Annotated in this window: 46 protein-coding genes; 19 read left to right on the forward strand and 27 right to left on the reverse strand. The window is 45.8% G+C overall.

From position 1 onward, the window contains the following. On the reverse strand, positions 1-352 hold a 352-nt coding region (locus tag FTT68_RS11530; RefSeq protein ID WP_180175376.1), incomplete at its 3' end, for a transposase domain-containing protein. Between the two features lie 126 nt (positions 353-478). Continuing rightward, the gene (locus tag FTT68_RS11535; protein WP_005176594.1) at positions 479-676 is read right to left on the reverse strand and encodes an NF038105 family protein; all 198 of its coding nucleotides are present in this window, start codon (positions 674-676) and stop codon (positions 479-481) included. Between the two features lie 188 nt (positions 677-864). Between FTT68_RS11535 and FTT68_RS11540 the strand changes: the two genes are divergently transcribed. The 5 genes from FTT68_RS11540 to FTT68_RS11560 all read left to right on the forward strand — a co-directional run bounded on the left by FTT68_RS11540 (position 865) and on the right by FTT68_RS11560 (position 4,147). Further along, positions 865-1,839: a class 1 fructose-bisphosphatase gene (locus FTT68_RS11540; RefSeq protein ID WP_075167770.1), complete on the forward strand. Its 975-nt coding sequence runs from the start codon at positions 865-867 to the stop codon at positions 1,837-1,839. 52 nt (positions 1,840-1,891) lie between these two features. Next, positions 1,892-2,668, forward strand: coding sequence for an RNA methyltransferase (locus FTT68_RS11545; RefSeq protein WP_127800507.1), 777 nt, complete (start codon positions 1,892-1,894; stop codon positions 2,666-2,668). Positions 2,669-2,827: 159 nt separating this feature from the next. Continuing rightward, positions 2,828-3,442 (forward strand): RNA polymerase sigma factor, encoded by a 615-nt coding sequence (locus FTT68_RS11550; RefSeq protein WP_005176588.1) that lies wholly within the window; start codon positions 2,828-2,830, stop codon positions 3,440-3,442. Further along, complete coding sequence (locus tag FTT68_RS11555) at positions 3,439-3,759, forward strand: hypothetical protein (protein ID WP_005176587.1); 321 nt, start codon at positions 3,439-3,441, stop codon at positions 3,757-3,759. The genes FTT68_RS11550 and FTT68_RS11555 overlap by 4 nt, the downstream gene beginning before the upstream one ends. Beyond that, positions 3,749-4,147 carry a DUF3106 domain-containing protein gene (locus tag FTT68_RS11560; RefSeq protein ID WP_180175364.1) on the forward strand — a complete coding sequence of 133 codons (399 nt, stop codon included), beginning with the start codon at positions 3,749-3,751 and terminating at the stop codon, positions 4,145-4,147. The genes FTT68_RS11555 and FTT68_RS11560 overlap by 11 nt, the downstream gene beginning before the upstream one ends. Before the next feature lie 84 nt (positions 4,148-4,231). Here the strand turns inward: FTT68_RS11560 and FTT68_RS11565 are convergent, their stop codons facing one another. The 4 genes from FTT68_RS11565 to cxpE all read right to left on the reverse strand — a co-directional run bounded on the left by FTT68_RS11565 (position 4,232) and on the right by cxpE (position 10,555). Then, positions 4,232-6,664 (reverse strand): CSLREA domain-containing protein, encoded by a 2,433-nt coding sequence (locus FTT68_RS11565; RefSeq protein WP_180175365.1) that lies wholly within the window; start codon positions 6,662-6,664, stop codon positions 4,232-4,234. Between the two features lie 15 nt (positions 6,665-6,679). Further along, the gene (gene rbtA, locus FTT68_RS11570) at positions 6,680-8,488 is read right to left on the reverse strand and encodes a rhombotarget A (protein ID WP_168406943.1); all 1,809 of its coding nucleotides are present in this window, start codon (positions 8,486-8,488) and stop codon (positions 6,680-6,682) included. A gap of 120 nt (positions 8,489-8,608) precedes the next feature. After that, entirely contained in the window at positions 8,609-9,313 is a 705-nt protein-coding gene (gene hda, locus FTT68_RS11575; protein ID WP_005176580.1) for a DnaA regulatory inactivator Hda, read from the reverse strand. Between the two features lie 18 nt (positions 9,314-9,331). Further along, positions 9,332-10,555, reverse strand: coding sequence for a chloramphenicol efflux transporter CxpE (cxpE, locus tag FTT68_RS11580; protein WP_005176578.1), 1,224 nt, complete (start codon positions 10,553-10,555; stop codon positions 9,332-9,334). Positions 10,556-10,691: 136 nt separating this feature from the next. Here cxpE and purM point away from each other — a divergent pair, with 136 nt between their 5' ends. Continuing rightward, positions 10,692-11,762 (forward strand): phosphoribosylformylglycinamidine cyclo-ligase, encoded by a 1,071-nt coding sequence (gene purM, locus FTT68_RS11585; RefSeq protein ID WP_005176576.1) that lies wholly within the window; start codon positions 10,692-10,694, stop codon positions 11,760-11,762. Between the two features lie 6 nt (positions 11,763-11,768). Further along, a complete protein-coding gene (gene purN, locus FTT68_RS11590; protein ID WP_180056853.1) occupies positions 11,769-12,398 on the forward strand; it encodes a phosphoribosylglycinamide formyltransferase in 630 nt (209 codons plus the stop codon). Positions 12,399-12,474: 76 nt separating this feature from the next. Here purN and FTT68_RS11595 read toward each other — a convergent pair whose 3' ends face one another. Continuing rightward, positions 12,475-13,278 carry an alpha/beta fold hydrolase gene (locus FTT68_RS11595; RefSeq protein ID WP_180175366.1) on the reverse strand — a complete coding sequence of 268 codons (804 nt, stop codon included), beginning with the start codon at positions 13,276-13,278 and terminating at the stop codon, positions 12,475-12,477. Continuing rightward, complete coding sequence (sppA, locus tag FTT68_RS11600; RefSeq protein WP_180175367.1) at positions 13,275-14,300, reverse strand: signal peptide peptidase SppA; 1,026 nt, start codon at positions 14,298-14,300, stop codon at positions 13,275-13,277. Before sppA ends, FTT68_RS11595 begins: the two co-directional genes overlap by 4 nt. Positions 14,301-14,430: 130 nt before the next feature. Between sppA and FTT68_RS11605 the strand changes: the two genes are divergently transcribed. After that, positions 14,431-15,375 carry a lysophospholipid acyltransferase family protein gene (locus FTT68_RS11605; protein ID WP_180056857.1) on the forward strand — a complete coding sequence of 315 codons (945 nt, stop codon included), beginning with the start codon at positions 14,431-14,433 and terminating at the stop codon, positions 15,373-15,375. Here the strand turns inward: FTT68_RS11605 and FTT68_RS11610 are convergent. The 3 genes from FTT68_RS11610 to FTT68_RS11620 all read right to left on the reverse strand — a co-directional run bounded on the left by FTT68_RS11610 (position 15,372) and on the right by FTT68_RS11620 (position 19,771). Continuing rightward, positions 15,372-17,774, reverse strand: coding sequence for a DNA internalization-related competence protein ComEC/Rec2 (locus FTT68_RS11610; RefSeq protein ID WP_180175368.1), 2,403 nt, complete (start codon positions 17,772-17,774; stop codon positions 15,372-15,374). The genes FTT68_RS11605 and FTT68_RS11610 overlap by 4 nt on opposite strands. A gap of 85 nt (positions 17,775-17,859) precedes the next feature. Continuing rightward, on the reverse strand, positions 17,860-18,543 hold the full coding sequence (gene lolD, locus FTT68_RS11615) for a lipoprotein-releasing ABC transporter ATP-binding protein LolD (protein WP_180175369.1): 684 nt from the start codon (positions 18,541-18,543) through the stop codon (positions 17,860-17,862). Further along, the gene (locus FTT68_RS11620) at positions 18,536-19,771 is read right to left on the reverse strand and encodes a lipoprotein-releasing ABC transporter permease subunit (protein WP_005176562.1); all 1,236 of its coding nucleotides are present in this window, start codon (positions 19,769-19,771) and stop codon (positions 18,536-18,538) included. The genes lolD and FTT68_RS11620 overlap by 8 nt, the downstream gene beginning before the upstream one ends. Before the next feature lie 25 nt (positions 19,772-19,796). On the opposite strand from FTT68_RS11620, the gene FTT68_RS11625 reads away from it, so the two are divergent. Next, positions 19,797-20,363, forward strand: a complete 567-nt coding sequence (locus tag FTT68_RS11625; RefSeq protein ID WP_180048518.1) for a PilZ domain-containing protein — start codon at positions 19,797-19,799, stop codon at positions 20,361-20,363. Here the strand turns inward: FTT68_RS11625 and FTT68_RS11630 are convergent. Both FTT68_RS11630 and FTT68_RS11635 read right to left on the reverse strand, forming a co-directional pair. Then, positions 20,351-21,274: a DMT family transporter gene (locus tag FTT68_RS11630; protein ID WP_177155448.1), complete on the reverse strand. Its 924-nt coding sequence runs from the start codon at positions 21,272-21,274 to the stop codon at positions 20,351-20,353. The two genes, FTT68_RS11625 and FTT68_RS11630, sit on opposite strands and share 13 nt — an antisense overlap. Positions 21,275-21,279: 5 nt before the next feature. Further along, the gene (locus FTT68_RS11635; protein ID WP_005176559.1) at positions 21,280-21,747 is read right to left on the reverse strand and encodes a YaiI/YqxD family protein; all 468 of its coding nucleotides are present in this window, start codon (positions 21,745-21,747) and stop codon (positions 21,280-21,282) included. Between the two features lie 264 nt (positions 21,748-22,011). On the opposite strand from FTT68_RS11635, the gene FTT68_RS11640 reads away from it, so the two are divergent. Both FTT68_RS11640 and FTT68_RS11645 read left to right on the forward strand, forming a co-directional pair. Further along, positions 22,012-22,944, forward strand: coding sequence for a hypothetical protein (locus tag FTT68_RS11640; protein WP_075168247.1), 933 nt, complete (start codon positions 22,012-22,014; stop codon positions 22,942-22,944). Positions 22,945-23,341: 397 nt separating this feature from the next. Beyond that, positions 23,342-23,482 (forward strand): hypothetical protein, encoded by a 141-nt coding sequence (locus tag FTT68_RS11645; protein WP_005176552.1) that lies wholly within the window; start codon positions 23,342-23,344, stop codon positions 23,480-23,482. Between the two features lie 62 nt (positions 23,483-23,544). Here FTT68_RS11645 and serC read toward each other — a convergent pair whose 3' ends face one another. After that, on the reverse strand, positions 23,545-24,624 hold the full coding sequence (serC, locus tag FTT68_RS11650) for a 3-phosphoserine/phosphohydroxythreonine transaminase (RefSeq protein ID WP_180175370.1): 1,080 nt from the start codon (positions 24,622-24,624) through the stop codon (positions 23,545-23,547). A 435-nt stretch (positions 24,625-25,059) separates the two neighbouring features. Between serC and FTT68_RS11655 the strand changes: the two genes are divergently transcribed. From FTT68_RS11655 to FTT68_RS11670, 4 genes are read left to right on the forward strand one after another with little or no spacing between them, the layout of a single operon-like run. Then, positions 25,060-26,541: a TolC family protein gene (locus tag FTT68_RS11655; RefSeq protein ID WP_180175371.1), complete on the forward strand. Its 1,482-nt coding sequence runs from the start codon at positions 25,060-25,062 to the stop codon at positions 26,539-26,541. Positions 26,542-26,552: 11 nt separating this feature from the next. Beyond that, entirely contained in the window at positions 26,553-27,635 is a 1,083-nt protein-coding gene (locus FTT68_RS11660) for an HlyD family secretion protein (RefSeq protein ID WP_180175372.1), read from the forward strand. Continuing rightward, complete coding sequence (locus FTT68_RS11665; RefSeq protein WP_180056867.1) at positions 27,636-28,778, forward strand: ABC transporter permease; 1,143 nt, start codon at positions 27,636-27,638, stop codon at positions 28,776-28,778. Further along, complete coding sequence (locus FTT68_RS11670) at positions 28,775-29,866, forward strand: ABC transporter permease (protein WP_180056869.1); 1,092 nt, start codon at positions 28,775-28,777, stop codon at positions 29,864-29,866. The genes FTT68_RS11665 and FTT68_RS11670 overlap by 4 nt, the downstream gene beginning before the upstream one ends. Positions 29,867-29,899: 33 nt before the next feature. Here FTT68_RS11670 and FTT68_RS11675 read toward each other — a convergent pair whose 3' ends face one another. The 6 genes from FTT68_RS11675 to FTT68_RS11700 form a co-directional block, all read right to left on the reverse strand. Next, on the reverse strand, positions 29,900-30,319 hold the full coding sequence (locus FTT68_RS11675) for a DUF3887 domain-containing protein (RefSeq protein ID WP_168382334.1): 420 nt from the start codon (positions 30,317-30,319) through the stop codon (positions 29,900-29,902). Positions 30,320-30,391: 72 nt separating this feature from the next. Next, positions 30,392-33,355 (reverse strand): DNA gyrase subunit A, encoded by a 2,964-nt coding sequence (gene gyrA, locus FTT68_RS11680; protein ID WP_180175373.1) that lies wholly within the window; start codon positions 33,353-33,355, stop codon positions 30,392-30,394. A 439-nt stretch (positions 33,356-33,794) separates the two neighbouring features. Then, positions 33,795-34,496 carry a hypothetical protein gene (locus FTT68_RS11685; RefSeq protein ID WP_168398158.1) on the reverse strand — a complete coding sequence of 234 codons (702 nt, stop codon included), beginning with the start codon at positions 34,494-34,496 and terminating at the stop codon, positions 33,795-33,797. 175 nt (positions 34,497-34,671) lie between these two features. Continuing rightward, positions 34,672-35,604 (reverse strand): FAD-binding protein, encoded by a 933-nt coding sequence (locus FTT68_RS11690; protein ID WP_180175374.1) that lies wholly within the window; start codon positions 35,602-35,604, stop codon positions 34,672-34,674. A gap of 18 nt (positions 35,605-35,622) precedes the next feature. Beyond that, the gene (locus FTT68_RS11695; RefSeq protein WP_005176529.1) at positions 35,623-36,372 is read right to left on the reverse strand and encodes an electron transfer flavoprotein subunit beta/FixA family protein; all 750 of its coding nucleotides are present in this window, start codon (positions 36,370-36,372) and stop codon (positions 35,623-35,625) included. Positions 36,373-36,872: 500 nt separating this feature from the next. Beyond that, entirely contained in the window at positions 36,873-37,478 is a 606-nt protein-coding gene (locus tag FTT68_RS11700) for a LysE family translocator (protein ID WP_168381689.1), read from the reverse strand. 113 nt (positions 37,479-37,591) lie between these two features. On the opposite strand from FTT68_RS11700, the gene FTT68_RS11705 reads away from it, so the two are divergent. Next, the gene (locus FTT68_RS11705) at positions 37,592-38,086 is read left to right on the forward strand and encodes an Lrp/AsnC family transcriptional regulator (protein WP_168389689.1); all 495 of its coding nucleotides are present in this window, start codon (positions 37,592-37,594) and stop codon (positions 38,084-38,086) included. A gap of 82 nt (positions 38,087-38,168) precedes the next feature. On the opposite strand, the gene FTT68_RS11710 is transcribed toward FTT68_RS11705, so the two are convergent. The 7 genes from FTT68_RS11710 to FTT68_RS11740 all read right to left on the reverse strand — a co-directional run bounded on the left by FTT68_RS11710 (position 38,169) and on the right by FTT68_RS11740 (position 44,322). After that, complete coding sequence (locus FTT68_RS11710) at positions 38,169-38,540, reverse strand: hypothetical protein (RefSeq protein WP_034597425.1); 372 nt, start codon at positions 38,538-38,540, stop codon at positions 38,169-38,171. Between the two features lie 214 nt (positions 38,541-38,754). Next, the gene (xerA, locus tag FTT68_RS11715; RefSeq protein WP_168384002.1) at positions 38,755-39,681 is read right to left on the reverse strand and encodes a site-specific tyrosine recombinase/integron integrase; all 927 of its coding nucleotides are present in this window, start codon (positions 39,679-39,681) and stop codon (positions 38,755-38,757) included. A 34-nt stretch (positions 39,682-39,715) separates the two neighbouring features. After that, on the reverse strand, positions 39,716-40,339 hold the full coding sequence (locus FTT68_RS11720; protein WP_168398972.1) for an alpha/beta fold hydrolase: 624 nt from the start codon (positions 40,337-40,339) through the stop codon (positions 39,716-39,718). 89 nt (positions 40,340-40,428) lie between these two features. Continuing rightward, positions 40,429-41,274 (reverse strand): diaminopimelate epimerase, encoded by an 846-nt coding sequence (dapF, locus tag FTT68_RS11725; RefSeq protein ID WP_180175375.1) that lies wholly within the window; start codon positions 41,272-41,274, stop codon positions 40,429-40,431. A gap of 13 nt (positions 41,275-41,287) precedes the next feature. After that, positions 41,288-42,532, reverse strand: a complete 1,245-nt coding sequence (lysA, locus tag FTT68_RS11730) for a diaminopimelate decarboxylase (RefSeq protein WP_016659989.1) — start codon at positions 42,530-42,532, stop codon at positions 41,288-41,290. A gap of 22 nt (positions 42,533-42,554) precedes the next feature. Then, positions 42,555-42,785 carry a lipoprotein gene (locus FTT68_RS11735; RefSeq protein ID WP_016659988.1) on the reverse strand — a complete coding sequence of 77 codons (231 nt, stop codon included), beginning with the start codon at positions 42,783-42,785 and terminating at the stop codon, positions 42,555-42,557. A gap of 133 nt (positions 42,786-42,918) precedes the next feature. Then, positions 42,919-44,322 (reverse strand): amino acid permease, encoded by a 1,404-nt coding sequence (locus FTT68_RS11740; protein ID WP_180083996.1) that lies wholly within the window; start codon positions 44,320-44,322, stop codon positions 42,919-42,921. Positions 44,323-44,636: 314 nt separating this feature from the next. Here FTT68_RS11740 and FTT68_RS11745 point away from each other — a divergent pair, with 314 nt between their 5' ends. The 3 genes from FTT68_RS11745 to FTT68_RS11755 all read left to right on the forward strand — a co-directional run bounded on the left by FTT68_RS11745 (position 44,637) and on the right by FTT68_RS11755 (position 48,633). Continuing rightward, on the forward strand, positions 44,637-45,986 hold the full coding sequence (locus FTT68_RS11745; protein ID WP_034597619.1) for a sodium:alanine symporter family protein: 1,350 nt from the start codon (positions 44,637-44,639) through the stop codon (positions 45,984-45,986). A 135-nt stretch (positions 45,987-46,121) separates the two neighbouring features. Continuing rightward, complete coding sequence (radA, locus tag FTT68_RS11750) at positions 46,122-47,513, forward strand: DNA repair protein RadA (protein ID WP_005176507.1); 1,392 nt, start codon at positions 46,122-46,124, stop codon at positions 47,511-47,513. Between the two features lie 121 nt (positions 47,514-47,634). After that, positions 47,635-48,633 carry a Tim44 domain-containing protein gene (locus FTT68_RS11755; protein WP_005176505.1) on the forward strand — a complete coding sequence of 333 codons (999 nt, stop codon included), beginning with the start codon at positions 47,635-47,637 and terminating at the stop codon, positions 48,631-48,633. Positions 48,634-49,038 lie beyond the last annotated feature (405 nt).

Raw genomic sequence — 49,038 nt, forward strand, 5'->3', positions numbered from 1 at the left:
GTTGTGATTCATCAAACCATGCTTGGCTGATTAAGGAGAATAAGGCAGCTAAGGGTTCTCGACCTAAACGTTGTCGAGCTTGGACAGCTGCACTAGGAACACAATAATCTGTTGTACCAAACACGAGGTTTAATTGCTCTACCACATAGCTGATGGGTTGATTGCGAAACAAGGCAAGCCCAAGAACAAGCCAAACCACATGCTCAGCAGGTAATTTTCTCCTTCTGATCGATGCCTTACCTGTTTGATGCAGAGATGTTTCAATCCAATTTAAGTCAATAAGTTCACAAAAATGGCTAAGTGATGGGAGAGCATGTTCCAGAGTGGATTCTAAATGTTCAGATAAAGACATAAAAAAATGAGCGTATTTACATACACTCATTTTTACTACATTTTTCTAATATTTGCTTAACTGACTGGCATTACTCCATCGGGCGCTTTTTTAATACTCAAACACAAGAGCTGAGCCAAATTCTATTTAAGGTGCATCTGCCTGTGCATCTTCTTCATCTTTGGCGGGTTGCATCGACTCAATCATGTCGTGCTTGTTAAATTTCTTGTACTCTGGTTTTGCTTCATACCCCTTCCAGGCCTCTTTGACCTTGTCGGCGCTAATTTCATCTAAACTAATGCCTTCGCTTGGGGTTGGAGTCGCATCAAACTTTAACGTTGTCATATGTGTGCTCCTATATACTGGTTGATTCTGTTCCTTCACATCAACATAGCACTTTCTAGCAGACTTGCAAGGGCAAAATCACGTCAAATAGTTGAGTTTAATTTTTCTTTTAAGCTGTTCTCATCTAAAATATCGGACAAAGCTTTTTTGATCATGCCCGATCGATTCTTATTCGGAGTTTTCCTATTATGTCTTATCGCACCCTGTCCCAATTTCTACAACAACAAAGCGGAAATTTAACCCCTGAACTTGCACAGGTGATTGAGACCATTGCCAATACCTGCAAAACTATTGATCAGGCTTTACAAAAAGGCGCCTTGGCTGGGGTTCTGGGCAGTGCACAAAATGAGAACGTGCAAGGCGAAGAGCAAAAGAAACTCGATGTCATTTCCAATGATTACCTGATTGATGCCTTACAGAAACATCCTAATGTCGGCGGTTTAGCCTCAGAAGAACTGGATGAATTCACTCCGGCACAGGAAAATGGCCAATATTTAGTGCTGTTCGATCCGCTAGATGGTTCAAGCAACATCGACATCAATATGTGTGTCGGCACCATTTTCTCGATTCTTCCGGCAAAAAATGCCGTCACGCAAGCAGCTGATTTCATGCAGGCCGGTGTTCACCAGGTTGCTGCCGGTTATGTACTGTATGGCCCATCAACCATGATGGCCTTAACCGTCGGTGCAGGTGTAGTGTTCTTTACCTTTGACCCGGAAACTCAGGAATTCCTGCTGACTTCGGAAAATATCCAGGTGGCAGCCGACACCAAAGAATATGCAATTAATGCCTCTAACCAGCGTCATTGGGAAGCACCCGTTCAACGTTATATTGATGAACTGCTAGCAGGTAAAACCGGTCCACGTGAAAAAGACTTCAATATGCGCTGGGTAGCTTGTATGGTAGGTGATATCCACCGTATTCTATGCCGTAGCGGGATTTTCATGTATCCATATGACCTGAAAGACCCGAAAAAAGCTGGCCGTTTACGTTTAATGTATGAAGCCAACCCGATGAGTATGCTCATGGAACAAGCCGGTGGTGCGTCGACAACAGGTCGTGTACGTATTCTGGAAATTGAACCGACCGATCTGCATCAACGTGTACCAGTGATCATTGGTTCTAAAAACGAAGTTGATCTTGTTACTGGCTACCACGCTTAATTTTTTCTGATTAACACCTGTGGGTCTGTGCTCACAGGTGTGGATGTTCTCCATGCCTATCTTATTTCTCGAATCGAAAGATAATCCTAAAATTAAGCACCTACGTGGCTTGATTGAACAAAACAGCTACCGTAAAAAACAAGGTCAGACTGTGCTTGAAGGTTCGCACCTTTGTCTGGCATGGTTAGAACAAAACCGGAAAATTAACGCGATTTTCACCACCGAAAATGCCCTGAAACATCCTGATCTGAACGATATTCTGGACCAGTATCAGGGTACGGTGTTTGTAATTGGCGAGTCTTTATATAAAGATTTAAGTACCTTGGGCACCACCCTTGCCTGTCTGGCTATTGTCGATTTGCCAAGTTCCAGTCAGGCGCTTGACTATCAGGCCGATACCTTAATCTTGGAAAATGTCCAAGACCCGGGCAATGTCGGCACCCTGCTACGCTCGGCTGCTGCAGCCGGCATCCAGCAAATTGTCTGCACCAAAGGCTCCGCCTCGTTATGGTCACCACGGGTATTACGTGCCGGGATGGGGGCGCATTTTTCTTTGCAGACCTTTGAAAATATCCAGCTCGAGGAGATTCTGGAACAGTTTAAAATTCCGGTCTATGTCACCAGCTCACACCGTTCCACCAGCCTGTATGTCAAAGACTTAAGCCAGCCATGCGTATGGATTCTCGGTAATGAAGGTCAAGGTGTATCGGATTACGCACTAGCACATGCCGAAGCCGTTACCATTCCCCAACCAGGCGGACAGGAATCCTTAAATGTCGCGATTGCCGGTTCAGTCTGTTTTTTTGAAATGGTACGTCAACGACTCTAATACGTTAATTTATATTAAATAGGCTGGCCCTATTAAAAAAATAGATTACACTAGAAAAATAATAACTTGTAATGTCAACCGAACCATTATTTTTAACGTTAATAGTGCCATGAAGTTAAAAATAATGGTGGGTATCCAATGACAGGATTTTCCATCTCTATGGATTTAGCACCCAAAAAGTCTCAACCTGAAAGTTTGAGTACTCTGAAGAGTACGGCTGAACAACGCCTGAAAACTTTTATGCACGAGGTCACCGGGCGCGCCTTAGTGATGATGGAAAGTGCCACTCAGGGACAGCATGGCATCGCGATGGATCTGGTTCAGGAAGCCTTTATTTCCCTGCACAAATCCTATGCCGATAAAAGCACAGATGAGTGGTATCCGCTGTTCTACACCATTTTAAATAACAAATTACAGGACTGGCGACGTAAAGAAGCCCGTCGTGCACAACCCTTTTCATTTTTCCGCAAAGTCAGCCTGGATGACGATGATGTCGAACAAAATGATCTGGTCGATGAACGTGCACTCAATCCTGCTGAGTTTTTGGACCAAGCCATGACTGCTGAAGAAATTCAGGAAGCAATCGCCAAACTTCCAGTGCGTCAGCAACAAGCGTTTATGCTGCGGGCCTGGGAAGGGTTCGATACTCAGACTACTGCCCAGATTATGAATTGTTCTGAAGGCAGTGTAAAAACCCATTATCATCGTGCTATTCAGGCTTTACGCCAGACTCTGGCACATATGAATCCATATCTGGGAGGATCATCCGAATGAAACAAGATGATTTCTTAAAACAAGTGACTTCCAAACTTGATGGACTCGCCCACCACCACAAAGACAAAGCTGTGGTGATGAATCATGTTCTGGATCAGATTCAGGATAAGCAGACATCACGCTATGGCCTGTGGAAAATGTCCGGTTTTGCACTTGCGGCTGCCATTGCAGGATTCGTCATTTTACCAAATTCGGTAGAAATGACCGCGCAACCGCAAAATCAGGTGGTGGCTACGCCAAAACTTTCACCACAAATGATGGAAGATCTAGAAATGTTATTGGTGCTGGGTGAGGATAAAGTTCAACATGGCAGCTAAACGTTTAACATTCGCCTTCTGTGCGCTGGGCTTTTTGCAAACCAGCTTTGCAGGCTTTGAGCGTTTCTGGATTTTCTCCAAAGATGCAGACACAAAAATTGTTGAAAGCTGGGAAACCCTCTCAGATGAAGAACAATTGGCCTTAATCAAACGTTATCAGAATTTAAAAGAACTGCCGTCCGATAAAAGTGCTTCTTTGCAACAGCGTATGGACTGGTTTATTCAGCTACCCGATGCAGAAAAGCAGAAAATGCGTGAAACCTGGCAAAAAATGAGTACCCAGGAACGCAAGGAACTGGGCCAAAGAATGCAGAAGGCCACGCCTGAAGAACGCGTGCTGATTCGTGAAGAATATATCAATAAATATATCACGCCGACGGAATACTAAGCGGTTAAGCCAAGCATCAACCCAATGCTGGTCCATAAAAAAGCCTCTTGAAAGAGGCTTTTTTACACTCACTGAATTCATGATTTAGGACTTAAACTGACGGCGTACACGATATGCTGCCATACCCAATAAACCAAATAATCCAGCAAGCCCTAAACTTCCACCACCGCTTCCTTCAGTATTGCTGTTTTTCGCGGTATTGATCAGGCTGATGGTCGCCTCATTGGACAGCTCCTGTTCAGCATCAAATACCTTGTATTTCAGCTCATAATCAAACGGGCTATAGCTGTTACGCACCTGAATCTGCAGGTTTCCACCATAACAGGTTTCACTCACATAATCCCCTGGACATTGACCACTCCGGTCTGCCGTGACCAGTACACTTTCAGGTACATTGGTTAAAAGGATTGGCAATTCAAGTCCATTGCTATCGGTATAAAAGGCCGGTTTATTTTGTCCAGACAGCAGTGTATTGACAGGTCCATCGCCATCATCACTGTCATTTTCCAGCGGATTGACATTAATTTTCAAATCCGAACCATATTCAATGGTGTAGCGGTCGGCTTTGGCAATCGGTTTGATGTTCATGAATTTTGCCTCAAGCAAACCACTCGACTGAACAGTTGGATCCGTCACCGACGTAATGGTATAGGCACAATAGGCAGAATCAATATTCTGGGTCACCTGATCATCGACCCGATAGAACAGAATCCGTTTTACATCGGCATCCCATTCGCATTTCAGGTTTGGATCATGCAGCAGTTTACTGCGGTCAAAGGCCACATCTTCTAAACCACCGCCAATACCATAGACTTCTGTACTGATATTAAAGTGTTCCGGTTTTAGTTCCAGCAATTGTGCCACGCTACCATCGGCATTTGGTTCATCATGCTTGAGGGCTAGTGCAAATGGATCGATATAAATAGTCCGATACTTCTGTTTTTGCTTGGAAAATTTAAGTAAATTTTCATAGTTTTGCAGATCTGCCTGATGTTGGGCCAACAGCTCTTTATTTTTCTCTGGTGCCTGAACCAGCGCTTTTAAACGGTCAATCTCCTGCTGATAGCTGTCAAACAAGGTCACATGCGACACGTTTTTCAGATTGACAATATCTGCTGCGGTCATACGCATGAGTTCAACCGAACCAATTTCACAGCTGTTTTTCTGTTCTGGATCTAAAATCAGGGTGCCATCAGTCACACGCTGTAAACCACGCTGATCTGACACTTCACAGCCAAATCCTTCGACATTGACCAGGTCCGCATCATTGTCCAGATTTTTTGGATAATATAACGGCAGGAATAAGTTATAGGCTGAAGCCGGCTGCATTGGATAGAGCACATCACTTAACTGCTTGCCACTCAGATTCACCGAGCTCATTGAGTTTTCTTCTGTGCTCGCGAGCGTTTCCGGCAGGTCACATACCCCCTGCTCTACACTTTGTGCATTCGGGAAAATTAGCGCATTGCGTGATGAGCTGATATTCGGTTGCCGCTCGGTTAAATTGCCATTATTCAACGCATAACGGCATGATTTTCCGGTATTAAATGCCAGCACATTAAATCTTAATACTTTGATGCCTGAATCATCATAATAGAAGGTGCTGGCAGCCTCATTTTCGACAATGGTATTGTTATTTAAACTGAAGACCGATTGCGTACTGAGGCGGTGTTCCGGGCCATTGGCCAGGTTAAAAATATGCCCCTGCGTTAAGTTCGCTTTATTTTTAGCCACTGTGGTATTGGTTAAAGTCAGACGCGGCTTGCCACAAAAATCAAAGCTACTCAGGCTGTTGCTGTTGCCATTCTGAATGACACTGCTTTGCTGAATGGTAATATTGGCTTGGGTATCTGCCAGATTTGCCGTACAGTCCATCGCCAGCACACTGCCGACACTGGCGCTGTTCCCCTGAATCAGGCTATTCACCACCGTAATTGGCTGTTCCTGATTATGGGCAGCAATATACAGTGCACCACCCCGCGCTGCCTGCGAGTCCAGAATTGCGGTATTGGTTAAGGTCAACGGTCCGGCAACCAGTAAAGCCCCACCCAGCCCATCGCTATAGCCATTTTTAAGGGTCAGATCGTCAAACATAACATTGGCCTGACTGTCGAGCGTATTAACAATACGATGCAACCCCTGGCCGTTAATAATGGTCTGATGTGGTATCAGCGCCGGATAACGGTGGGTAATAGGATCTTTCTTGCTGTAATCAAGCGGTGTCGCCCCCATAATCCGCACATTGGATTGCGGGCGTAATTCAGCATTTAACTTGTATTCACCCGCTTGCAGACGGATATAGTCCACTGCAATATAGTTGGTATTGCCGACACTACAGCCCCCAAAGGCTTTGTTCTGTTTGGCCGCCACCAAGGCTTCACGTAGCGAACATTTATCCGGGTTTTCACCATTTTCATCGGCAAATGTAGTGACATAAATAGTACGGTCTTCTGCGGCCATTAATGACATGGCACTGACAATCATGACTCCCAAGAGTGCTTTTTTATAATTTTTCATTCCCTTTCCCTGTTTTTATTTTTTACGGCGCCAAGCTGCCAGTAACATCAACATGAGCACGCCATAGCCAGCCACTGCTCCGCCAGATGTTTTAATTTTGTCACTGTCCATGTGGTTTTCAGGTGCCTGAATCACTTGTACACGAATTTCCACATACGGTTTGGTGGTGTTAAAACGTGTACTGCTGGTCACCAGTTTAATTTTAAAAACATCTGCGCCATGCCAAGCAGAATCCGGGGTATAAATAATCTTGCCCTGCTCATCAATTGTCAGTTGGCCTTTGGAACTGGTCTGGGTCTGCTCAATCTGCACACAGCCGGCTTGCCAGGCTTTCCCGGTCGGATTGCTGCTAAACAGGCTATCACAGAACTCGGCTGGTACCAGATCACTATCACCAATTAAATCGCTGACCGACATTTCCGCAATTTCACCGGCCAGAATATCCCGACCAATGAGACCTGAGGCATCAGGTACGGTAATTTCAATTGCACCACGGTCACACAAGGTATTATCCGAAGCTCGGTTCACCCCGCGCTGATCTGCCGAGGCACAAGTAACCTGCTCAGTGGTGCCCACTTGTGCATAGCCTTTGTTGACGATTGGAGAGTCAGCCAGGGTCTGGTAATTCAGTAAAATACGTGGGCGAATATAGCCCAGGAACTGTTCTTCTTTAACCTGATACGGGCAGAATAATGCGTCCTCATCTTCACTCAGCACCTTACAGGCGCCTTCCAGGATATTCCCGCTAAAAATATGGCTACCCTGCCAGATCTGGTTCGGGTAATTGGCATCGCCCGTTCCACATTCTTCAGAGACCAGATTGTTTTGCAGCACGCTTTGATCGGCTGCCTCTTTGCTACAGTTAGCAGACTGCGCCGTCACAGGATGTGGATTGGCCAGCAGAATACTGTTGGCAATATAGCCTTTTCCTGCCGGGGCTTCTAAACGTACCCCAGCGCTATTGCCCATTAAGGTGACATTATTGACCCCGATATTGTCTCTCAGGTTCAGCACATAGCCTTCATTGCGGTTAAAGGTCGTACTGCTGATGGTATTGGCAGCGGCCAGCAGCTTGAGATTTTCGACATCTTCTGTAGGTAACTGGGTGTAGAGGTTGGCAGATGCCAGATCGCTGGTTTTGTTGTCGCTAAACACCGCTGCATAAATCCGGAAGCTTGGCAGTCGGCTATAGATGGCGCCACCTTCGGTGGCATGGTTGTGCTGGATTAAACTGTTTTTAATTTCAATAAAGGCTGGCGCGATATTCTCTCCCACTTCAGCCAGATTATAGATGGCGCCGCCCTGGTTGGCTCGACCCTGACTCAGCTTGACATAATCCAGCACCAGGTATTCATGGTTCAGAATCAGACCGCCCTGATTGGGACGGCAACTGTCGCTGCCACAGCCTTGCAGGCTGACTTCGCTCAGGTTGACCTGAATACGTTTATCATCGCTGCTTTCAATATGAAAAATACGTTCATTACCAGCCATTTCGATAATGGCATTGTTCAGGCCTTTGATATTGTTTTCTTTCAAGCCGGTGTCATAGGTGGTTTTAATGCTTAAGGGTTGGGTAATTTTTAACTGCTGATTGAGTTTATAAACGGCGTGTTTTTCTAACAGAATGACATTGGAGGAATTTTCGCCACCGCAGCCATTATGGCCTTCTTCCGGCAACCCCAAATTAATATACTCGACTGCTTCGCGCAGTGAACATTCTTTATCATTGGCTTGAATATCTTCAGTGATGGTGACAACAATATTGCTACTATAAGCATGTCCCGCAATAAACAGCATACCAATGCCGATGCTCCGCTTGAGCATAAGCTTACTCCTTAACCTATTTATTCATTTTTATTTTTAAGTTGCAGCTTCCTTGCAACTAAGACTTATTTTGAGTGTAATTTGTCATAGCTAGAGTAATTACTCAAGTTTTTTTGTATTTTACCGATATTCGTCAATTAATGCGTAGATCTGGCGCAAATTCGCGCCGCTCAGTTTGGTTTTTTCGCCTTTTAGCAGCTGAATCAGTTGTTGCAGGCTTTGTAACAGCATTGAAGTCTGCTGCGGACCATGTAACAGCAAGTAGTCAATAATCTGCTGATCAATCTGAATACCTTTACGTTGCAGCACCGAAGTTACCAAAGCCTGACGGTCGGCAAACAGGCTGCCAGTCGGCACTTTCACACTCACAGCCTGAGTTAAACGGGACTGTAAATCGGGCAATTCCAGTTTCAGTTCAATCGGGGCAAAACGTGATGAAAATACCAGTTGTCCACCCATTTCATTGCTGTAATTGATTAAATGAAATACCGCGCGCTGCCAGTGCGGCACGCCGCTAATCGCTTCAATATCATCCAGACAGACCAGATCAAAATGATCTAAAGAAGTAATGGCTTCGGTCGGGGCATCCAGAAGTTCCAGCAAAGAGACTTTAATCGCGGATTTGCCAATTTCCAGATAAGAATCGCAAATTGCTGAAAGCAGATGGCTCTTGCCGGTACCGGCACCGCCATAAACATAAAAACGGTTGACCAGCCCCGCATGCAACTGTCGCACTGCGTCAATTACATGGCCCCAGCCCGGACCAGAAAAATCACTGATTCGGGCATCGAGTTGAGGTTCTATATCAAGCTGCAGTTGACGCATATACAGAATAGGCCTTCGTTAAACATCTTTAGGATCAAGAGGATTCATCTTACTCGATTTTTCAGTCTGTTGCAGTGGCTTTGTCTGATCTTTCTCAAGATCAATATCCACATCCACCTGATCAGTTTCTATGCTGATACTGCCCGTTTGCTGGTCATGATGAATGATAGCCGTCGACTGTCCATACCACTGACTGCGTTCATAGCAATCCCGGGCATGACGTAGCAAGACCACAATTACCGCGGCAACCGGCAAGGCAATTAACATCCCGAGGAAACCGGCCAGTTGCGCACCAGCCAGTACGGCAAATACCACTGCTACCGGTGACAGTCCAATTTTATCGCCCAGTAAAAACGGTTGCAGCACGTAGCCTTCTACCGCCTGACCAATCATAAACACCACCAGCACCAAGAACAGTTGCATCCAGTCGATACCGAACTGCAATAAGGTGGCAATGACCGCAGCAATAATCCCGACCGCAAAACCTAAATATGGGATGATACTGGCCAGACCTGCCACCATCCCGATAATCAGGCCAACGTCCAGACCAATCAGTTGCAGACCGGTGGCATAGACCACACCTAGGAGGATCATCACCAGGAACTGACCTTTGACAAACGCGCCTAATACGTTATGGCATTCATTCACAATATGCAGGGTGCTGCGCTCATACGGACGTGGAATTAAACGGCGCAGACTGTCCAGCATACGGTCCCAGTCGAGCAGAAAATAGAAGGCAATAATTGGAATTAAAACAATGGTCCCGCCAATCTGGATAAAGTTCAGACCGGACTGCGCCACCCGTAAAATCATGGCCTGAATGCTGTCGGCGCTGTAATTGGTCTGCACATAGTCCATGATAATGGTTGACATATGCGTGGTATCAATTTCCATCTCATCGACATTAAAAGTTTCAGAAATCCAGGGCAAAAAGGTGGTATTGATCCAGTTAATTCCGACCGGAATACTGTCGCGAGCAATCATCAGCTGTTTCCAGACCAGCGGAATGATGTACCAGACTGCCACGGTCAGTAGAATCCCGATTCCGACAAAAACGATGCTGATGGATAACCAGCGCGGCACCCCAACCCGATATAAAGTATCAACCAGTGGACTGAACAGATAAGCCACAAGAAAGGCGACAATAAATGGAATAACGACCGGCTTGAGTAAATATAAAATCCAAAAAATTAAAGCTATCCCGGCAAGGATAAAAATGCGACGTAAAGTACGATCTGCCATAGAATCTCGCCTTTTTGCAGTGTAATCGTTATATAAAGTAAAATATTTTAATAAAGATAGCATTTTAGCGCATAAATAACATAAGAGTTTCGTATATTCGGGTTATAATCCCCCGCGCGAATGCGGAGACTTCATTATGAGCAACTCAACTTCTAACCCTACCCCTGGTTTAAGCTATAAAGATGCTGGTGTCGACATCGAAGCCGGTGACGCGTTAGTCGATCGAATTAAATCTGTTGCGAAACGCACCACTCGTCCTGAAGTGATGGGCGGATTAGGCGGCTTTGGCGCACTTTGTAAAATTCCTAAAGGTTATGAAGAACCTGTTCTCGTATCAGGCACAGACGGTGTTGGTACAAAATTACGTTTAGCCCTTAATTTAAACCGTCATGACACTATTGGTCAGGATCTGGTGGCCATGTGTGTGAACGACCTGCTGGTTTGTGGCGCAGAACCACTGTTCTTCCTCGACTACTATGCAACGGGTCACTTAAACGTTGATGTTGCAGCCAATGTAGTTACCGGGATCGGTCAAGGTTGTGAGCTTGCGGGCTGTGCACTGGTTGGCGGTGAAACTGCTGAAATGCCTGGCATGTATGAAGGCGAAGATTATGACCTTGCAGGTTTCTGTGTAGGCGTGGTTGAGCAAAGCAAAATTATTGATGGCTCTAAAGTCAAAGCGGGTGACGTTCTGATTGGTGTTGCGTCTTCAGGTGCACACTCAAACGGCTATTCTCTGCTTCGTAAAATTCTGGACGTGAAAAACGTTGACCTGACCCAAATCGTAGATGGCCGTCCGCTGGCAGATGCAGCGATGGAGCCAACCCGTATTTATGTCAAACCTATTCTTGAATTACTTAAATCTGTTGATGTTCACGCAATGGCGCACATCACCGGTGGCGGTTTACCTGGTAACTTACCACGCGTTCTGCCAAATGGTGCGCAAGCGGTGATTAACGAATCCTCTTGGGAATGGCCAGAACTGTTCAAACTGCTGCAAAAAGAAGGCGGTGTTGAACAATTCGAAATGTACCGTACCTTTAACTGTGGCGTTGGCATGGTATTGGCAGTGGATGCAGCGGATGCTGACAAAACTGTTGAATTGCTGAACCAGTTGGGCGAAAAAGCTTGGGCAATGGGTCACATTGTTGACAATGCAGAATCTGTTGAAGGTGCTGACGAAAAAATCCGTGTGATTTTTGCGTAATTGTCTATGTTGAAAATTGCTGTACTTGTTTCAGGCAGTGGATCGAACTTACAGGCCCTGATTGATGCCCGTCTTTCGGGACAAATTGTCGGGGTCATTTCCAACAAACCTGGAGCCTATGCGCTGGAACGTGCCCAAAAAGCCGGTATTGCCACTGCGGTAATTGAACACAAGCAATACCCAGACCGTGAAAGTTTTGATGATGTGATGCATCAACAGCTTTTAGACTGGGGGGTTGATCTGGTGGTGCTGGCAGGCTTTATGCGCATTTTAAGCGCCAAGTTTGTTAAAGCCTGGGAAGGGAAAATGCTGAACATTCACCCTTCTCTGCTGCCGCATTACAAAGGCATGCATACTCATCAACGGGTGTTAAACACGGGTGATGTCTATCATGGCTGTACGGTACATTATGTGACTGCCGAGCTGGATGCCGGTCAGGCGCTGGCCCAAGGGGTACTTACTGTATCGCATCAGGACAGCGTGGAAAGCTTGGCCAATCGTGTGCATGTGCTGGAACATCTGATTTATCCGCAAGTGGTGGAATGGATTTGTAGTGGTACGCTGCAGCACACACCAAACGCGGTGCTGTATCGTGGTCAGGTGTTAGCGCAACCGCTACAGTTCTGTCAGCGCTAAAATAAAAAGTAATATCTATAAAAAAACGCATCCTCGGATGCGTTTTTTTATGACCTGATTTTTCCCAAAAGTAATCTTAAGGTGCCTGATCCTGTAATAAGGATTTAATCATCTGTGCCACTTGCTCAGGCTGTTCCAGTGGGAACATATGACCGCCCGGCGCAACATGAAAAGGAATCCCGAATTTCTTCTCAATTTGCTGTGGAAACTTGCGGGCCAGAAACGGACCTTTCTCGGCCACTACCAGTTGTGCCGGTACTTTCAATTTGGCCTGTGGCAACCACCATAAAGATGGATTGGTACGGAAAATCTGTACTTCATCCATTTTAGGAATGGTAAGCGTCACCCCACCACGTACAGGATCTTCTGTCAGTGCATGGTCGATATAAGCCTGAAAACAGTCCGGATCAAAATCTTGATAAAAGCCTTTGGGTCTGAGCAGCTCGGCCGCCTGCTGACGTGACTCCCAATGATCACGGCGGCGTTTAGACAATCCCGCCGGTGACATTTTATCGAGGGCTTTCAGCTTCAACAGTTTCGCTACATGCATCACTAAGGCTTCTTTACCCATGATCATTGGCGGATCCAGCATGATCAGCTGGGAAAACAGTTCCGGGCGTTGCTGCGCGGCCTGAAAGCTCAGCACCGAACCAAGCGAATGACCCAGTGCAATCACCTTGCGGCCTTGTGCCTGCCGCACAATACTGTCAATCACCTGCTGGGTCAGACTGTTCCAATGATTGTCGATTGGATAACGTTTATCTGGCCCGAGCAAAGGCACATCAATCATGTCATAATCATCTTGCAGATGCTGAAATAGTTTTTGATAGACCCGTGACGGTACGCCATTGGCGTGAGCAAAATGGATTAATGGTTTCATTGGAATTTGGTACTTTGTTCAGATTGAATCTGCTGCGATACAGCGCTGGCCATCCCCTGACCCACCGCAGTGCCCATACGACCCAGCATCGAATCCAGCGGATTATATTCAATGGTATAGTTGACGGTTTTGTCGACTTTTAATTCACGTTTTAAAGTATTCATACTGCCCAGACGGTCAATAATACCCAGTTTCAACGCCTGATCACCGGTCCAGAATAAACCGGAAAACAAGGTTGGATCATTAGCTTTTAACTTGTTGCCACGGCCCTGTTTGACTGCAGTAATGAAATGCGCATGCACATTATCCAGCACACCCTGAACATGGGCTTTTTGTGCCGGATCCACCGGTTGTGTCATCGACAGCAGCGCCTTATTTTCACCGGAGGTCATGGTGCGATCTTCAACACCCAGCTTTTGCATTAAGCCACTAACGCCATAATTCGGCATAATCACCCCAATCGAGCCAACCAGACTGGATGGATTGGCAATAATTTCATCGGCAGCTGAAGCAATATAATAAGCGCCTGAAGCGCCGGTATCGCCAATCACCGCATACAGTTTTTTATCCTGATGCTGCTGTTTTAAATACTGGATTTCCTGCCAGATTTCATCGGACTGAACCGGTGATCCGCCCGGTGAATTAATATTTAACACCACCGCCTTACTGCCGGTTGCTTCATAGGCTTTACGCAGTGATTTAATGGTATTTTCACTATTGACGCTCTGTTTATCCGCTGCGATGGTACCCACAATATCGACCACGGCAATATGCGAACTGCTGGTCACAGCCGTAGCAGAATTATTGCTACAGCTTTTACCCATAATCACCAGCAGAATAAAAATATAGGCAAAGGTCAGGAACTTAAAGAAAATTCCCCAGCGTCTGGCGCGGCGCTGTTCTTCAACAGAGGCTAAAACCGCTTTTTCCAGTAACTTCCATTCGTTTCCTGTCGGTTGTTGTGCTGTGGGTGGATGGCTATTCTTGATTTCATTTTCTGGTTTAGGCGGCCAATCGGACATAAAAACAATCCAAAACTCGAGTTAATTTTCCTCCATTATATACGCCGAAAAACTGATTGCTGTCTAAATTGAATGTTTTCCCCTATAATATTTTCATTTTTAACCTTTTCTTTAGATTTCATTATACTGAATGACTGATAAACTCGCCCCAATGACTATCTCTCGTTTACTTCATTTTGTCAGTCGACAGCCCCTCAGCCTTTCACGCTGGGCGGCCCGCCTGTTGGCGGCATTTTTGAATGTCTTTCAGCTCAGCAAGACCTCTCAGGTCATTCGCCTCAATTTAAATATTGCCCTGCCGCATTTAGATGCGACCCAGCGTGAACAGCTGGCGCGTCAGGCCATTCGCAATGAACTCACCTCTTATTTTGAGTTTTTTAATATCTGGGGTGCAGAAAACCACAAGAATATTTCCCGTATTCATCAGGTGCATGGCGAGCAGCTGTTACATGAGGCACTGGTTGCGCAAAAAGGCGTGGTACTGATTGTGCCGCATTTTGGCACCTGGGAAATCATGAATGCCTGGGTGGCGCAGCATACTGAAATGACCATCATGTATAAACCGGTGAAAAATCCATCGGCTGATGAGTTTGTCCGTAACGCACGCAGCCGCGAACAGGCCAATCTGGTGCCGACCAATGACAGTGGTATTCGTCAGATTTTTAAGGCACTGAAACAAGGCGGAACCACGGTAATTCTGCCGGACCACACCCCGCATTTGGGGGGTGAAATGATTCACTATTTTGGTCTGCCACTTGAATCCAGCAACCTGAGCGCCAAGCTGATTCAAAAAACTAAAGCCGCTGCCCTGTTTCTGTATGCACTGCGCAATGAACAGCAAGGTTTTGATATTTTCATTGAAGCCATGGACGCACGGCTCTACGACTGTTCTGCCAATGAAGGCACCGCAATGATTCACCAGAAGATTGAACAGCTGATTGCCCAGCATCCGGAACATTATCACTGGAGTTATAAACGCTTTAAGGCACATCCAGCCTTAAGACGAATTTACGATATTCCGGTGGATGAAGCCTTGGCGTTAATTCAAAATACCAAACAGGCCAATTCCGCTTAATCGCGCAGCAGCCAAACCCGCGTATGCCGGTACGGCAGCACCTCATTCTCAGTGGGATAAAACTGGATGCTACCCTGCTGCGCGGTCTGCCATAAGGGAATTTTTAAGGCGTTCAGTCGGGCTTTTACCTGCGTGCTCGGATGGCCATAACGGTTATTCAGCCCCGCCGATGCAATTGCCAGTTTAGGCTCCAGCTGTTTTAAAAACTGGTAAGATGAACTGTGCCGGCTACCATGATGGCCGAGCACCAGCACATCCACTTTTAAATCCGGATAATCCTGTAATAACTGATATTCAGTCGGCCAGCCTGCATCACCCATCAATAAAAAGCGAGAATAAGGCTGAGCCTGTGCAAACTCGACCAGCAGCACACAGGAACTTTCATTTTTCTGCTGTTCTACAGGATTTAACTGCTCCGGTTTCGGAGAGAGTACCTGTATCTGGATGCCCGGCTGCCACTGCCATTGCTGTCCTTGCTGGCAATAGTCAAAATGGCTATGAGGATTTACTTCAAGCTGAGCATTGGCATAGACCTGTTGCACCTGTAACTGTGGCTTTAAGGTCTGATAAGCGCCGCTATGATCCTGATCCAGATGGGTCAACCATAAATAATCTAACTGCTGCACGCCTTTGACACTTAAAAAGGGCTGGATAATCTGCCGGCCGATACTCCATTTCTGTTCATCATAATGACCGCCCATATCAATCATCATGCTGTGTTCACGATAGCGTAAAAAGATCGCCTGCCCTTGCCCAACATCCAGCACACTAAGTTCCACCTGCCGAGAAAACTGATCCTGAAACAGCAAAGGCAACAAGCACAGCGCTGACCAGGCTTTAGGCACTAGACCTGCGGGAAGAAATAAAATCATCAGTCCCAGCACCAGACTCAGCAGCATCGGTGGGCTCAGCGCAACCGGAATCAGTTGCGGCACAAACAGCAAATCCAGCAACTGCAAACAACCCAATAACAGACTTAGCGCCAAGTCATTGAGCTGAAACAGCAACTGGCTCAGCGGTTCCGCCAGATAAAAACTTAAACCGGCCAGAATATCCAGCGGTACAGTCACCAGACCGATCCAGGGAATGGCCAATAGATTACTCAGCGGCGCAATCCAGGCAATCTGCTTGAAGAAGATGATCATCAGCGGAAACAGCGCAATAAAAATTTTCCATTGCGATTCAAATAACAGCCGGAAGCCCTGCCACAATTTCTGCATCAACGTCTGCTGCGGATGCACCGGTTGTTGCCGGAGGGTCTGGTAAATCCTTAACAGCACAAAGCAGGCGCCATAAGACAGCCAGAATGCCGCCGACAGCACACTCAACGGATCAAGCAGCAGCAATAACGAAGCACTACCAATCAGCAAAGACAGCGGCTGTATCGGCTGCTTTAGCAACAGGCAGGCGCCTGCCACCAGACAAATCAGTAAAGTTCTGAGCGCAGGAATTTCAAACCCAACATAGGCACAATATACAAATACACAGCCCATAAACGGCAGCAACAGCAGATAACTTCGGGGCAATCGCGCATATAATTCGGGCCAATAGCGAGTGACCAGGCGCTGCAGCACAAAACACAGCATGGCGGCAAAAATCAGCACATGCGGCCCGGAAATCGCCAGCAAATGACTCATCCCGAAACGCTGAAACTGCTGCTCGGTGGCTTCATCGAGTAAACTTTTATCGCCAGTCAGCAGTGCCAGTATTAAGCCGGGATGCTGCAATGCCTGCTGCTGGATAAAGTCACGAATCTGTAAACGCTGTGTTTCGATCCACAATTTAAATTGCGGCCAGAGTTGCTGATGCTGTCTTAAATGTGCCCCAAATCCCAGCCGATACAGTTCCGATTCAGTCAGTTCCACAATCGACTGGACCTGAAAGCCGCTCATGATATTTTGCTGGAGATACCACTGCTCTACATCAAACGCACCCGGAACGGCAAAACTGTGCGCCGGCAAGGTCTGCCCCTGTAAACGATAATAACGCCCCAGCTGTAGTTCCTGTTCAGCCGGCAGCAAGGCCAGCCATTGCACCGGCTGGCTATGCCGGTTCAGCACCTGAACCGGTTGCCGGAGCTGGCTGCTACCCAGCTGATTGATTTGCTGGACATAGACCACCACCTCTGCCGGCTGGCGGGTCAGTTCACGAAATATCAACCGCTCTTGCAACTGGTTTTGGGCAAAATTCAGCCCCAACAAAAATGTAATGACAAATGCCACACAGGTATTAATCAATTGGATGCCCAGATGGGACCAATGTAAAGCAGCTATTTGCTGTAAAAGCAGGATAATCAGTAACAGGCCTGACAACCAGAGCGGGAAATCCAGCATCGGCCATAGCGTTTTGCCCATACAGGCAATACCTACAATCCAGCCGGCACCCATGATTTTGAACATGTCGTTTTCTGTCTTATTTTTATTTTGAGCAAGCATAAAGCCCACCGGAGTGGGCTTCAAGGGTCATTGATCTGATAATCGGGTTTTAGTCGGGTACCCAGATGCCATCCTGCATATGCAAAATGGTATCGGCCGATTTGGCCAGCTCTTCATCATGGGTCACAATTAGCATGGCCATATTAAACTCACGGCGCAGCTCGCGTAACAGCTCAAAAATCTTGATGGCGGTTTTACGGTCCAGGTTCCCGGTCGGTTCATCAGCCAGCATGGCTGCCGGCTTGGTGACAATGGCACGCGCCAAGGCCACACGCTGACGTTCACCACCCGACAGTTCACCCGGTTTATGGGTCAATCGATGCGATAAGCCCACCCGATCCAGCAGATATTCGGCCTGCTGTTTGACTTCTTTAAAGTTGCTTTCCTTACGCAGCATCAAGGGCATTGCCACATTTTCCAGCGCACTAAATTCAGGTAGCAAATGGTGGAACTGATAAACAAAGCCCAGATATTGGTTACGCAAATAACCACGCTCAGCTTCGCCTAAATTGTCAAAGCGCTGGCCATTTAAATAAACCTCGCCCTGACTTGGACGATCAAGCCCGCCAAGGACGTGCAGCAAGGTACTTTTACCTGAACCACTGGCGCCGACAATCGACACAAATTGTCCCTGTTCGATTTTTAAATCGAGGCCGCGCAGTACATCTACTGTGGTTTTGCCGTCAGTAAAATGTTTAGTGACCTGTTTGGCTTCTAGTACAGTTTTATTCATAACGAAGCGCCTCTGCAGGTTGAATTTTCGCCGCGCGTAACGCCGGATAAATTGTGGCCAGGAAACTTAAAATTAAAGACAGGCTGACAATGACCACGACATCTTGCCATCTTAAATGCGATGGTAAGTAGTTAATGAAATAGGCATCAAACAGATTCAAGCCCAAAACATTGTTCAGCCAGGCAATAAAACCACTGATGCTGGAGGCAAAAATAATTCCAAGAATCGCGCCGGAGACTGTCCCGATCACGCCAATCACGGTCCCTTGCACCATAAAGATTCGGGTAATCGTGCCCGGAGATGCACCTAAGGTCCGTAAAATTGCGATATCGGCTTTTTTGTCAGTCACCACCATCACCAAAGAAGAGACAATATTAAAGGCTGCGACCAGAACGATTAAGAACAGTAACAGGCTGACCATGGCCTTTTCCATCTGAATCGCACTGAACAGGTTGCCATGGGTATAGGTCCAGTCTGAAGCATAGAAATTGGCTGGCAGTTCACTCACAATGTCGTTGGCAACGGTAGGTGCGGCAAAAATATCGTCCAGCTTCATGCGTACGCCTTGTGCACCATCTGGCAGACGTAACAGGGTCGAAGCATCATTCAGGGCGATATAGCCCATCATCGAATCAACTTCGGCACCAATGCTGAAAATCCCCACAATGGTAAAACGTTTAAAACGTGGCACCACACCAGCCGGTGATGGCGTTGCTTCAGGCAAGACCAAAGTAATACTGTCATTTAAACTGAGGCCCAAGGCATCGGTCATTTGCTTGCCCAGCACAATCCCAAACTCGCCTTTTTTCAGGTTATCAATGCTGCCTTCCACCATATGCTGATGAATAATCGAAACTTTCTTCTCATATTCCGGCTCGATACCGGTCACCATAATGCCGGAAACCTGACCGTGTGCGGTCAACATCCCCTGTAATTGGGTAAACGGTGCAGCACCTGTAACGTGCTCATGTTGCTCAACTTTTTTTGCAAGTTCAGGCCAATCTGTTAAAATCTGGGTAGATGAAACAGTCGCTTGCGGAATCATCCCCAAGACCCGGTTCTTCAATTCACGGTCAAATCCGTTCATCACAGATAACACTGTAATCAGAACAGCAACACCTAAAGTGAGACCGATCATTGAAACCAGAGCAATAAAAGAAATAAAGTGATTACTGCGCCGAGCGCGCGTATATCTCAACCCTATATATAGCGAGATTGGTTTAAACATACCATCTAGTCCGAGGTAATACATTATGGAAAATTTACAGCATCAAAACGCTCAAAATGAACGTCGCGTGATGTCACGTATCGATGCTGCGTTGAGAATCAACTATCAGCTTATTTCTGATCAAGTTGCTCTTAATGATCCTTACGATCCTAATTTTATGTTGCCGCGTTATTTTCTACTACTCGCTGAATTAGATCAATTTGATCATGCGCTTAACTACGAATTAGAACAATTATCTGAAAAAGATCAACAAATTGCTCGAATCTTATCCTTATTCAACCAAAAATTAAACCTGATTACCGGTTCTTTATACGATGCAATTGTACAAAGCATGTTACCTGTACCAGAACAGGTCAACTTTTCCGAAAGCGGTTTAAGCTTCTACAGCGAGCGTGAAATTGCCGATGGCAGCTATATTCACGTGACCTTAAGTCATCCGGAAAATTTCTTTCATATTGCTGCAACTGCCCAGGTGGTCTATAGCAATGCCGAAGATAATGGCCGCTATCGTACCGGGGCCTATTTTATTACTTTACACCCGCAAGACCGCAGCAAACTGACCGAAGTCATCCAGCAGTGTCAATCTAAATAAGTTTCAGGATGTGCCTGTTTACGTGCCAACGCCCGGCTTGCACGTAAATCATGGAAGAAATATAAGAACAAGCCAAACAATAAGACCAAAGCTCCGATCAGCACTGTCAAGCTCAGGGCTTCCTGATTCAGAAATGCACCAATTAGCAGGGCCAGCATTGGGGTCATGACAGTGGTCAGTGACAATGTGGTCGCCTGAATATTCTGTACCAGCTTAAAATAACAGAACATGGCAATCAGTGAAGCCATCACCACCGTATACAGTAAAGAGAATAAAGCCTTGGTTTCCGGAATTTCAGTCGGTGCATAAGGCCAGATTATTGGCAACATCAAAATTGCCATCAAGGTTGAAATCAGGATTGAACCAGTGGCCTGTGCCACAGGTTCCACCTTGGCATTCACTTTTTTGACCCAGAAAATGGACATGGCATAAATCAGCACGCTCAGCAGCATCAGACCAATCCCGACCGGCTGTACATGCTGGTTTTCTCCGCCCAGACAGATAATACCCAGTCCCAGCACTGCAATCAGCATCCCGAACCATTGCAGTTTTTTCAGACGCTGCTGAAAGGCAAAACGCCCGATCAGGCCGGCAATAATCGGTGCCAGACCAAACATCAGTGCAATCATGCCCGAACTTAAATAGCTGGTGGCCAGATAGGTAAAAATCTGGGAACCAAACAGGCTGCAGGAACCGGCCACATAACTATGCAATGCCGTCTGATCAACCGGAAAACGCACTTTGAGCAGCAACAAAAAGATAAAGGCCAGCGGCAAGGCAATAAAAAAACGTAAAGCCAGCGCCCACAGCATATGCAGATCCGACACACTCCAGACAATCGCCAGCGGTGTCGAGGCCCAGATAAACACCAGCAGCATATAAGTCAGGGCAATATTATTTTTTGAAGGCATGTAATTCAGCCGGTTTTACGTTTTTGTTTTTGAATGGTCTGATCCAGACTGCTGGAAAATTCACGTTTATCGCGCTCAGAAATTGGTGGTGGCCCACCGGTCTGCACGCCAGCGCCGCGTAGAGTATCCATAAAATCACGTAAATGCAGCCGCGCTTTAACATTGGCGGTGGTATAGATTTCACCACGCGGATGAATTGCAATACCACCCTTTTCAATCACCTGCGCTGCCAGTGGAATATCCTGAGTTACCACAATATCGTTGGCCTGCATCCGCTCAACAATTTCCTGATCGGCCGCATCTGCGCCGCTCATGACCTGCAGGGATTTAATTCGCACCGATGGGGTAATGCCCACATTCTGATTGGCTACAAAAATTACTTCGAGCTGATAGCGGTCAGAAGCCCGGATAATCACATCTTTTAAAATTCTTGGTAAGGCATCGGCATCCACCCACAGCTTAAATGGCAGCACTTTCAATTCCGGCAATTTTGATGTCCCTAGTGTAGCAAAATTCACTCAACGCCGCGGTGGGAAATACAGGCTTTTTCACCAAGATGATACTGGAGTAATAACACGCTGAATCAGCTGATTTTGCTTAAGCTGCTTAAGCTCATCCTTTGACTTTTCTCATCATTTCGGGCATTTTCAAAGGAGAAATCGGCGCCCCGACTTGAAAAATTTAAAACACCCTCGATTAAATAGATTAAGGCCACTCGACATTCTCTTAACGTGCTTATGAAAAATCAGAACAGACCAGACATTATTACCATTGAAGATCAAAGTTTTGGCAGCCATGTAGAGCATTGGACGCTGCTCACCGATCAGCCGAATGTTGATGTTCCCAAATGGTTAGGTCAGGCACTGGATGCACCCATCATGCCAATGGGGCTATGCGCACAAGAATGTGATATGGATGACAGCACCTGGCTGATTCAGGGTCCGGTCAAACAGCCGATTCAACTGGCGCAGGTCATTGCCGTAGAGGCCAATCAGCCGAAAGCGGTTAAAACGGCCTTTCCATGTTTTGAAAGCCCGTATAAAACCCCGGTGACCATTGAACGAATTATTAGCTGCCCTTCCAATACCCAGGCGGTTTTGGGATTAAATCTGGGTGAAAACACCACGGTCTATGCCTTTGACAGTCTGTATAGCGTCAATCACCACCAGTACCAAAAAGACCAGACTTATATCGCGCATCTGAATGGTTGGGCTTACGAGCTGGAAGCCGTGGCAGAAGATGAGCAACTGATTGTTGATGATCCGGCCTCGATTAAACATCACCGTGCCTTAAATGATATTCTGGCGGCCAATAATGGTGTTGCCCCGGCCAATTTGCAGGAACAGATTGACGCCTGGGAGCCAAAATCTGAAGAAGATAAAGCCCCGGTGACCGTGAATTTCTCCAAAATGGTGGCCTATTTATATGGTGAAGTCTTAGGACAGGAAGATGAAGCCTGGTTCCAGGGCAATGTGGTCGGTAAAACCCAAGCGCAATTTATGAATCAGGATTACACCCTGTATGATGTCTGCCTGATTCATGAAGACAACCAGCCAGCCACTTTAATCCGTATTGCGACCAAAGAACCCAAGTTTGCTGATTTTGAAATTGGCCAGTTCATTCGCGGCAATATCTGGATTCAGGTCAGCATTTACGCGAAAAAACAATAATTTATATTTAAAGAAAGACCTGCTTCAATATGAGCTTTCAGCTTGAAGCAGGTCTTTTTTGTATCTTTTGAATTTATTTGATTATATTTTATCCACAGCTTTATTCTAAATAGCACTATTTTAAATTCAAAAACCACTTATTTATCCACAGTTTTAAATTTTAAAGCTTATTATTTAATCTCTATTGATTTTCATAGACTTAGATATAATCTTTTTAAAAATTGAATATTGAATAAATCCAGTCAACAGAATGAAGAGATGATGTTCTGATTTTAAATCGGCTGAAAAGTTTATTAAGGAAAATGTATTTAGTACTTTATTTAACCAATTTTTTATGTTAATAATATGTGACAAATCGAAAGTATTAACGATAAATAGATCACTGGATATAATATCTATGAAAATCGTGCAAGAAGAAAACTTACAATCTGTTGAACATCAAATGGGTCAGCGTTATCGTCTGGATAAAATGTCCTGCCTGTTTTTTGTTCTGGGCATGATGATTTCTGCCTACCTGCTGCATCAATTTATTTTTTAATCCGTATTCCATATCCCATAAAAAAGCCCATCCTGATGATGGGCTTTTTCATACACGCTGGATTAGCCGTTGCGTTTGGCAAAGTCATCCATAAAGTTAACCAGTGCCTGAACACCTTCAAGTGGCACGGCATTATAAATGCTGGCACGCATACCACCAACTGAACGGTGACCGGCCAAGTTGAGCAGATGATTGGCTTCCGCTTCTTGCAGGAACTGTTTTTCCAGATCGGCATTGGCCAGCGTAAATGGTACGTTCATGATCGAACGGTTGGCTTCAACAATCGGGTTGGCGTAGAAATCGCTTGAATCGATATAGCCATAAAGTAGTTTGGCTTTTTCAAGGTTGGTCTGATGCATGGCATCAACCCCACCATTTTCCAGTAACCATTCAAAAACCAGACCTGATAAATACCATGCATAGGTCGATGGCGTATTCACCATTGAACCATTTTTCGCCTGATCTGAATATTTCAGGATGCTTGGAATTTCCGGCTTGGCCTGATCCAGTAAATCTTCACGAATAATCACCAGGGTTAAACCTGCCGGGCCAATATTTTTCTGTGCACCCGCATAAATTAAACCAAACTTGCTAACATCTAGCGGTGCAGACAGAATGCTAGATGAATAGTCACACACCAACGGCTTGTCGGTTTCAGGAATGCTGGCAAATTGCAGACCACCAATGGTTTCATTGTCGGCATAATGCACATAAGCTGCATCTGCAGATAAATCCCACTCGCTTTGCGCGCTAATCGCATGTTTACCATCAATCTGAATACCTGCGTTCACGACATGAATATCGCCATAACGCTGTGCTTCTTTTAATGCTTTTTCAGACCAGATACCGGTATGGATATAATCGGCCTTGTCATTTTTACCGAGCAGGTTTAATGGAATTGCTGAGAATTGCAAAGATGCGCCACCCTGCAAGAACAGTACTTTATAGTTCTCAGGAATATTCATGAGTTTGCGAAGGTCGGCTTCAGCCTTTTCCGCAACTGCAACATAGTCTGCACTACGGTGGCTCATTTCCATGATCGAAAGACCTTTGCCCTGCCAGTCAAGCATTTCAGCTTGAGCCTTTTCAAGTACGGCAGTAGGTAATGCAGCAGGACCAGCACAGAAGTTGTACGCGCGCATGATTTTTCCTTGTCAAGGTGAAACACAATAAAATAGGCATTTAACCACATCTTGCTCGGGCTTGCACAAAATTATTTCTATCCAAGAATGAAGATAGAGTCAAAAAACCAATCTAGATTCGAGGGATAATTTGAATATCTTTGATTTTTTTGTTCTAACTCGGTGATTTCATTTATGAGAAATTGTACAGCTAAAAATATTCAATCTCATCCAATGCTTAGAAGATGTTGAATCGGCCGCTAATATAAAATAATTGAAAATTGAATTTAAACTCGGCTCAAGTTTTAGAGAGACATAGAACTATCAGCTTGAAACTTGAGAAGTGAATCGCTTCGAATTACAACAATACTACAACTTAACCCATCCCTGCACTGCAAGCAATTGATTTATAATGCAGCTTAGACTGAATTAATGTGATTTTTACATCTCCACTTTATGAATATGAAGAAAAATAAACGATGTATCTGCTGGGGTCTGACTGTGCTTGCATCCATGATGTATGGCAGTTTTGCTTATGCACAAAGCATCAGCTTTCAGGATGCAGAACAACAATTGTTGCAACGTTCCTATAGTAGCCAGGCTTTTCAAAGTCTGGAGCAGGCTTCTAAACTTGAGGCCGAAGCTGTGAAAGGCATTGGTCTGCCTCGTGTTGACCTGAATGTTCGTGCCTATGCCTTTCACAGTGAAGTCGATATTCCATTAAAGCAGTTTAAAAATAATCTGGAAAATTCACTCTCCCAAGGCGTGAATGGCCGGCTTAATGAGTGGGAGGCCAGTAATGGTGTGGATTTACCCGCAGGTATTACCGATCCACTGCGTGAAGGACTTAATAATACTATTCATAGCGGAGTTGGCCTGATTCCGGATACGTCTAATGTCGTCCTTGAAGATCTGGTGATTCGTCCCACTGTTTCCGTGATGATGCCACTATATACCGGAGGCCTCACCCGTAGCGCCAAAGAAATTGCCAATATTCAGTCAGGACGTAGCGAACTTAGTAATCAGCAGCAACAGGACACGCAGCGTTTTGAGCTGATTCAGTCTTACTTCAATGTTCAACTACAAAAACAGCTACTGGATGCGGCTCTTTTTAATTCAAATGCCATGCAACAACATTATCGTAATGCCCTGAAGCTGGAACAGCAGGGTTTTATTAGTAAAGGTCAACGCATGCAGTTCGAAGTAGCACGCAATAATGCTGAACGCGCACAACAAAATGCCCAAGCCAATCTGAATGCTGCCCTATTTCAGCTAAATAACCTGTTGCTGGATAGCAATATCACCGAGCTAAGCACACCTTTGTTTGTGAATCGTGCTGAACCACAAAATGTGAATATTCTGCTCAGCAGTTTTAGCCAGAACTCTCCTCTGATCAAAAAAATGCAGATGGATACCGAGCTGGCCAAAGCCAATGTCAAAGCCCAGCAGGCCGCTAAAAAGCCAAATGTTTTTGCGTTTGGTGAATATAGTCTGGATCAACATCAAAACTGGATTGTAGGGGTTGCAGCACGTTATAACCTGTTCTCAGGCATTGATAAAAACAAAAATATTCAGGCTGCTGAGCTGAAACGCTATGCCGCTGAACTGATGACGGCGCGTACCCAGCAGGAGATTGAAAACCTGATTTATAAATCATTTAGTGAAGCGGTCAGCGCCCAGCAAAGTGATGCTCTACTTCAGCAGAATCTGAAAGCAGCTCAGGAAAATCTGCGTATTCAGGAGTTATCCTTTAAGGAAGATGTCGGGACAGCCACTCAGGTCATCGATGCCCAAAATATGCTCAGCAGTTTAAAGGCAGAAATGGCATTAAACGCTTATAAATATGTAATATCTCTCGCGACCTTATTACAGAGCCATGGCTCAATTGTTGAATTTCCAAACTATATGCAACATGCCAACACCCACTATATTCGTTAATGGAGCCAGACATGACAGATGAGCAAAAGCCAGAACATCCTGTTGATGAACCGGCTTCAGAAATCAATTACAGTGAATCAGAGCCTGAAAAAGTTCCTGCAAGCACAGAAAAAAAATCGCGCAAAAAATACCTGCTTTTAGCTTTAATTCCAGTGATTCTTGCTTTGATTGGGTTTGGCCTATGGAAAACTTATCAACCCAAAGAAATCGAGCTACAAGGCCGGGTTGAGGCAGAGACCGTTCAAGTGGCCACTAAAGTTCCAAGCCGGATTGAAAAGATTTATGTACAGGAAGGCGATAACGTCAAGAAAGGCCAGGCGCTGGTAAAATTGCATAGTCCTGAAATTGAGGCGAAAAAGCAGCAGGCTTTAGCCACTTTACAGTCTGCATTAGCACTTCAGTCCACCGCAGAACGTGGTTCTCAGGAAGAAAATATCGCTTCTCTGTATGCCAACTGGCAGTCACTAAAAGCACAGGAGCAACTCGCTAAAACTTCCTATCAACGTGGAGCTAACCTGTTTATGGAGGGTGTCATTTCCCGCCAGCGCCGAGATGAACTGTTTGCAGCTTCACAATCTGCATCCCAAATGACCGAAGCTGCTTATCAGCAATATGCCCGGGCTAAACGTGGCAGTACACCAGAACAGAAAAGTTCTGCAGATGCTCAGGTCGATATAGCCCGTGCAGCAGTCGCTGAAGCCAATGCACTAGAAGCAGAAACTGAATTATTGGCACCGATTGATGGTACCGTCTCCAAAACCTATGGCAATGCCACTGAGCTGGTGGCAACCGCAGTGCCAGTGGTCAGCCTGATCTCGGCAGAACGCTGGATTAGCCTGAATATTCGTGAAGACCAATATGCCGCTTTAGGTAAACAGCAACAGCTTGAAGGTTTTATTCCGGCACTGAATCAATCAGCCACTTTTAAAGTAAAAAATATTAGTGCTGAAGGTGAATTTGCCACCATTAAAACTACGCGCCAAACCGGTGGTTATGATGTCCGCAGTTTTAAAGTTCATCTTGTGCCAGTCACTGAAATGCCTGAGTTAAAAGTCGGCATGAGCGTGCTGTTTAAATTGAAAGAGCCAAAATAAATGGCTTCTGGATTCTGGGCGGGTATTCAGCGTGAAATACGCTATTTATGCAGAGAGAAATGGGATCTGGCTCTGGTCCTGCTCGCCCCTGCCTGTATTCTGATTTTACTTGGTAGCATGTTCGCTAAAGGAAAACCGGATCATCTACCAGTCGCCATTATTGATCAGGATCAAAGTAGCCTGAGCAGCAAGATTTATGATCATTTATCTTTGAATCATACCCTACAAGTGCATACCATTTCTGATCAAACGGTCGAAATCGAAAAGCTATTAAACGAAAATAAAATCTGGGGCTATATTCATATTCCTGCCGGAGCCGAGCAACGACTGGTCAAAGCTCAGGATGCTGAAATTAGTATTGCTTTTAATCAGAGTTATTTTAGTATCGGTAATACCATTTCTTCAGCCATGCTACTTAGCACCTTACAGGCTCTGGCTGAATTTACTGGTAAGCAGTATCTAGGTAACACGCTCCCCTATCTGGAAGCACCTACACCGAATATTAAAATTTCCCCACTGTATAATCCGCAGCTGAATTATGAATTTTATCTGGAACCTTACATGGTGCCGGCAATTTTGCACTTGCTGTTATGTTGCTGTGTGGCTTTTGCTGTGGGTCAGGAAATTAAACGACATACTGTTAGTCATTGGATTGCCCAACAAAACTTGTGGTCGGCACTGCTGTCTAAAAATCTGGTTTATGTAGCAATCTTTTGTTGCTGGACCTGGGCTTGGATGTTTTGGCTGGTCGAAATTCGCGGCTGGTTTATTGCCGGGTCATTATGGCCAATTCTTCTGGCGCAAATACTGTTCTATAGTGCCTATGCCTTTATCAGTAGTGCGGTGGTTCTGGCCACTCAAGACCTGACCAAATCTTTTGGTCTACTAGCAGTTTATGGTGGTTCATCGCTCAGTTTTGCTGGGGTGACTTTGCCCCTTAATAATGCCCCACTATTCACCCAGTTCTGGGCCAATATTATTCCCTATACACCCTATGCCAAATTACAGACGGAGCAATGGGTGATTGGCAGTCCGCTCTCTCTTTCACTGCAACCGATGTTCGTGCTCGTCATTTATGTCGTGCTTTATGCTGTGCTGGCCTATGTCTTTCTCAAAAAAACAGCCAAAGGAGTGTCACCATGAAATCACTCTGGAAAGCTTATTGCCAAACTTTTAAAGACATTATTAGCAATACCAGTATTTTTACCACGCTGATTTTATCGGTTCTGTTTTACAGTTTTTTTTATCCGACCGCATATAAGGCAGAACAGGCAGAAGCCTTGCCGATTATTATTGTCGATGAAGAGCAAAGTGCTTTAACCAATACTATTATCAGTCATGTCAGCCAAAGCCCGAATATAGAGATTAAGGCGGTGACTGGAAATTTTGCTGAAGCTAAATATTGGGTGAAAACTCAAAAAGCTGACGGGATTTTATTATTACCAGATAATCTTTCTCAATCTATCCGGCATGGTGAAAATGGCGGGATTGGACTGTACTTAAGTGCTGCTAACTTTTTAATTACCAAACAGATTGGTTTAGGCTTGGTCTCTTCAGTAGAAAATACCTTAAGTGAATATGCTGAACGCTTTAGCGAGATTTCACACTTCTCTCCTGCCCTATCCATTCACCAGATTCCACTATTTAATACGCTTTCTGGCTATGGCAGCTATGTGTTTCCGGCTGTTGCGCCATTGATTATTCATCAGACTATTTTTCTAGGCCTGAGTATGTTAATTGCGTTGTATCGGGAAAATAAACAGGTCATTAACCTAAGCACTTTAGGCGGGATCAGCTTAGCCATTCTGACTATTGGCTGTTTAGGCTGTTACTATCTATTCGGTTTTACTTTCTGGTATTTTGATTATCCCCGTGGCGGAAATTTTTGGGGCATGCTGCTTGCTGTACCTGTCTTTGTATTCTGCATGATCGGTATCACAGTGCTGTTCGCCAGTTTTCTGGACATGCCAGAACGAGCCGGTCATATCATTGTTTTTACTTCGATTCCGCTCTTTATGCTTTCAGGAGTCGCTTGGCCGCATGCTGCCATGCCAGTCTGGATCCAACTCATTGGGCAAGCCTTACCTTCGACCCAAATCGTGCAGATGTTTATTCAACTCAATCAGATGGGCGTGCCCACTTATATGATTTTAGGAAAGCTTGCTTATCTATTGGTGATCGGTACCATTTGTATAAGCTTAGGCTATTATCGGCTACGCCCACGTTCTTAACTCTGGATTTACTCAGTCTATTCACATCGAAAATTATTCGCCAAATACCTGAATATTAAAGTTGCGGATTTTAGTACTGCCATTCGGCTGGTCAAAACTCACATCATACTGAACCAGATTTTTTGGATAGGCAATTTCATAACTCACCTTGTATTCACTTGGTTTGCCGTTATTTTCCTCGAAGTTCTTCCTCATGATAGTTTTGGACTTATATTCACCTTGCGGAATTGAACGTGAAAAACGCTTCATGATTTTTTCGTTATTTTGAAATTCTGCCTGCAACTTCGGCTCAAGCTGAGCTAAAAATTCGTCATATTTTCCATCACGCAAATCTTCATAAGCCACCTGTGCTGCCTTTTCCTGTTCAGGGCTAGGATCAGGCATACTATCCATTGCATTATTACAGCCGCTGAGTGCAATAGCTGCGGACAAAAGCATCAATCTGGTTTTCATTATTTAATTTACCTCTCATTTAGTCGATGTGTAAAAAAGGACGCCGAAGCGTCCTTTTCATGAGAAGAGAAATTATTCTTCAGCCGGTTTTTCATCCTGCTCAGCAGATGCTGCATCGGTCTCTAGCGTATCTAAAGCTGTATTTTCATCAGCTAAATCTTCAGAAAATTCATCTTCTTCCACGGCTTCAATCGCTTCTACACCCACCAGCGTTTCGTTTTCACCTAAACGGATTAAACGTACACCTTGCGCATTACGACCGGTTTCCGCCACTTCCGAAGCACGGGTACGTACCAGCGTACCGCCATCCGAAATCAGCATCAATTCTTTCGAAGCATCAATGGCCACCGCACCGACCAGTTCACCGTTACGTTCAGAGGTCTTGATTGCAATTACACCCTTACCGCCACGTTTTTTGGTCGGGAAGTCATCGACCGGAGTACGTTTACCATAACCATTGGCGGATGCACACAGCACTTCACCGGTTTCTGGTACCACGACCAGCGATACAATCCGGCTCACAAAATTGCTGTCGGTTGCATCATCTTCGCTATCGGCTGTATCGTCTTCGGCTTCTTCCGCTTGCGCTGCCCCAATGGTGACACGCATACCACGCACACCCTTGGCTGAACGGCCCATGGCACGAACATCAGTTTCAGCAAAACGGATCGCCTTACCTTCATTCGAGAACAGCATGATTTGCTGTTCGCCATCGGTAATCGCCACGCCAATCAGGGTGTCTTCTTCGTTCAGTTCAATGGCACGTAAACCGTTAGAACGCACATTGCTGAACTGCTCCAGCTCGACACGTTTAACCGTACCAGACGCTGTTGCCATAAACACATAGAAGTTTTTGCGCAGATTTTCAGCCTGCTCGGCAAATTCTGCAACAATTTCATCATCCAGGTCTGTGGCTGACAGCTCTAGGCCCAGCTGCTTTAACTGAACACGCAAGGCATCCGACAGATCATCACCATCTGCCAGTTCTGCAAATGCGGCTTCAAGTTCGGCATAATGGCTAGCAATTACTTGATTTTGCTGTAATTGTACTGAGTTGGCTTTCACAAAACTACGGAAATCGGCCAGACGCTCTTTGAATTTCTTCGGTGCATCAATTACTGGCAGAATCGCGGTAATGGTTTCATTGGCATCTAATGGCAACAGGTTGACCATTGGACGGCCTTTCGAACCACGTGAAGCTTGTGGCACTTCAAATACTTTCAGGCGATAGACCTTACCGACATCGGTAAAGCACAGTACGGTCGCGTGGTTCGAGGTGACAATCAGATGCTGGATATAATCATCTTCTTTCATGCTTGTGGCAGACTTACCACGACCACCACGGCGCTGAGCCTGATAATCGGACAATGGCTGAGTCTTGGCATAACCGGATTGTGAAACGGTTAACACCACCTGCTCTTCAGGAATTAAATCTTCACGCGAGAAGTCGATGCGGGATTCAACAATTTCAGTGCGACGTGCATCGCCATATTGCTGCAATACCAGCGCCAGCTCTTCACGAATCACCGCCATCAATAAATTAAAGTCATTTAAAATAGCAGTGTATTCAGCGATTTGCGCCAGAATTTCAGAATATTCTGCATGTAACTTGTCTTGTTCCAGACCGGTTAAGCGGTGTAAACGCAGTTCCAGAATCGCACCGACCTGCGCTGGAGAAAGACGATAAACATCTCCATCCAAACCAAATGGACGGCTTAAATCTTCACCTTCAATTTCATCCGGGCGAATAGACACGGAACCGGCTTTTTCCAGCAATGCCACCACACCACCAGCGGCCCATTCGCCAGCCTGTAAACGCTCACGCGCTTCGGCCGGGTTGGCAGAAGTTTTAATGGTTTCGATGATGGCATCAATATTCGCCAAAGCAACGGTCAAACCTTCCAAGATATGACCGCGTTCACGTGCTTTGCGCAGTTCATACATGGTACGGCGAGTCACCACTTCCTGGCGGTGACGGATAAACGCAGCAATGATGTCTTTCAGGTTCATCAGTTTTGGCTGGCCGTTGTCGAGGCAGACCATATTGATACTGAACGAGTTTTCCAGCTGCGTATTCAGGAACAGGTTATTGACGATGACTTCGGCGTTCTCACCACGTTTCAAGTCAATCGTAATGCGCATACCGTCTTTATCGGACTCGTCACGTAACTCCGAGATTCCTTCCAGTTTTTTCTCTTTAACCAGTTCAGCAATACGCTCAATGGTTTTGGCTTTGTTAACCTGATACGGAATTTCAGTAAAGACAATGGTGGTACGACCAGATTTCTGGTCTTCTTCAAAATGATATTTACCACGGATATGCAAACGGCCTTTACCGGTACGGTAAGCATCAACAATGCCCGATTTACCGTAAATGATGCCGCCTGTCGGGAAGTCTGGACCACTGATATGTTCCATCAGGCCTTCAATACTGATATTCGGATTATCGGCATAGGCCAGGCAGGCATTAATCACTTCGGTAAGGTTATGCGGTGCCATGTTGGTCGCCATACCGACAGCAATACCGGCAGAACCATTCACCAGCAGGTTTGGAATACGGGTTGGCAGAACGTCAGGAATACGCTCCGAGCCATCGTAGTTATCGACCCAATCTACGGTATCTTTTTCCAGATCGGCCAGGAGTTCATGGGCCAGCTTGGTCATACGTACTTCGGTATAACGCATTGCGGCCGCACTATCGCCATCAATCGAACCAAAGTTACCCTGACCATCCACCAGTTGATAGCGCAGACTGAAGTCTTGCGCCATACGAACGATGGTTTCATAGACTGCGTAATCGCCGTGTGGATGGTATTTACCGATCACATCACCCACAACACGGGCAGACTTTTTGTAGGCTTTGTTGTAGTCATTGCCCAATTCGTGCATTGCATAAAGCACACGACGATGAACAGGTTTTAAACCATCTCGTACATCTGGCAATGCCCGTGACACAATCACGCTCATTGCATAATCGAGATATGAATGCTTGAGTTCATCCTCAATGGCAATCGGTCTAATTTCCGATACGCTCATGCATACTCCTTGTTATACAAGCAGATTTCTGCCCGCATTTTATATCGTAAATTTGGCAAAAAATTTAACTCAAAACTTGAGTTAAAAAACGAAAATTTAGCTGGGAATTATAGCATAAATAGTCCTATTTTTGTGTCATCCTGTTCATCTTAATCTCGTTAATTTTCTAATGTTTAAAGATGAGTTTTTGGTACATTTTTAAGCTATTTTTGCCAATCGGTCTTGCAGCTACTTTTCATCAGCATATCCAGCTGTGAAATCCATCGCGCCACATGGCATTTCTGCTCATTTGATCAATATTGCGCTATGCATAAAATATACGCTTTGCGACAAAATTGGCCTTGGATCAAGCAATCTTCTTTTTTGAAATAAAAGACATAAAAAAATCATGCCTCGGACAAGGCATGATTTATATTTGAGAGCATGATGTGAAACCGACTTAGTTCTTGGCCACCGCTTCGTGATCATCCAGCTCCAGATATACTGGCTCGACCACCACTGGCGGTTTATCCTGCTTCATAATATGCAGAGTCATCATGAATAAGCCCAGGATTAACGGGAATTCATACATTTCTTCCATAAAATCTTTATAAGCCACATCGTGCAGGAAAATAAAGCTGATGGCACGGCCATGTTCGATAGAATCTGCGGCAATTAGACCGACTACACTCAAAATTAAAACCCAGAGCGGCAAGGATACCGACTTAAATTTACGCACAATTTCGGCACGCAAATGACGAGAGAACAGCATAAACACCACAGGCGCAATCAGCACAATTGAAATCGCTCTGAAATACACTTTCGGCACTTCCGGAAAATAATCTCGCCCCCAGCTGATACTGCGGCCAAACAACAATAGCCACCAGCAAATTGCCCATAACCAGAACTGCTTTTGTCCATCCGCCAAATCAAAAGGACGGATATAAAAATAACTGAATATTGCACAGAACAATAATAAGAAAGCCTGAACATTTTCAACGCCACGCACGAGCTGACCATCTAAAAGTGGCAGATGCAAATCGACCAGGAATGGCAAACCTAGACACAGCAGAAATAAGATAAAGACTTGATTGGACAATCGGGTATCAAAACTCAATGGGAGACTCCGGCTGACGAAATCAGAGATTTCAAAAACCGGCATACTAGCATAATTTTTAGACTCTTCTGCTGTTTATTGAATTTAACAATACTAAAAATGTTAAATTTTGATGAATTCCGATAAAAAATTACAGAATAAAAAACGCCCCTGAACAAAACAGCAAAGTAAAAACTTTTACTGCTTGCGCAAGAGCATCTTTTTAACCGAAGTTCAGGAATTAGATTTTAGAAACCAATTCTGGAACTACAGTGTTCAAGTCACCTACTAACCAGTAGTCAGCTACTGCGTTAATTGGTGCTTCTTCATCTTTGTTGATCGCAACGATCACTTTAGAATCTTTCATACCGGCCAAGTGCTGGATCGCACCTGAGATACCCACAGCGATGTACAGATCAGGCGCAACAATTTTACCTGTTTGACCCACCTGCATATCGTTTGGAACGAAGCCCGCATCAACCGCTGCACGAGATGCACCTTGTGCTGCACCTAGCTTGTCTGCCAGTGGATCAAGTACTTTGTGATAGTTCTCACCTGAACCTACACCACGACCACCTGATACTACAATACGTGCAGCTGTTAATTCAGGACGTTCAGATTTCACGATTTCTTCGTTCACAAACTTAGAAATACCTGCATCGCCTGTAGATGCCGCAGCTTCAACCGCAGCTGAACCACCTTCCGCAGCAACCGCATCAAATGCTGTACCACGTACAGTACCGACAACAATTGCTTCTGAAGATTCAACAGTTGCAATCGCGTTACCGGCATAAATTGGACGCTTGAATGTATTTGGACTATCTACTGCAATAATGTCAGTAATCATGCTGACATCCAGCAATGCTGCAGCGCGAGGTAAAATGTTTTTACCTGTTGTTGTAGATGCTGCAAGGATATGGCTATAGCCTTTACCCAATTCAGCAACCAGTTTTGCGACATTTTCAGCCAGCTGATTTACATAGGCAGCATCATCAGCCAGTAATACTTTGCTCACGCCCGCAACTTTAGCTGCCTGATCAGCAACTGCTTGCGCGCCAGAACCAGCAACCAATACAGTGATATCACCACCGATTTTTTGAGCTGCAGCCACAACGTTTAACGTTGCACCATTTAGTGCTTTGTTGTCGTGCTCAGCGATAACTAAAATACTCATGATTTATATCCTTCTGTATTAGATCACTTTCGCTTCATTTTTTAATTTTTCAACAAGCTCATCTACAGACTTCACTTGTACGCCCGCTTTACGTTCAGCTGGTGACTCAACTTTTACAGTTTTCAGTTTAGTCCCGGCTGATACACCGTAATCTGCAGGAGACTTGGTATCCAGCGGTTTTTTACGCGCTTTCATAATGTTTGGAAGTGCCGCATAACGTGGCTCATTCAAACGCAAGTCAGTCGTGATGATTGCTGGCAGTGATAATTCAACAGTTTGTAAACCGCCATCGATTTCACGTGTCACTTGTACTTTATCGCCGTCTACTTTCACTTCAGAAGCGAATGTACCTTGACCTGCGCCCAGTAAAGCACCCAACATCTGACCCACCTGGTTTGAGTCATCATCGATTGCCTGTTTACCTAAAAGGATCAGTTGTGGCTGCTCTTGCTCAACAACACCTTTTAAAATTTTAGCCACTTCAAGTGCGCCAATTTCATCTGCAGTTTCAACTAAAATACCGCGGTCAGCACCAAGCGCCATAGCAGAACGGATTTGTTCCTGCGCTTCTTTAGGACCGATAGAAACAACAACGATTTCTGAAACTGTTCCTTTTTCTTTTAGACGAACCGCTTCTTCCACGGCGATTTCACAGAATGGGTTAATTGACATTTTAACGTTAGTAAGGTCAACCCCACTATTGTCCGGTTTAACGCGAACTTTAACGTTGGCATCAACCACACGTTTTACAGCAACAAGAGCCTTCATGTAATCCTCGGCTGTTTTAGTAAATGTAAAAGATGAGAAAAGTTAAGATAACTCTTCACTTAAATTTTTGTAGGTGTCTTATCTTGCAATGGGTTTGGCATTTCGGTCAAGTCACAATTGCCCAAGAAGCTGTAAAAATGCGTAAAAATAGCTGAACGTTGCGTTCATACTTTTTTCATCCAGCTTAACCCAGCTATATTTCAGCCAGATTAAGCTATATTTTAACCATTGATTTATATTATCTTTTTATCTTATGTATCACATCAGTTGTTCTGATTAACTAGCCAGCACAATAAAATGAATTATTATTCATTTTTTAACATAGCAGACCGAAACCTGGCTATTTTGATGTCATTTAGGATAGCAGTTTGTATCCCCTGCCAGACTTTGGTCTAAGATGACCATCGGTTCATTTCTGTTTTTGTAACAATTCTCTTTTTCACGCTCTCCATATAAAAAAGCATGTCGACCTAGGACATGCTTTTTCTAAATTTCACAGCTTAATTGACCATTAACCAGCTGGCCGCCAGCGCCAGTAAACCACCAGATGTACCATCAATCCACTTCTGTTTACGTTCATCCAGCTGGGTTTTCTGGGTGATTTTGGCAAAGATCAGACTTAACGCGCAGTACACAATAAAAATTAGCCCAATAAAAATGCAGGACAATAACAAGCCTTGAGTAACGGTATTTCCAGTTTTATCAATAAACTGCGGCAAAATCGCAAAGTAAATCAGCATGCCTTTCGGATTCAACAGTGCCGTAAAAAATCCTTTGCGCACCGGATGACTGCTGCTGCGACTTTCAATCGCCAGCTTTTTCTTGCTCAATACCGACTTGAATAAACCCACCGCCAAATACAGCAAATATGCGATACCTAACCAGCGAATCGCTTCAAATAATAGCGGAAAGGACACGATTATCGCGGCAATTCCCAACGCCACCAGAATCGAATGCACTAGATAACCACAACATACACCGACTGTGGCCATCATGCCTGCTTTTGCATCTTTACCCATCACTTGCGACAAAATGAATAACATATCCGGCCCCGGCGTAAAAATCAGCGGCAACACAGTCAATGCAAAAAGTACCCATACAGACATTTCCTTTTTCCCGTCGTACTTGAGAAAGTGAAAATTAGTATCTGCGAAACGCTATAAAATAGGATTTCAAATATTCTATAATCTAAATAATTTTTCAAATTATCTTCTAATTTATGAAGCAATATCCAAAGTCTGTTCGAATAAAGCTGGATCGCATCGACAAAAATATCATTCGAGCTTTACAGAACAATGGCCGCATTCAGAATAACGATTTGGCCCGTGAAATTGGCCTGTCGCCGTCCTCCTGCTTAAGACGGGTGAAAATTTTAGAAGAAGCCGGAGTAATCCAGAATTACACTACGGTGGTGGACCCGCATAAGATTGGGTTTCAACTGATTTTATTTTCCCGGATCTGGCTGGTCGGGCAGGATGCCGAAACTATTGACACCTTCATTGAGGCGATGAAAGAATTACCGCAGGTGATGGAGTGCTATATTATTTTGGGGGAATGCGATGCGATGCTAAAAGTGGTGGTGCCCGATTTAGAAAGTTATCGTAAATTTCAGTCCACCCATTTAACCCAAAAAAATGGCATCACCAGTGTCAAAACCGATTTGCCAAGTCAAATTATTAAACAGAGTTTTCAACTGCCGCTGGAAGATTTATAAGCCTAGCCGGCGATTTTGAAGATTGTTAAGTTGCAGCACGCAAGATAACCTTCTCTTGCTATGCTGCACGCAGTACTTATATTTAAGCCTGCTGACCATCCAAAAAGTCGCGGTGCACGTGGCTTAAATCAATCAGGTCATATTCAGCCAGATTAAACACTTTCCAGACCTGCATAAAATCTTCAGTTGCATCGACGGTTTGGGTCAATTGCTGGCTTTCCTGCCACTGACGATCGGAAATCCATAAATAGCCTTGACCTGTTTCCGTATGAACCGCCTGCACCTTACCTTGTGCGTTAATGCCTTGAATCACGGCCTGTTCAGGTAAAATGGCCTGCATAGCTGGCAGGTTAATTTCCACAAAGTGTTTCACCTGTCTTAAACCATAACCGGCAAAAATTTCTTTTTGCGCCGGACTCAGCTGTTCATATTTTTGTTGAATATCCGAAATCATATCTATGCCTTTACATTTTTCCCAAATCATCAATCAGGTTGGGTCCTTGGAATTTTTGTGCTCGTTCTGAATATTACTCGAGTCAAAAATTAACCCTCTTTATACGCCATCTCCACCTTTATTTTTATTCTACAATGGTGGCACATGCTCATGCCTGACACCTCTATTCTAGTCTTTCACCCGTGAATTGAAAGTCCTTTTCACTTGCCTCAATTCAGCCCTGCTCTTTGCGCTGCGCCCTTGGATGAGCCTGATCATAAACCTGCGCCAAATGATCAAAATCGACATGAGTATAAATTTGCGTGGTGGTCAAATTACTGTGCCCCAACATCTCCTGCACCGCACGCAAATCACGGCTATTAGATAACATGTGGCTGGCAAAACAATGTCGCAATAAGTGCGGATGCAAATCGACATTGACACCAGCACGCTGGGCCTGCAACTTGACCCGGTTTTCAATTTGCCGCGCACCGAGTGGCTGACCTTTTTCCGTAATAAACAGCTGCGCATCCGGGACAAAATCACCCTGCCACAGCGGATAAATCTGTAGCCAGCGCATCACACTGTCTTTGGCTTTAGAACCAAACGGTACCACCCGGGTTTTATTGCCCTTACCGGTAATCCGCAATAACTGCCGGTTAAAATCCAGATCTTTAATTCTTAAGCCCTGTACTTCCGCCAGGCGCAATCCACTGGAATACAGCAGCTCTAAAATCGCTTTATCACGGATCCAGAGCTGTTTTTGCCGCTCTGACTCCGGCTCTGGCTGATCTAAAATCTGCTGTACCGTTTCAATATCGACCATGCCCGGCAAAGGACGTGGCTGACGTTTTAACTGAAAATCATCAGCCGGATTAAACGCCAAATACCCCCCCTGTTCAGCCCATTTCATAAACTGGCGAATAGAAGACAACATGCGCTGCAAACTGCTGGAACTCAACTGCTGCGCTTCGACCTTATGCGCCAGAAACTCACGCAAGTCAGCGGTTTCCACATCGGCCAGCGGCATGTTTTTCTGCTGACAAAAATGAAGGAAATCACCAACATCACGTGCATAAGCATGCAAAGTATGTGCCGACTGATGCTGGATTTCGCGTTGTTTCAGCCACATCTCCAGTAACTGTTCAGCACTTAACTTCATCACACCATCCTATGTTCTGGTAAAAAATTGTCTTTTAAAAAGTAGCTTTGCAAAAATAGTCGTGTAAAAAACGGTTGATCTCCCCGGCGACACGTTCAGCCTGCGAGGATGCAAACCAGTGATCAGCATCGGGCATAATCACCAATCGGGCATTCGGCAACTGCCGGGCCAGAAACTCACCAACGGCAACCGGACTCAATTCATCCTGATCGGCCCAAAGCAATAACACCGGCAGATCAATACTGGCCAATTGTTCCGGATGATAATAGCTCTGATCTTCCACAAACCACTGCGGCAGCTTGGCCCATTGCAGGGGTTCAATCTCACGCCAGTCTTTGGCCTGAAACGGAGTTAAATCCAGTCCGCCCGAAGTAGCCATTAACACCAAGGCCCGAAGTCTATTCGGCTGCTGCAATGCAGCGGCTATGGCCAACACTCCGCCCATCGACTGGGCAATCAGAATGCTGTCCTCTTCAATCTGACTGATCACCCGCGTTTTCAGATCGGCCAGACTCTGAATGCTGGCATCGGCTTCTACCCCATCAAAACCGGGATAAGCAATCACGGTTTTCCGGGCCGATGCTGGCAACCGGGCCATTAACGGCTGCCAGAATTGCTGACTACCTGAGGCACCCGGCAGAAAAACAAGTTTATGCATCATCATGGCTCTGTAGGCAAAACTCAAATCATCCTAACATAAAAAAGCACCGTGAATAGAACGGTGCTTTTGTATAGGAAATGGTCAGATTAGCCCTGGAAATAACGTAAATCCAGACGGCCTTCATAGACATTGGTAGTTGAACCGGTCATCCAGACCACATCGCCTTCTTTCCATTCGATCTGTAACTTGCCACCCGCCAGTTCAATTTCAACTTTGCTGGCCAGTAAGCCACGGCGCATCCCGGAAACCGCTGCCGCACACGCGCCCGTACCGCAGGCCAGCGTTTCACCGACACCACGCTCAAACACACGTAAACGGGCATGCTGTTCATCCAGAATCTGCATAAAGCCGGCGTTCACGCGCTGCGGGAAACGCTCATGCGATTCAATTTGTGGACCTAAACGTGCGACATCAGCCGTCAAAATATCCTGCACAATGGTAACCGCATGCGGATTACCCATATTGACCACATCAATGCTCAGCTTCTCTTCATTGGCCAGCATCAGGTCATATAAGTTGTCCGGTTCATCGGCAATAAACGGAATTTCTTGCGGCAGGAATTTTGGCTGCCCCATATTTACCCGCACCCAGCCATTTTGACCCAGTTCCGGCTCAACAATTCCGGCTTTGGTTTGCACCTTGATTTTGGTTTTGCTGGTCAGCTGGCGCTCATGCACAAAACGGGCAAAACAGCGCACGCCATTGCCACACTGCTCGACTTCTGAACCATCGGCATTAAAAATACGGTATTTAAAATCGGCATTCGGAACATCAGGTGGCTCAACCACCAGCAACTGGTCAAACCCGACACCAAAGTGACGGTCGGCCAGACGCTGAATGGTCAGGCTATCGAAATATGCGCGCTGGCTGATTAAATCAACCACCATAAAGTCATTGCCCAGACCATGCATCTTGGTAAATTCTAAAAACATCCTGATTTACTCCTTAAGGCAATAAACGCTCACGTTCCCAGAGTGATTCAATGGTTTCACGTTCACGAATCAGATGCGCCTGATCACCATCGACCATCACTTCTGCAGCACGGCCACGGCTGTTGTAGTTGGAGCTCATCACAAAACCATAAGCGCCGGCACCCAGCACTGCCAGTACATCGTTTTCCTGAATGGCAAGATCACGCTCTTTACCAAGGAAATCACCTGTTTCACAGATGGCACCGACTACATCCCACTGTTGGGTTTCGACATCGGTACGTGGCGTCACCGGCTGAATGTCCATCCACGCTTCATATAAAGCAGGACGAATCAGGTCATTCATTGCCGCATCAATAATTGCGAAATTACGGTGATTGGTCGGTTTGAGTAAATCGACTTTGGTCAGCAGCACACCGGCATTGGCGGAAATACTACGGCCCGGTTCCATATACACTTTCAGGCCCAGTTTTTCTAAAGCCGGGCGCAGTGCATTGGCATATTCTTCAACCGATGGCGGAGTTTCATCTTTATAGGTCACGCCCAAGCCACCACCAATATCAATGTGTTTGAGTGTGATGCCCATCTGTTTCAGCTGCTCGATCATCAGCATGACCCGATCCAGCGCATCAACAAAAGGCTGGGTTTCGGTTAGCTGTGAACCGATATGGCAGTCAATCCCGACAATGTCCAGATTAGGTAATGACGCTGCATATTGATAGGTATCAAATACACTATCTGATGGAATACCGAATTTGTTTTCTTTTAAACCGGTTGAAATATAAGGATGGGTTTTGGCATCGACATCCGGATTCACACGTAAAGAAATTGGCGCTTTAACCTTCAGTTCAGCCGCCACTTTCTGAATCCGATCCAGCTCTGCATAGGATTCAACGTTAAAGCAGGCAATGCCCACTTCCAGTGCTTTTTTAATGTCAGCTTCGGTTTTGCCTAAACCTGAGAATACAATTTTCGAAGCATCGCCACCGGCTTTCAACACGCGCGCCAGCTCGCCGCCGGTCACGATATCAAAACCTGCACCGAGCTTGGCCAATACATTCAGCACCGCAATATTGGAGTTTGACTTGACCGCAAAACAGATTTGATGGTCGATAAAGCCAAAAGCACGATCCATATCTAAATAATGCTTTTCAAAAGTTGCTTTTGAATAAACATAAAGTGGTGTGCCAAATTGCTGCGCCAGCTGTTGTAAAGAACATTGTTCGGCGTGCAAAACCCCATTGATGCGGGTGAAACTCATGAATGTATCCTTTCTATGAACGTTAAGGTGTCGTCGTGGAATTCGAAGCTACAGGTGCAGCAAACTGTTGCTGTACCGGTGCAGGTGTCGGCTCTTCAGGATGTTGCTCTGAATCGACATTGGGATATAACAGATATTTGGCACGTTTGTCGTAATTTGGATCACTCGGCAACTGTAAAGCTCCCGATTGACCACAACCGACCAGTACAAAACTGGCTGTCAATAAACTGATGCAGCAAATGACAGAACGCATCTGACCACCTATTTAAAATTTTCCATGAAGTATAACGCGATCACTGCTGTGACCAAAGTGTTAAACGCTAGAGATTAGCTTGTGCCATAAAAAAACGCCAGTTGGACACTGACGTTTTTTGTTGTGCAATGGCTTATTTCTGTTTTGGCTTATAGAAACCGAAATAGCCAATCAGCAGAATCACAAACCAGATCGGACTGATCATTAAGGCTTGCAAGGTATCTGGCTCCAGAGACAGCACATAGATCATACTAATAAAGAAGATGATCACCATCCAGCAGGTGAACAGGCCACCCGGCAATTTAAAAGTCGACTGGGCATGCAGTTCCGGACGGGTTTTGTAATAGACAATATAGCTCCAGATAATAATCAGCCAGACGCAAATAAACAGAATGGTCGAAAGCGTGGTCGCCAACGTAAAGGCTTTCACGGTATCGGGTACAAAGTATTGTAACGCCGCACCCAACAGCAGACACACCGCCGAGAAATACAACGCATTGGCTGGTACTGCACGTTTATTTAAACGGCCAAAAGCTTTAGGACCCTGCTGCTCACGTGACAGACCAAACAGCATCCGGCTGGTCGAGAATACGCCACTGTTCATCGACGACATCACCGAAGACAGCACCACCAGATTCATGATAATCGCCGCGGCCGCAATACCCGCCTGACTGAACAAGTTGACAAACGGCGAGATATTCGGATCAATCTGGTTCCATGGCGTTACCGACATCACAATTAATAAGGCCAATACATAGAAAATGATGATACGTACCGGAATCGAGTTCACTGCTTTCGGCAGGTTTTTCTCCGGATCTTTGGTTTCAGCCGCTGTGGTACCGACCAGTTCTACCCCGACAAAGGCGAAAATCGCAATCTGGAAACCGGCCAGGAAGCCCATGGTACCTGTCGGGAACAAGCCGCCATGACTCCAGATATGCGTAAAGGATGCGACTGTACCGGCATCTGAGGTAAAGCCGGTAAAAATCATCCATAAACCGACTGCAATCAGCACAATAATGGCAATAATTTTAATCAGCGCAAACCAGAACTCCATTTCACCAAACAGCTTCACGGTCACCAGGTTCAAGCCCATAATGAAGACAATAGCTGCAATACTGATCATCACCCCTTCTTCAGGCGTAAACGGCATCCCGCCATTAAAGAATTGCAGGTAATAAATAATTGCCGACAGGTCTGCAATCCCGATGGTGATCCAGCACAGCCAGTAGGTCCAGCCAACAAAATAGCCGGCCCACGGGCCAATCAGGTCGGTGCTGAAATCAATAAAGGATTTATATTGCAGATTGGACAGCAACAGTTCGCCCAGCGCCCGCATCACGCAGAACACCATAAAACCAATAATCATATAAATAATCAGGATCGATGGCCCGGCCAGGCTGATGGTTTTGCCTGAGCCCATGAACAGTCCTGTTCCAATGGCGCCACCAATGGCAATCAGCTGTAAATGCCGGTTGGATAAGCTTCGCTGCAGATCGCCTTTTTCTTGTGACGAACTTGTATTTTGATACGACATTATTGAATTCAACTTCAGTGTTAACCACGACAAACTAACGTAAAAGAAATCAGAAAACAAAAAGAAATGCCGCTTCATCTATATTTTCTACGGAATAATTAAATTTAATTTATTTTTCTTATAACAAAAAGTTATCAATTTATCCAAAGGGAGGATTGACAAGGTTTATATCAATTTTCTTGTCAAAACATAAATTCTGTGTAACAAATAAAAATGCAGCACGCAACTATATCTCTTGCTCAGGATGAGCATGGCATATCAATTGCTTATATAGAAAACAAAATATCTATTTTGAGACATAAGAAGAAACAATGATGCAAGATTTACAAACACTCATGGAAACCCTTAGTGGCTGGGTCTGGGGCCCATATATGCTGGTGCTGATTGTCGGTACCGGGATATTCCTGACCTTCCGCCTGCTGTTCTGGCAATTCCGGATGCTGCCGTTGGCCTTTAAACAGGTTTTTGGCAAACACCCGGACAAACATTCCGGCGATATTTCCCAATTCGCCTCCCTCATGACCGCACTTTCTGCCACCATTGGTACCGGTAATATTGCCGGTGTGGCCACAGCCTGCGTACTCGGTGGTCCGGGCGCCGTATTCTGGATGTGGATGACCGCCCTGTTCGGGATGGCGACCAAATATGGCGAAGGTGTTTTGGCGGTCAAATACCGGGTAAAAAACGAGAAAGGTGAAATGTCCGGTGGTCCAATGTATTACATTGAACGTGGCCTGAAATGGAAATGGCTGGCGCTGATTTTCGCCTTTTTCGGTGCAGTGGCCTCCTTCGGGATTGGTAGCTCGGTGCAATCCAACACGGTAGCACTGGCCGTTGAAAATGGGTTTGGCCTGGAAACCTGGATTACCGGCATCATCATTACCGTATTTTCAGCCCTGGTAATTCTGGGCGGGATTAAATCCATCGCCAAAGCCTCTTCGGTTATTGTGCCGATTATGGCGGTTGGTTATATGGCCGGTGGTTTGGTCATCATCCTGAATAACCTTGAACTGGTGGTGCCAGCACTCAAAATGATTGTCACCTATGCCTTTACCGGTGAAGCTGCCGCAGGTGGTGCGATTGGTGCCGCGATCCGTTATGGTGTTGCGCGCGGGGTCTTCTCCAATGAAGCCGGTATGGGTTCTGCCCCAATTGCCGCCGCTGCCGCCAAAACCGACCATCCGGCACGTCAGGGTCTGGTTTCAATGACTGGTACCTTTATTGACACCATTATTGTCTGTTCAATTACCGGTATTGTGCTGGTCATGGGCTTTATTATGGCCGGTCAGTCTTTTGGTGATCAGAACGGTGCGGTACTGACCATTAGCGTATTCGACAAACTGCTGCCGGGAATCGGGGGCTGGGTGGTGACTTTCGGGGTCATCTTCTTTGCCTATTCGACTATTTTAGGCTGGAGCTATTATGGTGAAAAATGTGCGACCTATCTGCTCGGTGAGAAATTTGTCTTGCCGTATCGCCTGATTTACATTGCGTCGGTGTTTATTGGCTGTGTCGCAACTCTAGATCTGGTCTGGCTGTTTGCCGATACCTTTAATGGTTTAATGGCGGTACCGAACTTGATTGCCTTATTGCTGCTGTCGGGTGTGATTGCCAAAGAATCGAAAGATTTTATTGCACGACGCAAATCCGGCGAACTCTACTAAAGCGTTCAAATCAAACCCCAAGATCAACCACCTGCGGGTGGTTTTTCTTTGCCGCTGTATCAACAATTTGAAAATCGGCATTTCCTCTGTATGCTGTGGGGCAAGATTTAAAAAACACATTCCAGACGTTTATTTATGGCAAAAGCAAAAAGTGTCTATCGCTGTGAACAATGCGGCGCAGATCATCCCAAATGGGCCGGTCAATGTTCAGACTGTGGTGAATGGAACTGTTTAACCGAAGTCAGCATTACCCCTGCGGTGACCCATCGTGCCCAGCCACGTATGGGCGGCGGCTATGCCGGTCAGGCTTCAACTGTAACCACTTTAAACCAGATTTCAGTCTCTACCGAAACCCGCCTTGCCACCGGTATTGGCGAATTTGACCGGGTACTTGGTGGTGGTCTGGTCACCGGTTCAGTGGTACTGATTGGCGGTGATCCCGGAATTGGTAAATCGACCATTTTGCTGCAAACCGCGACCCATATGGCCGCCAGCAACAGCGCTGCCTTATATGTCACCGGTGAAGAATCCTTATCACAGGTGGCCTTACGCGCGCAGCGTCTGGATTTACCGACCGATCAGCTCAAAGTGATGGCTGAAACCTGTGTGGAACGGATTTGTGAGGTACTGGCCCAGCAACGTCCTGCGGTGGCGATTCTGGACTCCATCCAGACCTTATATACTGAAACCTTGCAGTCTGCACCGGGCGGCGTATCGCAAATCCGTGAATCGGCGGCGCTCCTGACCCGTTTTGCCAAAAATAGTGGCACAGCCTTGTTTATTGTCGGTCATGTGACCAAAGAAGGTGCATTGGCCGGGCCACGTGTGCTGGAACATATGGTGGACTGTGTGCTGTATTTTGAAGGTCAGTCCGATTCCCGCTACCGGATGATTCGTGCGGTCAAAAACCGTTTTGGCGCGGTCAATGAACTGGGCGTGTTTGGCATGACCGATAAAGGCTTGCGTGAAGTGGCCAATCCGTCAGCGATTTTCCTGAGCCGTTATGATGAAGCCATTCCCGGCTCAATTGTGATGATTAGCCGCGAAGGCACCCGTCCGCTGTTGGTGGAAGTACAGGCACTGGTCGATGATGCACATGGTCAGCCGCGCCGGGTCGCACTTGGCTTAGAACAAAACCGGCTGAATATGCTACTGGCGGTGATGCATCGCCATGGCGGCGTGCAGACGTCCGGTCAGGATGTCTATGTCAATATTGTCGGCGGGCTGAAAATTACCGAAACCGGCTCCGATCTGGCGGTGCTGCTGGCCTGTGCTTCGAGTATTCGCGGCAAAGCCCTGCCCCAGCAACTGGCGGTGTTTGGTGAAGTCGGTTTATCCGGTGAAATCCGTCCGGTGCCGAATGGTCAGGAACGTCTAAAAGAAGCGATTAAACATGGCTTTAAATATATTATTTTGCCACGTGCCAATGCACCGCAAAAAGCGATTCCAGGGGTGCAGGTGATTGCGGTGGCCCGTTTGCATGAAGCCCTGAGCGAGGCCATGAGTTTAAGTGAAGAACTGCACTAGAGCCTTTGCCCTATTTTTTGAGCTTTTCATGTGAAAAAAGCTGAATTCTGTATTGAAATTCGGGACAAATGCCTGCATAAATACAGGGCGATAAATTTCTTTTTTTAAATAGGAAAAATTGATGGAAGTTCGACAGCGTGGTTTGATGGCTGGTATTTTAACAGCTGCCCTCTTGGTTGCCCCTTTAGCAGCCGAAGCAAAACGTGCCGGTGGTGGTAAAAGCCATGGCATGAGCCGTTCAGCAACACCAACTCAATCTTACCAACAGCCTCGTCAAGCTACTCCTGCACAACAGCCCGCTCCAGCTACTGCGCCTGCGCAGCAAAAATCTGGTCCGGGTGTCGGTGGTATGGTCGCTGCGGGTGTTGCAGGTGCTGCGATTGGTGCAGTGGCTGCCAATGCCTTAGCAGATGATCAGCCAGCCAGCCAGGCACAGGCTCAACAGGAGGAAGAAGGTGGAATCCCAGGCTGGATCTGGATTCTCCTCGCTGCAGCAGTCGCCTTCTTCATTTTCCGCAAGATGGGCGCAAAAAAAAAATTAGCAGCCAATAACCCGTATGCGCCAAATAACGGTGCCAATAACGCACCGTTTGGTCAATCTGCTGCTGCACCACGTGCCGGTGGCGATAACACCAATATCTTTGGCCAGAACGTCGGTGGTTCAGCCCCAACCAACAATGCGCCATTTGGTGCAGCACCAGTGAATAACGCTGCCTTTGGTACCGCGTACACCAACAGTGGTAACCAGTTACCAGATGGTACGGAGCCAGCAGCCTTTCTGCGTGTTGCACGTCAGCGTTTTAACCATATTCAGTCTATGAATACGGCCAGCAATATTGCTGAAATTCAGCGTTATTTAACCCCTGATCTGTACCAGTCGATGTATCAGGACATCATGGCCAATCAGGATCAGGATGTGGCTGAGTTTTCTAACCTGAATGCGATGGTGGTCGATTCTGCTACTGAAAATGGTCAGTATGTGGTGAGTGTGCGCTTTACCGGTACGGTGAGTGAAGATTTAAACAGCTTGCCACAGCCATTCACTGAAATCTGGCATTTTGTTAAGCCAGCAGGCTCTAGCCAGGACTGGTTGGTTGCGGGTATCCAGCAAGAACACTAATTAAACCTAAGATCAAAAACGGCGGCTTCGGCCGCTGTTTTTGTTTTTGCACCGCCTGCGGAATGTTATTCATTTAGTTGCTTTATTTTGTCCCCAACCGATTATCTCGAGGGATGGAAAGACCTAGAGATGTGATACAGCGATCATCTCTATAAGACGGTATGTCTGCTCTGCGCCATTCAGTACGTTCCTACGTATTTTCGCTTGATCTTACAATATCGCTCTTCACTAACAGACTGCTGATAAAATTCACCCATTAAAAAAATCCCCTCGAGTGAGTAATGCCAGTCAGTTAAGCAAATATTAGAAAAATGTAGTAAAAATGAGTGTATGTAAATACGCTCATTTTTTTATGTCTTTATCTGAACATTTAGAATCCACTCTTGAACATGCTCTCCCATCACT

It is taken from the genome of Acinetobacter sp. Q85-2, from assembly GCF_013420555.1.
Classification (GTDB): Bacteria; Pseudomonadota; Gammaproteobacteria; order Pseudomonadales; family Moraxellaceae; genus Acinetobacter; species Acinetobacter indicus.

Excerpts from the sequence above, each read along its gene's own strand:
- FTT68_RS11535 (WP_005176594.1), bottom strand. The coding sequence starts at position 676 with ATGACAACGTTAAAGTTTGATGCGACTCCAACCCCAAGCGAAGGCATT.
- FTT68_RS11540 (WP_075167770.1), top strand. The coding sequence starts at position 865 with ATGTCTTATCGCACCCTGTCCCAATTTCTACAACAACAAAGCGGAAAT.
- FTT68_RS11545 (WP_127800507.1), top strand. The coding sequence starts at position 1,892 with ATGCCTATCTTATTTCTCGAATCGAAAGATAATCCTAAAATTAAGCAC.
- FTT68_RS11550 (WP_005176588.1), top strand. The coding sequence starts at position 2,828 with ATGGATTTAGCACCCAAAAAGTCTCAACCTGAAAGTTTGAGTACTCTG.
- FTT68_RS11555 (WP_005176587.1), top strand. The coding sequence starts at position 3,439 with ATGAAACAAGATGATTTCTTAAAACAAGTGACTTCCAAACTTGATGGA.
- FTT68_RS11560 (WP_180175364.1), top strand. The coding sequence starts at position 3,749 with ATGGCAGCTAAACGTTTAACATTCGCCTTCTGTGCGCTGGGCTTTTTG.
- FTT68_RS11565 (WP_180175365.1), bottom strand. The coding sequence starts at position 6,664 with ATGAAAAATTATAAAAAAGCACTCTTGGGAGTCATGATTGTCAGTGCC.
- rbtA (WP_168406943.1), bottom strand. The coding sequence starts at position 8,488 with ATGCTCAAGCGGAGCATCGGCATTGGTATGCTGTTTATTGCGGGACAT.
- hda (WP_005176580.1), bottom strand. The coding sequence starts at position 9,313 with ATGCGTCAACTGCAGCTTGATATAGAACCTCAACTCGATGCCCGAATC.
- cxpE (WP_005176578.1), bottom strand. The coding sequence starts at position 10,555 with ATGGCAGATCGTACTTTACGTCGCATTTTTATCCTTGCCGGGATAGCT.
- purM (WP_005176576.1), top strand. The coding sequence starts at position 10,692 with ATGAGCAACTCAACTTCTAACCCTACCCCTGGTTTAAGCTATAAAGAT.
- purN (WP_180056853.1), top strand. The coding sequence starts at position 11,769 with ATGTTGAAAATTGCTGTACTTGTTTCAGGCAGTGGATCGAACTTACAG.
- FTT68_RS11595 (WP_180175366.1), bottom strand. The coding sequence starts at position 13,278 with ATGAAACCATTAATCCATTTTGCTCACGCCAATGGCGTACCGTCACGG.
- sppA (WP_180175367.1), bottom strand. The coding sequence starts at position 14,300 with ATGTCCGATTGGCCGCCTAAACCAGAAAATGAAATCAAGAATAGCCAT.
- FTT68_RS11605 (WP_180056857.1), top strand. The coding sequence starts at position 14,431 with ATGACTGATAAACTCGCCCCAATGACTATCTCTCGTTTACTTCATTTT.
- FTT68_RS11610 (WP_180175368.1), bottom strand. The coding sequence starts at position 17,774 with ATGTTCAAAATCATGGGTGCCGGCTGGATTGTAGGTATTGCCTGTATG.
- lolD (WP_180175369.1), bottom strand. The coding sequence starts at position 18,543 with ATGAATAAAACTGTACTAGAAGCCAAACAGGTCACTAAACATTTTACT.
- FTT68_RS11620 (WP_005176562.1), bottom strand. The coding sequence starts at position 19,771 with ATGTTTAAACCAATCTCGCTATATATAGGGTTGAGATATACGCGCGCT.
- FTT68_RS11625 (WP_180048518.1), top strand. The coding sequence starts at position 19,797 with ATGGAAAATTTACAGCATCAAAACGCTCAAAATGAACGTCGCGTGATG.
- FTT68_RS11630 (WP_177155448.1), bottom strand. The coding sequence starts at position 21,274 with ATGCCTTCAAAAAATAATATTGCCCTGACTTATATGCTGCTGGTGTTT.
- FTT68_RS11640 (WP_075168247.1), top strand. The coding sequence starts at position 22,012 with ATGAAAAATCAGAACAGACCAGACATTATTACCATTGAAGATCAAAGT.
- FTT68_RS11645 (WP_005176552.1), top strand. The coding sequence starts at position 23,342 with ATGAAAATCGTGCAAGAAGAAAACTTACAATCTGTTGAACATCAAATG.
- serC (WP_180175370.1), bottom strand. The coding sequence starts at position 24,624 with ATGCGCGCGTACAACTTCTGTGCTGGTCCTGCTGCATTACCTACTGCC.
- FTT68_RS11655 (WP_180175371.1), top strand. The coding sequence starts at position 25,060 with ATGAATATGAAGAAAAATAAACGATGTATCTGCTGGGGTCTGACTGTG.
- FTT68_RS11660 (WP_180175372.1), top strand. The coding sequence starts at position 26,553 with ATGACAGATGAGCAAAAGCCAGAACATCCTGTTGATGAACCGGCTTCA.
- FTT68_RS11665 (WP_180056867.1), top strand. The coding sequence starts at position 27,636 with ATGGCTTCTGGATTCTGGGCGGGTATTCAGCGTGAAATACGCTATTTA.
- FTT68_RS11670 (WP_180056869.1), top strand. The coding sequence starts at position 28,775 with ATGAAATCACTCTGGAAAGCTTATTGCCAAACTTTTAAAGACATTATT.
- FTT68_RS11675 (WP_168382334.1), bottom strand. The coding sequence starts at position 30,319 with ATGAAAACCAGATTGATGCTTTTGTCCGCAGCTATTGCACTCAGCGGC.
- gyrA (WP_180175373.1), bottom strand. The coding sequence starts at position 33,355 with ATGAGCGTATCGGAAATTAGACCGATTGCCATTGAGGATGAACTCAAG.
- FTT68_RS11685 (WP_168398158.1), bottom strand. The coding sequence starts at position 34,496 with ATGCCGGTTTTTGAAATCTCTGATTTCGTCAGCCGGAGTCTCCCATTG.
- FTT68_RS11690 (WP_180175374.1), bottom strand. The coding sequence starts at position 35,604 with ATGAGTATTTTAGTTATCGCTGAGCACGACAACAAAGCACTAAATGGT.
- FTT68_RS11695 (WP_005176529.1), bottom strand. The coding sequence starts at position 36,372 with ATGAAGGCTCTTGTTGCTGTAAAACGTGTGGTTGATGCCAACGTTAAA.
- FTT68_RS11700 (WP_168381689.1), bottom strand. The coding sequence starts at position 37,478 with ATGTCTGTATGGGTACTTTTTGCATTGACTGTGTTGCCGCTGATTTTT.
- FTT68_RS11705 (WP_168389689.1), top strand. The coding sequence starts at position 37,592 with ATGAAGCAATATCCAAAGTCTGTTCGAATAAAGCTGGATCGCATCGAC.
- FTT68_RS11710 (WP_034597425.1), bottom strand. The coding sequence starts at position 38,540 with ATGATTTCGGATATTCAACAAAAATATGAACAGCTGAGTCCGGCGCAA.
- xerA (WP_168384002.1), bottom strand. The coding sequence starts at position 39,681 with ATGAAGTTAAGTGCTGAACAGTTACTGGAGATGTGGCTGAAACAACGC.
- FTT68_RS11720 (WP_168398972.1), bottom strand. The coding sequence starts at position 40,339 with ATGCATAAACTTGTTTTTCTGCCGGGTGCCTCAGGTAGTCAGCAATTC.
- dapF (WP_180175375.1), bottom strand. The coding sequence starts at position 41,274 with ATGTTTTTAGAATTTACCAAGATGCATGGTCTGGGCAATGACTTTATG.
- lysA (WP_016659989.1), bottom strand. The coding sequence starts at position 42,532 with ATGAGTTTCACCCGCATCAATGGGGTTTTGCACGCCGAACAATGTTCT.
- FTT68_RS11735 (WP_016659988.1), bottom strand. The coding sequence starts at position 42,785 with ATGCGTTCTGTCATTTGCTGCATCAGTTTATTGACAGCCAGTTTTGTA.
- FTT68_RS11740 (WP_180083996.1), bottom strand. The coding sequence starts at position 44,322 with ATGTCGTATCAAAATACAAGTTCGTCACAAGAAAAAGGCGATCTGCAG.
- FTT68_RS11745 (WP_034597619.1), top strand. The coding sequence starts at position 44,637 with ATGCAAGATTTACAAACACTCATGGAAACCCTTAGTGGCTGGGTCTGG.
- radA (WP_005176507.1), top strand. The coding sequence starts at position 46,122 with ATGGCAAAAGCAAAAAGTGTCTATCGCTGTGAACAATGCGGCGCAGAT.
- FTT68_RS11755 (WP_005176505.1), top strand. The coding sequence starts at position 47,635 with ATGGAAGTTCGACAGCGTGGTTTGATGGCTGGTATTTTAACAGCTGCC.